General features: G+C 64.1%; 54 protein-coding genes and 1 tRNA gene (2 of these 55 only partly in view). 22 read left to right on the top strand and 33 right to left on the bottom strand.

What is annotated here, in order from left to right; all coding sequences use genetic code 11:
- Positions 1-448, bottom strand: the beginning of a protein-coding gene (locus tag AC1DXM_RS21665; protein ID WP_477235999.1) for a LysR family transcriptional regulator. Its footprint begins 458 nt before the window's first position; the window shows 448 of its 906 coding nt (coding positions 1-448); it begins with the start codon at positions 446-448; its stop codon lies beyond the left edge, outside the window.
- A 119-nt stretch (positions 449-567) separates the two neighbouring features.
- Between AC1DXM_RS21665 and AC1DXM_RS21670 the strand changes: the two genes are divergently transcribed.
- Positions 568-1,200: a pyridoxamine 5'-phosphate oxidase family protein gene (locus AC1DXM_RS21670; protein ID WP_477236001.1), complete on the top strand. Its 633-nt coding sequence runs from the start codon at positions 568-570 to the stop codon at positions 1,198-1,200.
- 5 nt (positions 1,201-1,205) lie between these two features.
- Here the strand turns inward: AC1DXM_RS21670 and AC1DXM_RS21675 are convergent, their stop codons facing one another.
- The 3 genes from AC1DXM_RS21675 to ftsE all read right to left on the bottom strand — a co-directional run bounded on the left by AC1DXM_RS21675 (position 1,206) and on the right by ftsE (position 3,707).
- A complete protein-coding gene (locus AC1DXM_RS21675; protein ID WP_477236003.1) occupies positions 1,206-1,931 on the bottom strand; it encodes a YdcF family protein in 726 nt (241 codons plus the stop codon).
- Between the two features lie 134 nt (positions 1,932-2,065).
- Positions 2,066-3,055: a cell division protein FtsX gene (locus AC1DXM_RS21680; RefSeq protein WP_477236005.1), complete on the bottom strand. Its 990-nt coding sequence runs from the start codon at positions 3,053-3,055 to the stop codon at positions 2,066-2,068.
- The gene (gene ftsE, locus AC1DXM_RS21685) at positions 3,048-3,707 is read right to left on the bottom strand and encodes a cell division ATP-binding protein FtsE (protein ID WP_023685344.1); all 660 of its coding nucleotides are present in this window, start codon (positions 3,705-3,707) and stop codon (positions 3,048-3,050) included. Before ftsE ends, AC1DXM_RS21680 begins: the two co-directional genes overlap by 8 nt.
- Before the next feature lie 180 nt (positions 3,708-3,887).
- On the opposite strand from ftsE, the gene AC1DXM_RS21690 reads away from it, so the two are divergent.
- The 3 genes from AC1DXM_RS21690 (at position 3,888) to AC1DXM_RS21700 (ending at position 5,661) form a co-directional block, all read left to right on the top strand.
- The gene (locus tag AC1DXM_RS21690; protein WP_477236007.1) at positions 3,888-4,526 is read left to right on the top strand and encodes a hypothetical protein; all 639 of its coding nucleotides are present in this window, start codon (positions 3,888-3,890) and stop codon (positions 4,524-4,526) included.
- Between the two features lie 26 nt (positions 4,527-4,552).
- Positions 4,553-5,095, top strand: coding sequence for a hypoxanthine phosphoribosyltransferase (gene hpt, locus AC1DXM_RS21695; protein WP_477236009.1), 543 nt, complete (start codon positions 4,553-4,555; stop codon positions 5,093-5,095).
- Positions 5,096-5,289: 194 nt separating this feature from the next.
- Positions 5,290-5,661 (top strand): response regulator, encoded by a 372-nt coding sequence (locus AC1DXM_RS21700; RefSeq protein WP_112562237.1) that lies wholly within the window; start codon positions 5,290-5,292, stop codon positions 5,659-5,661.
- 6 nt (positions 5,662-5,667) lie between these two features.
- Here AC1DXM_RS21700 and AC1DXM_RS21705 read toward each other — a convergent pair whose 3' ends face one another.
- Entirely contained in the window at positions 5,668-6,615 is a 948-nt protein-coding gene (locus AC1DXM_RS21705) for a DMT family transporter (RefSeq protein WP_477236011.1), read from the bottom strand.
- A gap of 281 nt (positions 6,616-6,896) precedes the next feature.
- On the opposite strand from AC1DXM_RS21705, the gene AC1DXM_RS21710 reads away from it, so the two are divergent.
- Positions 6,897-7,760 (top strand): LysR substrate-binding domain-containing protein, encoded by an 864-nt coding sequence (locus AC1DXM_RS21710; protein WP_112562313.1) that lies wholly within the window; start codon positions 6,897-6,899, stop codon positions 7,758-7,760.
- Positions 7,761-7,782: 22 nt separating this feature from the next.
- Here the strand turns inward: AC1DXM_RS21710 and AC1DXM_RS21715 are convergent, their stop codons facing one another.
- The 3 genes from AC1DXM_RS21715 to AC1DXM_RS21725 form a co-directional block, all read right to left on the bottom strand.
- Positions 7,783-8,154 (bottom strand): glyoxalase superfamily protein, encoded by a 372-nt coding sequence (locus AC1DXM_RS21715; RefSeq protein ID WP_477236014.1) that lies wholly within the window; start codon positions 8,152-8,154, stop codon positions 7,783-7,785.
- Between the two features lie 41 nt (positions 8,155-8,195).
- Positions 8,196-10,805, bottom strand: coding sequence for a TIGR02302 family protein (locus AC1DXM_RS21720; protein ID WP_477236015.1), 2,610 nt, complete (start codon positions 10,803-10,805; stop codon positions 8,196-8,198).
- A 137-nt stretch (positions 10,806-10,942) separates the two neighbouring features.
- Complete coding sequence (locus tag AC1DXM_RS21725; protein ID WP_477236017.1) at positions 10,943-11,884, bottom strand: threonine/serine dehydratase; 942 nt, start codon at positions 11,882-11,884, stop codon at positions 10,943-10,945.
- A gap of 50 nt (positions 11,885-11,934) precedes the next feature.
- On the opposite strand from AC1DXM_RS21725, the gene AC1DXM_RS21730 reads away from it, so the two are divergent.
- A complete protein-coding gene (locus AC1DXM_RS21730) occupies positions 11,935-12,237 on the top strand; it encodes an ArsR/SmtB family transcription factor (protein ID WP_112562241.1) in 303 nt (100 codons plus the stop codon).
- Between the two features lie 20 nt (positions 12,238-12,257).
- Here AC1DXM_RS21730 and lysA read toward each other — a convergent pair whose 3' ends face one another.
- The 3 genes from lysA to argH form a co-directional block, all read right to left on the bottom strand.
- Complete coding sequence (gene lysA / locus AC1DXM_RS21735; RefSeq protein ID WP_477236019.1) at positions 12,258-13,526, bottom strand: diaminopimelate decarboxylase; 1,269 nt, start codon at positions 13,524-13,526, stop codon at positions 12,258-12,260.
- Positions 13,527-13,591: 65 nt separating this feature from the next.
- Complete coding sequence (locus AC1DXM_RS21740; RefSeq protein WP_112562243.1) at positions 13,592-13,798, bottom strand: hypothetical protein; 207 nt, start codon at positions 13,796-13,798, stop codon at positions 13,592-13,594.
- 71 nt (positions 13,799-13,869) lie between these two features.
- Positions 13,870-15,270: an argininosuccinate lyase gene (gene argH / locus AC1DXM_RS21745; RefSeq protein ID WP_477236021.1), complete on the bottom strand. Its 1,401-nt coding sequence runs from the start codon at positions 15,268-15,270 to the stop codon at positions 13,870-13,872.
- 35 nt (positions 15,271-15,305) lie between these two features.
- Between argH and tlpA the strand changes: the two genes are divergently transcribed.
- Entirely contained in the window at positions 15,306-16,001 is a 696-nt protein-coding gene (gene tlpA / locus AC1DXM_RS21750; protein WP_477236023.1) for a thiol:disulfide interchange protein TlpA, read from the top strand.
- Positions 16,002-16,099: 98 nt separating this feature from the next.
- Here tlpA and AC1DXM_RS21755 read toward each other — a convergent pair whose 3' ends face one another.
- Together AC1DXM_RS21755 and AC1DXM_RS21760 are read right to left on the bottom strand one after the other, a co-directional pair.
- Positions 16,100-18,547, bottom strand: coding sequence for a bifunctional diguanylate cyclase/phosphodiesterase (locus tag AC1DXM_RS21755; protein ID WP_477236025.1), 2,448 nt, complete (start codon positions 18,545-18,547; stop codon positions 16,100-16,102).
- Between the two features lie 145 nt (positions 18,548-18,692).
- The gene (locus AC1DXM_RS21760) at positions 18,693-19,001 is read right to left on the bottom strand and encodes a hypothetical protein (protein ID WP_477236027.1); all 309 of its coding nucleotides are present in this window, start codon (positions 18,999-19,001) and stop codon (positions 18,693-18,695) included.
- Positions 19,002-19,281: 280 nt separating this feature from the next.
- Here AC1DXM_RS21760 and AC1DXM_RS21765 point away from each other — a divergent pair, with 280 nt between their 5' ends.
- The 5 genes from AC1DXM_RS21765 (at position 19,282) to AC1DXM_RS21785 (ending at position 24,597) form a co-directional block, all read left to right on the top strand.
- Entirely contained in the window at positions 19,282-20,634 is a 1,353-nt protein-coding gene (locus AC1DXM_RS21765) for an extracellular solute-binding protein (protein WP_477236029.1), read from the top strand.
- Between the two features lie 165 nt (positions 20,635-20,799).
- Positions 20,800-21,684, top strand: coding sequence for a carbohydrate ABC transporter permease (locus AC1DXM_RS21770; protein ID WP_477236031.1), 885 nt, complete (start codon positions 20,800-20,802; stop codon positions 21,682-21,684).
- 7 nt (positions 21,685-21,691) lie between these two features.
- The gene (locus tag AC1DXM_RS21775; RefSeq protein WP_477236033.1) at positions 21,692-22,606 is read left to right on the top strand and encodes an ABC transporter permease subunit; all 915 of its coding nucleotides are present in this window, start codon (positions 21,692-21,694) and stop codon (positions 22,604-22,606) included.
- Between the two features lie 10 nt (positions 22,607-22,616).
- Entirely contained in the window at positions 22,617-23,717 is a 1,101-nt protein-coding gene (gene ugpC, locus AC1DXM_RS21780; RefSeq protein WP_477236035.1) for a sn-glycerol-3-phosphate ABC transporter ATP-binding protein UgpC, read from the top strand.
- Positions 23,718-23,793: 76 nt separating this feature from the next.
- On the top strand, positions 23,794-24,597 hold the full coding sequence (locus AC1DXM_RS21785; protein WP_477236037.1) for a phosphodiesterase: 804 nt from the start codon (positions 23,794-23,796) through the stop codon (positions 24,595-24,597).
- 12 nt (positions 24,598-24,609) lie between these two features.
- On the opposite strand, the gene AC1DXM_RS21790 is transcribed toward AC1DXM_RS21785, so the two are convergent.
- The 3 genes from AC1DXM_RS21790 to AC1DXM_RS21800 all read right to left on the bottom strand — a co-directional run bounded on the left by AC1DXM_RS21790 (position 24,610) and on the right by AC1DXM_RS21800 (position 28,422).
- Entirely contained in the window at positions 24,610-25,692 is a 1,083-nt protein-coding gene (locus AC1DXM_RS21790; RefSeq protein ID WP_477236039.1) for an ABC transporter ATP-binding protein, read from the bottom strand.
- Positions 25,689-27,260: an ABC transporter permease gene (locus AC1DXM_RS21795; RefSeq protein WP_477236041.1), complete on the bottom strand. Its 1,572-nt coding sequence runs from the start codon at positions 27,258-27,260 to the stop codon at positions 25,689-25,691. The genes AC1DXM_RS21790 and AC1DXM_RS21795 overlap by 4 nt, the downstream gene beginning before the upstream one ends.
- A 154-nt stretch (positions 27,261-27,414) precedes the next feature.
- Positions 27,415-28,422 (bottom strand): iron ABC transporter substrate-binding protein, encoded by a 1,008-nt coding sequence (locus AC1DXM_RS21800; protein ID WP_477236043.1) that lies wholly within the window; start codon positions 28,420-28,422, stop codon positions 27,415-27,417.
- Between the two features lie 204 nt (positions 28,423-28,626).
- Between AC1DXM_RS21800 and AC1DXM_RS21805 the strand changes: the two genes are divergently transcribed.
- The 3 genes from AC1DXM_RS21805 to AC1DXM_RS21815 all read left to right on the top strand — a co-directional run bounded on the left by AC1DXM_RS21805 (position 28,627) and on the right by AC1DXM_RS21815 (position 31,936).
- On the top strand, positions 28,627-29,163 hold the full coding sequence (locus tag AC1DXM_RS21805) for a sigma-70 family RNA polymerase sigma factor (RefSeq protein ID WP_112562252.1): 537 nt from the start codon (positions 28,627-28,629) through the stop codon (positions 29,161-29,163).
- Position 29,164: 1 nt separating this feature from the next.
- Entirely contained in the window at positions 29,165-29,803 is a 639-nt protein-coding gene (locus AC1DXM_RS21810; RefSeq protein WP_477236045.1) for an NrsF family protein, read from the top strand.
- A gap of 204 nt (positions 29,804-30,007) precedes the next feature.
- Positions 30,008-31,936, top strand: a complete 1,929-nt coding sequence (locus AC1DXM_RS21815) for a PAS domain S-box protein (protein ID WP_477236047.1) — start codon at positions 30,008-30,010, stop codon at positions 31,934-31,936.
- Between the two features lie 85 nt (positions 31,937-32,021).
- On the opposite strand, the gene AC1DXM_RS21820 is transcribed toward AC1DXM_RS21815, so the two are convergent.
- The 7 genes from AC1DXM_RS21820 to AC1DXM_RS21850 all read right to left on the bottom strand — a co-directional run bounded on the left by AC1DXM_RS21820 (position 32,022) and on the right by AC1DXM_RS21850 (position 37,453).
- The gene (locus AC1DXM_RS21820) at positions 32,022-32,900 is read right to left on the bottom strand and encodes a 3-hydroxybutyryl-CoA dehydrogenase (RefSeq protein WP_352585434.1); all 879 of its coding nucleotides are present in this window, start codon (positions 32,898-32,900) and stop codon (positions 32,022-32,024) included.
- A 119-nt stretch (positions 32,901-33,019) separates the two neighbouring features.
- Positions 33,020-33,949 (bottom strand): electron transfer flavoprotein subunit alpha/FixB family protein, encoded by a 930-nt coding sequence (locus AC1DXM_RS21825; RefSeq protein WP_477236050.1) that lies wholly within the window; start codon positions 33,947-33,949, stop codon positions 33,020-33,022.
- Between the two features lie 23 nt (positions 33,950-33,972).
- Positions 33,973-34,722 carry an electron transfer flavoprotein subunit beta/FixA family protein gene (locus AC1DXM_RS21830; RefSeq protein ID WP_013892836.1) on the bottom strand — a complete coding sequence of 250 codons (750 nt, stop codon included), beginning with the start codon at positions 34,720-34,722 and terminating at the stop codon, positions 33,973-33,975.
- Positions 34,723-34,938: 216 nt separating this feature from the next.
- Positions 34,939-35,739, bottom strand: coding sequence for a rhomboid family intramembrane serine protease (locus AC1DXM_RS21835; RefSeq protein WP_477236052.1), 801 nt, complete (start codon positions 35,737-35,739; stop codon positions 34,939-34,941).
- A 31-nt stretch (positions 35,740-35,770) separates the two neighbouring features.
- Positions 35,771-36,352, bottom strand: coding sequence for a cob(I)yrinic acid a,c-diamide adenosyltransferase (locus tag AC1DXM_RS21840; protein WP_477236054.1), 582 nt, complete (start codon positions 36,350-36,352; stop codon positions 35,771-35,773).
- Positions 36,353-36,371: 19 nt separating this feature from the next.
- A complete protein-coding gene (locus AC1DXM_RS21845) occupies positions 36,372-36,563 on the bottom strand; it encodes a twin transmembrane helix small protein (RefSeq protein WP_477236057.1) in 192 nt (63 codons plus the stop codon).
- A 23-nt stretch (positions 36,564-36,586) separates the two neighbouring features.
- Complete coding sequence (locus AC1DXM_RS21850; protein ID WP_477236059.1) at positions 36,587-37,453, bottom strand: SDR family oxidoreductase; 867 nt, start codon at positions 37,451-37,453, stop codon at positions 36,587-36,589.
- A 60-nt stretch (positions 37,454-37,513) separates the two neighbouring features.
- Between AC1DXM_RS21850 and AC1DXM_RS21855 the strand changes: the two genes are divergently transcribed.
- On the top strand, positions 37,514-38,362 hold the full coding sequence (locus AC1DXM_RS21855) for a YihY/virulence factor BrkB family protein (RefSeq protein WP_192258267.1): 849 nt from the start codon (positions 37,514-37,516) through the stop codon (positions 38,360-38,362).
- Positions 38,363-38,477: 115 nt separating this feature from the next.
- On the opposite strand, the gene AC1DXM_RS21860 is transcribed toward AC1DXM_RS21855, so the two are convergent.
- A complete protein-coding gene (locus tag AC1DXM_RS21860) occupies positions 38,478-39,374 on the bottom strand; it encodes a DMT family transporter (RefSeq protein ID WP_477236061.1) in 897 nt (298 codons plus the stop codon).
- A 217-nt stretch (positions 39,375-39,591) separates the two neighbouring features.
- Between AC1DXM_RS21860 and AC1DXM_RS21865 the strand changes: the two genes are divergently transcribed.
- On the top strand, positions 39,592-39,879 hold the full coding sequence (locus tag AC1DXM_RS21865; RefSeq protein ID WP_112562263.1) for a hypothetical protein: 288 nt from the start codon (positions 39,592-39,594) through the stop codon (positions 39,877-39,879).
- Here the strand turns inward: AC1DXM_RS21865 and gluQRS are convergent, their stop codons facing one another.
- Positions 39,880-40,755 carry a tRNA glutamyl-Q(34) synthetase GluQRS gene (gluQRS, locus tag AC1DXM_RS21870; RefSeq protein ID WP_477236063.1) on the bottom strand — a complete coding sequence of 292 codons (876 nt, stop codon included), beginning with the start codon at positions 40,753-40,755 and terminating at the stop codon, positions 39,880-39,882.
- A 75-nt stretch (positions 40,756-40,830) separates the two neighbouring features.
- Between gluQRS and AC1DXM_RS21875 the strand changes: the two genes are divergently transcribed.
- Both AC1DXM_RS21875 and AC1DXM_RS21880 read left to right on the top strand, forming a co-directional pair.
- Positions 40,831-41,472, top strand: coding sequence for a DNA-3-methyladenine glycosylase family protein (locus AC1DXM_RS21875; RefSeq protein WP_477236065.1), 642 nt, complete (start codon positions 40,831-40,833; stop codon positions 41,470-41,472).
- Between the two features lie 128 nt (positions 41,473-41,600).
- Positions 41,601-42,158 (top strand): HNH endonuclease, encoded by a 558-nt coding sequence (locus tag AC1DXM_RS21880; protein ID WP_008874122.1) that lies wholly within the window; start codon positions 41,601-41,603, stop codon positions 42,156-42,158.
- A gap of 160 nt (positions 42,159-42,318) precedes the next feature.
- Here the strand turns inward: AC1DXM_RS21880 and AC1DXM_RS21885 are convergent, their stop codons facing one another.
- Positions 42,319-42,837 carry a disulfide bond formation protein B gene (locus AC1DXM_RS21885; RefSeq protein WP_477236068.1) on the bottom strand — a complete coding sequence of 173 codons (519 nt, stop codon included), beginning with the start codon at positions 42,835-42,837 and terminating at the stop codon, positions 42,319-42,321.
- A gap of 66 nt (positions 42,838-42,903) precedes the next feature.
- Complete coding sequence (locus AC1DXM_RS21890; protein ID WP_203279172.1) at positions 42,904-43,488, bottom strand: YqaA family protein; 585 nt, start codon at positions 43,486-43,488, stop codon at positions 42,904-42,906.
- Positions 43,489-43,764: 276 nt separating this feature from the next.
- Here AC1DXM_RS21890 and AC1DXM_RS21895 point away from each other — a divergent pair.
- Together AC1DXM_RS21895 and AC1DXM_RS21900 are read left to right on the top strand one after the other, a co-directional pair.
- Positions 43,765-43,849 (top strand) — tRNA-Leu (locus tag AC1DXM_RS21895).
- Between the two features lie 407 nt (positions 43,850-44,256).
- On the top strand, positions 44,257-46,089 hold the full coding sequence (locus AC1DXM_RS21900; RefSeq protein ID WP_477236070.1) for an adenylate/guanylate cyclase domain-containing protein: 1,833 nt from the start codon (positions 44,257-44,259) through the stop codon (positions 46,087-46,089).
- A gap of 116 nt (positions 46,090-46,205) precedes the next feature.
- On the opposite strand, the gene AC1DXM_RS21905 is transcribed toward AC1DXM_RS21900, so the two are convergent.
- The 5 genes from AC1DXM_RS21905 to AC1DXM_RS21925 form a co-directional block, all read right to left on the bottom strand.
- Positions 46,206-47,363, bottom strand: coding sequence for a YncE family protein (locus tag AC1DXM_RS21905; RefSeq protein ID WP_477236072.1), 1,158 nt, complete (start codon positions 47,361-47,363; stop codon positions 46,206-46,208).
- Between the two features lie 107 nt (positions 47,364-47,470).
- Positions 47,471-48,751: a GNAT family N-acetyltransferase gene (locus tag AC1DXM_RS21910; RefSeq protein WP_477236074.1), complete on the bottom strand. Its 1,281-nt coding sequence runs from the start codon at positions 48,749-48,751 to the stop codon at positions 47,471-47,473.
- The gene (locus tag AC1DXM_RS21915) at positions 48,751-50,154 is read right to left on the bottom strand and encodes a lipopolysaccharide biosynthesis protein (protein ID WP_477236076.1); all 1,404 of its coding nucleotides are present in this window, start codon (positions 50,152-50,154) and stop codon (positions 48,751-48,753) included. Before AC1DXM_RS21915 ends, AC1DXM_RS21910 begins: the two co-directional genes overlap by 1 nt.
- A 269-nt stretch (positions 50,155-50,423) precedes the next feature.
- Positions 50,424-50,924 carry a hypothetical protein gene (locus AC1DXM_RS21920; protein WP_477236078.1) on the bottom strand — a complete coding sequence of 167 codons (501 nt, stop codon included), beginning with the start codon at positions 50,922-50,924 and terminating at the stop codon, positions 50,424-50,426.
- A gap of 453 nt (positions 50,925-51,377) precedes the next feature.
- A complete protein-coding gene (locus tag AC1DXM_RS21925; RefSeq protein ID WP_192258254.1) occupies positions 51,378-51,650 on the bottom strand; it encodes a DUF4242 domain-containing protein in 273 nt (90 codons plus the stop codon).
- Positions 51,651-51,856: 206 nt separating this feature from the next.
- Between AC1DXM_RS21925 and AC1DXM_RS21930 the strand changes: the two genes are divergently transcribed.
- A complete protein-coding gene (locus tag AC1DXM_RS21930; RefSeq protein ID WP_477236081.1) occupies positions 51,857-54,478 on the top strand; it encodes a helix-turn-helix transcriptional regulator in 2,622 nt (873 codons plus the stop codon).
- Positions 54,479-54,541: 63 nt separating this feature from the next.
- Here the strand turns inward: AC1DXM_RS21930 and secA are convergent, their stop codons facing one another.
- A protein-coding gene (gene secA / locus AC1DXM_RS21935; protein ID WP_477236083.1) for a preprotein translocase subunit SecA crosses the window boundary here: on the bottom strand, positions 54,542-55,758 show its 3' end. Its footprint extends 1,516 nt past the window's final position; the window shows 1,217 of its 2,733 coding nt (coding positions 1,517-2,733); the start codon falls outside the window, past its right edge; it ends in the stop codon at positions 54,542-54,544.

Here is a 55,758-nt window from a genome sequence, read left to right on the forward strand (position 1 = left end):
GCGCAAGCTCGCCGATGCGGATGGCGAGATCGAGATGTTCCTCGGCCAGTTGGGTGATCCGGTCGGCCAGCGTCAGGCGGATGTTGACTTGGCTGTAGGCCGCGAGGAACTCGGTGACGATAGGCAGCACGTGCAGGCGGCCAAAGACGATCGGCGCGGTGATGAGCAGGTCGCCGGTCGGCGTGCTGTATTCGCCGGCGGCGGTGCGTTCTGCCTCGCCGACCTCACCCAGGATGCGGCGGCAGGCGGCGAGATAGGCCTGGCCGGCATCGGTCAGCGTCAACTGCCGGGTCGAACGGTTCAGCAGGCGCGTCTGCAGATGCTTTTCAAGGTCGGAGACCTTGCGGCTGACCGTCGCCAGCGGAATGCCGAAACGGCGACCGGCAGCGGACAGGCTGCCAGCCTCCACAGCAGCGACGAACAGCGACATGGCTTCGAGGCGATCCATGGCTTCTTCCGGAAATTGGAAGGAGAGGTTGCGAATATGCCATCTACATCCGGAAGATGGAAGCCTCTATATCAGGGTGCACAATGGTCAGAGGTTTGGCCTCACGGAGGCTTGCTTGCATGAACGCCCATACTTTCACCAGCGACGTCGCCTTCACACCGACGGTCAAGGCAATCCAGACCCGCAAGGGGTCGCGCAAGGGTTATGCCAGCGCCGAGGAGCGCGGCGGATGGCGCGCCCATATCACGCCGGACCTCGCCGCCTTCATCGCGGCGCAGACCAGCGTCTTCCTGTCGACGGCCAATGGCGACGGCCAGCCCTATATCCAGCATCGCGGCGGGCCTGCCGGCTTCCTCAAGGTGCTGGACGAGAAGACCATCGGCTTTGCCGATTTCTCGGGGAACAGGCAGTTCATCACCCAGGGCAATCTTGCCGACAACAACCAGGCGTTCCTGTTCCTCATCGACTATGCGCATCGGCAGCGCGTCAAGATCTGGGGCACGGCGCGCGTCGTCGAGGACGATGCCGAGCTTTTGGCAAAGCTGATGCCGCAGGACTACAAGGCGCGTCCCGAGCAGGTCATCCTGTTCACCGTCTCGGCCTGGGACGCCAATTGCCCGCAACACATTCCGCAGCGTTTTGAGGCGGCCGATGTGGCGGCGGCCCTTGCCGAGCGCGACAAGCGGATTGAGCGGCTCGAACAGGAGATTGCGCGGCTGCGCGGCGCCTCGGACGGCGCGGCCAAGGGGTAATCGACTCAGTCCTTTACGGTCGAAACCTCGGCCAGCGCGACGCTGTCGGCGGTCTGGCGGACCGGGACGATGCCGCGCGCCAGCGCCAGCAGATATTTGCTGTATTCGGTCAGAAGCACGCGCAGCGCTTCCGGCTTGGTCAGCCAGTCGCCATTGTCGAGATTGGTGTTGACCACCGGATAGGGTTCAAGCCTGGCCCCGTGCAGCAGACGGCCCATCTCCAGCAGGCTGCGCGGCATATGATAATTGTTGGTGACAAGGATGACGCTGCCATAGGCGTGGCTCTCCACCCATTTGGCGCTCTCCTGGGCATTACCGATCGTGTCGAGCGCGGCGCGGTCGATGTCGACGCAGCAGGAAAACAGCGCCTTGTCGCCGCCGGTCGCGGCTTGCAATTGGCGGCGGCTAGCGGAGGGATGTACGCCTGAGATCAGCAGCCGCTCGCCCTTGCCGGAGGCAAGCAGATCGAGTGCGGCGTCGAGGCGCGCCTGACCGCCGGTCAAGACGATGATCGCATCGGCCTTGGCCGGATCGGACGGGGTGGTCATGTGGCTGACCTTGCTGGCGAACCAGCCGAAGCCGCCGGCAAACAGCGCCACCAGCAGCAGCAGACAGAGGGAGGCGAGACGCAGCGCCGTCCGCAAACGACCCGGGCCGGTGCGCACACGTGAACGCGCACCCACCACTGGCATCTGTCCAGCCGTCCCGGTCGAGTTCCGCGCGTCCATCATCCTATGGTTAATCCTGAAATGCCGCTTTGATAAGGAAAAAAGCGCACATTGCGTTACGTCGTTTTTCGATCCGTGATCGCTCCGTTATTCCTGTCCCTGGCCCCCGAACTGTTTTTCGCTTCTGCCGTCATTGCTCAGCCCGCATCCGGCTGGCGGACGTCGATGTCGCTGAGATAGGCGACCACGGTGGCGTGCGAGGTCGCCGCCGTCAGCCCGCCGATCACCAGCACCATCAGGCCGACGCCGAGATAGCCGGCCGATCCGATGGCGAAATTGCCGAACAAAGCGGTCGCCTGGTCGGCCTGCGGCGTTGCCATGTTGCGCGACGACCACCAGGAAAAGACGATGAAAACGAGGATCGCGGCGGCCCCGCCGGCGGCAGCGCCCTTCATGCCGGTGACCAGGAAATGCCAGCGGAATTCGCGCGCGATGAAGCGCGCCTCGGCGCCGACGAAGTGCAGCACCTCGATGATATGGCCATTGCCGGCCATGGCGCCGCGGGTCGCGAACACCACCGTCAGCACCGTCGCCGACAACATCAGCACCAGCACGGCAATGCCGATGGTGACGGTGGTGCGGGCCATGGCGACCAGCCGATCGACCCAGGTGCGGTGATCGTCGAGCGAAGCACTGGGCAGCTTGGGCGCGATCGCTGCGCGGATGGCGGCAAAGTCGGGCGGGCTGGTCTCGTCGATGGTGACGATGATCAGCCGCGGCACCGGCAGTTCGTCGATATTCAGCCCCGAGCCCAGCCACGGCTCCAAAAGTCGGGCCGTCGCATCGCGGTCGATGATCCTGGTCGCTTTCACGCCGGGGAACTCACCGGCGATCTGCGAGGCTTGGGCAAGGGCCGCCTCCATGTCGAGGCCGTCGACAGGTTTGATCTGGATCGTCGCCTCGCGCGAGATCTGGTTCTCCCAGACCGAGGCGGTGTCGCGCACCAGCGTGACGGCGCCGAAGGTCAGGCAGGACAGGAAGGTCATGATGGCGATGACCAGCACCAGAGCGCGGCCGGCAATGTTCTGCGCGGGCACGATCGGTGCCATGCGACGCTGGACGCGCTGCGTCGCTGCTGCTGGCGCGGCAGCATCTTCGTGCAACTGTTCGGCGGATAGCTCAGTCATAGATATCCAGCCTTCCGCCGGCCAGGATCATGCGGCGCGCGTCGACCTGCTCCATCAGGCCGAGATCGTGGGTGGCGATCACCACCGCGGTGCCGAGACGGTTGAGCTCGATGAACAGTCGCAGCAAACGGCGTGCCAGCGGCGGGTCGACATTGCCGGTCGGCTCGTCGGCGAGCAGGATTTCGGGCTGTTCGATCAGCGCGCGGGCAATCGCGGCGCGCTGCTTTTCGCCGCCCGACAGGACCGGCGGCAGCACATGCATGCGCTCGCCGAGACCAACCCATTTCAAAAGTTCGGTGACGTCGGTGCGGTAGCTCGCTTCCTCGCGGCCGCGCACGCGTAGCGGCAGAGCGACATTCTCATAGGTGGTCATGTGGTCGAGCAGGCGGAAATCCTGGAACACCACGCCGATGCGACGCCTGAGATGCGGCAGTTCGGCGCGCGAGATGCGCGAGCGGTCCTTGCCGAAGATGGTGATCAGCCCGCGCGTCGGCTTCAGCGACATGAACAGAAGGCGCAGCAGCGTCGTCTTGCCGGCGCCGGAGGGCCCGCTCAGGAACTGGAAGGAGCTCTCCGGAATGTGCAGGGAGATGTCGCGGAGGATTTCCGGACCCATGCCATAGCGGAGGCCGACATTTTCAAAGCGGATCACGTGCGACGACCTGAAATGTGTGGCGGCGGCGTGCCAGCCCTTTCTGTCCAACGACCATCGGCCGCCATGGTTAACCGACGGTTAATTTTCGCTGTTTTTGAATGCGTCACAAGGGTTCCGGTGGGGAAGCGTTAACCATTTCCATTTACGCAAAAGAAACGAAGAGCGAACAGCGGGGCCATGATGGCTGAGCAACGAACCGCGCGCCCGGTTTCCGGCGAAATCATGACCGGGACAAGTGTCGCGCCGGAATTGCGTCCTTTGGCGACCGACATCGTCGATGCCGATTATGAGGTGCTGCCACGCGGTGTCTCGAGGGCGGATGCCATCCAGCCGCCTGCGCGCAACGTGGCCACACCGTCGATCGAAGGCATGGACATGCTGCGCAAGCCGGAAGCCGCAACCGTGCGGCCGCCGGCGTCGCGTGGCGGGCCGATCTTCTGGATCGCCGGCGTCGGTGCGGCGCTCGCCGCTTTCTGGGTCTCGGGCGGCCACGCGCTGGTGCGCCAGACGCCGTTCTGGACAGTTGAACAGCCGGCGGGCGCCGTACTCAGCATTGCCGGCGTCACCTCGCATGTCGACGCTTCCGGGTCCACCCCGGTGCTGTTCGTCGATGGCGAGGCCGTGAATGACGGTGTGAAGGCGGGACCATTGCCGCCGCTGGAAATCAGCGTTACCGGCAATGACAGCCGCATCACGCGCTATACGTTGGGGACATCCAGCCGTTCGCTGGCGCCCGGCGAAAGATTCGGCTTTTCCAGCCGTCTCGACGTGCCTAGAAACGGGGTAAAGGCCGTCTCGGTCACTTTCGCCGGCTAAGGCGATTTCTCTCGGAAAGGTTGTTGATGCCAGTTGTGCGTGGCAAGGACATCGAAGTCCTGTTTTCGGCGTCCGCGATCGCGCGGCGCAATCTTGAACTCGCCAAGGAGATCGCCGAGCACGATTATCGCGACCTCTTGGTGATTTCGGTGCTGAAAGGCTCCTTCATCTTTGCCGCGGATCTCATTCGCGCCATGCACGATGTCGGGCTGTCGCCGGAGGTCGAGTTCATCTTCATCTCCAGCTATGGCGCCGGCACCACCAGCGGCGAGGTGAGGGTGCTGCGCGACATCGACAATGAGGTCGCCGGCCGCGACGTGCTGTTGATCGACGATATTCTCGAATCAGGCAAGACGCTCTCCTTCACCCGCAATCTGATGCTGTCGCGCGGCGCCAAAAGCTGCGCCATCGCGGTGCTGCTCGACAAGCGCATGCGCCGCCAGACCGAGCTGAACGCCGACTATGTCGGCTTCGACTGTCCCGATTATTTCGTCGTCGGTTACGGCATGGATGTCGCCCACGCTTTCCGCGAATTGCCGTTTGTCGGCGTCGTGAAAGGCGACGCTTGAGACCTTTTGATAATCCTACTCCGGCGGCCATTTGGCGCGGTTTCCTGCGCTTCCGGGGCTCACGGACTTGAATGTCAGCTGCGCTCCGGTTCCTGCAAACCACACCAACTGACTCACCGGAGCGAATTCTAAAAAGGCCTCCGACGCTTCAAATTTTCAGAAAAAGTCAACTTTTGCCCGCCAAATTCCGGCCCATGGCAAAGCTTCTGATCGTCGAGGACGATGAGTCCGTCCGCACCCTAGCCGCCCGCGCGCTCGAACGCGCCGGGCATTCAATCGACATTGCCGCCGATGGCGCGCAGGGGCTGGCGATGATCAGCGCGGCGGGCGGCGGTTACGACCTCGTCGTCTCCGATATCCGCATGCCGGAGATGGACGGCATCGAGATGGCGATCGCGGCGGCCAGGCTTTTCCCGGCGATGAAGATCCTGCTGATGACCGGCTATGCCGACCAGCGCGAGCGCGCCGAGGAGTTGAACGGCATCATCATCGATGTCGTGCAGAAGCCTTTCACGCTGGCCGAAATCCGCTCCCGCGTCGAACAGGCGCTGGCCTGCTTTGCCTGACACTATTCAAGCCGCATCCTGAGTTGCGGCTAGGACCGGGGTGCTCCGGCCCCGTTCGGTGTTGAGCGCGAGCAAGCCGGCGCCGATGATCAGCGCCGCACCGATGGCGGTGGTCGAGCGCGGCACCTCATTGAAGAACAGAAAGCCCCATAGCGGCGACCAGATGATCCCCGTGTATTCGAAGGTGGCGACGCGGTTGGCCGGCGCCAGCCGGTAGGCCTGCGACAGAAGAATCATGCCGGCCGAGGCGACGAAACCGCAGGCCGCCATCTTGAGGAAATCCGGTGTCGTCGGCCAGACCCACGGCCGCACCAGGAATTCGAGGCTGGGGTGGACAGCATGGGTAATGCCGGCAAGCCAGAATGTGCCGGCAACCGCGGCAGCACCGACGAGGTAGGCGCCGTTCTGGTAGAAGGCCATGACGGTGGAGGATTCGGTGTCGCCGATCTTGCGCGCCATCAGCTGCGAAAAGCCGTAGAGCAGCGCCGAACCCAGCGACAAGAAGGCCGCCCAGTCGAACAGGCCGGCGCCCGGGCGCAACATCACGACCACGCCCAGCATGCCGATCAGCACGGTGGCCAGCGTCTGCCAGGAGACGCGTTCGCCGAGATAGGGGCCGGCCATCGCCATGATGAACAGCGGCGCCATGAAGTAGAGCGCCACCGCGTCGGCCAGCGGCAAGGCGGCGATCGCCAGATAGTAGACGGTATAGGAGCTGAACTGGATGAAGGCGCGGATCGTCAGCAGGCCAAACCGCTTCGAGGCGATGGCCCGCAGGCCGACATCGGCGCGGACGAGAACGATCAGAATCGGCAGGGCGACGATCGAGCGGATCCACATCACCTCGGTGACGGGATAGCCGCCCGATACCGCCTTGACCAGCGGGTCCTGGAGCGAGAACACCAGCACGCCAAGGCACAGGCTGATGATGCCGAGAACGATCCGGTTGCGCATGTCGTTGCTGCCGGCCCTAGAGCATGATGCCGAAAAGTGTGAAGCGGTTTTCGGACGACATCATGCTCTTTCCATTTGAACTGCCCGCAGCCGCCCGACCGCGGGGTAAAAAGAACCCGCCACCGTTTCGGGCAGCGGGTATGAGTGAGGACTCTTCGATTGGTCCGCAACCGATTTCGCGGTCGCATATCCAATGGGTAGGCTGACTATCGTCCGGCGTTTGACATGTTGCAAACGAATTGGAATGATACCAGCAATCAAATTTGCTTATGACGGATTCGATGCGACCAACCCTCGACAGCGATCTTCTGCGCACCTTCGTCGCCATTGCCGAAGCCGGCAATTTCACCCGGGCGGCGGAGCAGGCCGGCCGCACCCAGTCGGCGGTGTCGATGCAGATGAAGAAGCTCGAGGAGCTGGTCGGCGACAGCCTGTTCGAACGCGGCTCGCGCGGCGTAGCGCTGACGCGCCGTGGCGGCGAGCTGATCGTCAATGCCCGCCGTATCGTCTCGCTGCTCGACGAGACGGCGGCGTCGATGGCGGCGGCCCCTCTCGGCGGACCGGTGCGGATAGGCATTCCCGAGGAATATGGCCATGCCATCCTGTCGCGCGCGCTCGGCGCCTTCTCGAAGCGCCACACCAAGGTCGAGGTCACGGTGCGCTATGCGCATTCAGGCGCGCAGCTGGCCGCACTTGCCGCCGGCGAGCTCGACCTCGCCGTGGTCTTCGAATGGCAGGACCCCGGCGGCGGCGAGGTGCTGATGCACGATCCGACGGTGTGGGTGACATCGAGCCTGCATCACATGCATGAGGAGCGGCCGGTGCCGATCGCGCTCTACAACCGGGCCGGCTGGTGCAAGGACTTCGCTATTAAATCGCTGGAGCAGCGTGGGCTGGCCTACCGAGTCGCCTATACCAGCGACACCACCGGCGGGCTGAAGCTTGCCGTCACTTCTGGCCTTGCGATCGCGCCGATCTCGCACAGCAACATTCCGGACGGCTGTCGGGAGCTCACTGCCGCCGACGGGTTCGGCCACATCGACTCCTCGAATGTGGTGATGCATCGCAACCCCAATGCCTCAGGCGAGGCGATCGACGGCATGCAGGAAGCGATCCGCGACGCGTTCGTCAACAGGTCCGATTAGAACGGCTCTTTCCTGGAACTGCCTAGCCTGCCGCATCCTCGTAGAAATGCAGGCGATTGCCGAAGGGATCACCAACCGTCACCTCGCGGGTCTCCCACGGCGTGGTTTCGAGACCCGGCCGGGCATAGCGGTATTTCTTGCCGATCAGTTCGCGGTGCAGCGCTGCGATATCCTCGACCTTGATGCGCATGGCCACGCCCGGCGCGCCGTCGCCGTGATGTTCGCTCAGATGCAGGACGCAGCCGTCGCGGATTACACCCATGTAGAGCGGTGCATTGTCGTCGAAGCGATGCTCGAACTCGACTTCGAAGCCGAGGAAGTCGAGATAGAATTCGCGCGCCTTGGCGATGTCGAAGATGCGCAGGATGGGCGTTACGGCACCGAGTTTCGGCATGGCGCTGATACCATTCAGTTCGACGGATGTTGCCTTGGAGGCTACTTCAGCTCCAGCAGCCGCTCGAGATAGCTGCGCTCGATGTCGGGGCTGAGCGCGTTGCCGAGCCGCTTGCGGATTGCTTCGAGGATCTGGCGGGCACGCTGCACGTCGATCTCGTCGGGCACCTTCACCGAATCGCCGAAATCGGGTCCGCGGCTGGCGCGTGGCCGACCCAGCGGATCGCGGTCAGCGTCCTGCTGGCGGCCGCCTTCCTGGCTGCCGCCCTGGTCGCCCTGCATCGCCTGCAGCTGCTTCATCATCTCCTTGGCGCCCTTGCGCAGCGCTTCCAGCGCACGACCCTGATGGCCGACAGCCTGGTCGCCTTCACCTTCGCCAAGCGACTTTTCGGCATTGCCCATGGATTTGCCGGCCTCACCAAATCCTTCATTGGGCTGCATGCCCATGCCTTCCAGGCCCTTCTTCAGCTTGTCGAGTTCGCTTTGCAGCTGGCCCTGGCCTTCCTGCAGCTGCTTCATCGCATCGGCGAATTCCTGCGGCGTCATCTGCTTTTTGCGGGCAAGCGGATCGCGGTCGTCCCCGGGGCCGGGTTTGTCCTGATCCTGTCCGAGCTGCTCGTCGCCATCCTGTTGCTGGTCTTGATCCCGTTGGCCCTGGCCGCGCTGCATCTGGTCCATGCGGTAGGTGTCGTTCATCATCTCCTGCTGGCGGCGCATGATCTCGCCCAGCTTGTCCATCTGCTGGCGCATCTCGCTGTCCTGCTCGCCACCTTGCTGCTGACGGCCGGCCTGCAGGTTGTTCATCATGTTTTCCAGCTGCGACAGCAGCTCCTGCGCCTTGTCGCGGTCGCCTGATTTCGCCAGGTTCTCGATCTGGTCCATCATGCGGTCGATGTCGCTCTGGCGAAGCTCGCGGCCGTTCTGCTGCATCTGCGGCGCGTTCGGGTTCTGCTTGGCGCGCTCGGCGAATTCCTGCAGGAATTCGTTCATCGCCTCGCGCAGCTCCTTCATCGCCTTTTCGATCTCTTCATCGCTGGCGCCACGCTTGATGGCGTCCTGTAGCGCCTGCTGCGCCTGGCGCAGGCGCTTTTCGGCCGCCGACAGATTGCCTTCTTCAATGCCGAGCGCGATTTCCCAGAGATAGCTAACCTCGCTGCGCAACTGGTCGTCGCTGTCGGACATTTTCAGCCGGCTGCGGGCGCTCATGATGGCGAGGTAATGCGACATGTTGTCGAACGTGTCTTCGGGCCGAAGCGTGATCGCGTCCATCAGGTCGAGCACCCGCGGCTTGGCTTTGGCGTCGAGCGCCAGCAGGCGGCGCTGCTCGATCACCGCCCGCGCCAGCGGGTTGGCGAAGGGCCGCTCGGGCATCACAATCGTCTTGGTTTCGCTGGTCGCGGTGTGTCCGGCATCGTCGGTGGCGACAAGCGACAGCTTGACGCTAGCGCCGGCCCAGACATGTTCAGTGAGGTCCTTGGTCGTCTTGGCGGCATTCGCCTTGCCGCCGCGGCGCGGCAGCGCCAATGGCATCTCAGGCGGGCCGTAGAGCGGATGCACATCGGGCGCTGCCGGATCGGCCAGCGCGAAAACCGCCTTGGCGGTGGCCGCGCCATAGTCGTCGTCAATCTGGTAGTTGAGCTCGAAGGCGCCGTTCACGGCGCGCTTGGGCTCGCCGACGAAGCGGATCGTCGGCGGCTTGTCGGGGATCACCGCGAAAGCCCATTGGCCGAGATCGGCTTCGCCCGATTTCAGCGTCAGCGTGCCGTCGGACGTCAGCTTGCCGGTGAACTGGCGCAGCTTGGGTGTTGCCGGGTTGACCGCCGCTGCCTTGATCGCTGCTGCCTGCGGTCCCGTCGGGTCGATGGCGCGGGCATTGCCACCCTTGTCGGCGAAGCTTAGCGTTTCCTCGCCGGAGCCGCCGGTGACGCGCAGCGAGACGTCGCTGCCCTGCGGCACGGTGAAGGTGGCGGTCGCCTGCTTGGCGTTGCTATCGAGAACTGGCGTGGTCAGGAAGATGGGCGGCTTGCCGGTATAGGCCGGCGGGGTCACCCAGGCATCGATGCGCGGCGGCACGATGTCGCGCGCCGCATGGGCACGGAAACCATCGGAGAGCCTGCCGCCGGACGGTCCGAAAGAAAAGGCGAAAGCGGTGACCAACAGCAGCGCCGCCACGGCGCGCAGCCCCCACGGGTCGCGTTCCGGCACGCGGGTACGCGGCAGATCGGCGCCAAGATCGCCGAGTTTGCCGGCCATGCGCTTTTGGTGCTCGCGCCACAGCGCCTGGGAAAAGATGCTTTCCTTGCCGCTCGGACGGTCGGTCTGCACCAGCACCGGGCTGTGCTGCAACTGGTTGGCCGCCTCGATGCGACGGTCGACCTCGGCGGCGGAGGGAAGCTTGAAGAAACGCAGCGGATAGAGCGCTGCAAGCGCGGCAATGCCGAACGCCACGACCAGGACAATGCGCGCAACGTCAGGCAGGCGTGGGAAAAGGCCGAGCCAGGAGAGGCTGAGGAACAGGCTGGCGACGATGAGCAGCGGCAGAAGCAGCGGCCAGCCGCGCTCGACAGTCATCGAGACCCGTGTCGCCAGCCGGCTTAGAGCAAGCCGTCCGGCCAGGCTGCGATCGCCGCTGGAAATGGGGCTTTCCGTCATCGGCCCTTCCTGCCCGGGCGGGATAGCCCGGACTCAACTAGCAGAAGTTTACCAGCAAACACGGCAAAGGCGAGGCGGTTCCGGAAAACTTGAAGAGCTTTGGCGGGTTTCCACCCGCAATTCAGTCAAAGCAAGAATCAGAATTTCGCCGGATCGGTGTTTGAGCCGCAGACCAGGACCGCGATCCGTTCGCCCGGCGCCGGCGTGTAGCGGCCGGACAATAGCGCTGCGAAGGCTGCGGCGCCCCCCGGCTCGGCGATGATCCGCACCCGCTCCCACAGTGCCTTCTGCGCGGCGATGATGGCGTCGTCGGTGACCAGGATGGAGCGCTCGACGAAGGCTTCGGCGATCGGAAACATCATCTCGCCAACGCGCTTGGGCGCCAGCGAATCGGCGGCGACGCCTTCGGCGGGCGCATCGACCGGGTGGCCGGCCTCGAAGGCGCGATGCAGCGTCGGTGCGCCTTCGGGTTCGATGGCGACGATCCTGATGCGGCCGGCAAACCAGGCGGCGATGCCACCGATCAGGCCGCCACCGCCGACGGCGACCAGCAGCGTGTCGATTTCAGGCAAGTCTTGCTCGATTTCGAGGCCGAGCGTGCCTTGGCCGACGAGTGTTTCTTCCTGGTTGAAGGCGTGGATCTGCAAGGCGCCGGTCTTTTCGGCAAAAGCCTCGCTGGCGGCAAGCGCCTCGGCATAGCGGGCGCCGCCGACGATCAGTTCGGCGCCGTAGCCGCGGATGCGCTGAAGCTTGGCCGGCGGGCTGACTTCGGGGACGAAGATCGTCGCCTTGTGGCCGAGCCGCATGGCGGCATAGGCGACAGCGGCGCCATGATTGCCGCCCGACGCCGCGACGACGCCGGCCGCGGGCACCGGCCGTTCCAGCAGATTGGTGAAGGCGCCGCGCGCCTTGAACGAACCGGAATGCTGCAGACATTCGAGCTTGAGGTCGACCGCCAGCGGCGGCCGGTCGAAATCGGCCATGTCGACGCGCAACACCGGCGTGTGTCTGACATAGGGGCGGATGCGCGGCTCCATCGCGGCAATGCGTTCGCGCGTGATGCTGTTGCCGTTGGTCATGACCATCTCCTTGGGATTGACAGCAATTAGTAACTTGGCAAAATGGCTAAATGCAAGAGGTTGATGTCTTCAAGGCGATCGCCAACGAACGCAGGCTGCAGATCCTCGACTGGCTGAAGGATCCGCGGGCGCATTTCCCGGCCCAGGCAGACGGCGATCTGGTCGAGGACGGCGTTTGCGCGCTGCTGATCGCAGAGAAGCTCGGCATTACGCAGGCGACGCTCTCCGAGCATATGCGCGTGCTTACCCAGGCCGGCCTGCTGCGCCCCAAGCGCATCAAGCAATGGACGTTCTACCGCCGCGACGAGGACAAGATCGCCGACACAAGGATGCTCATCCAGAACCGGCTGTAGCGCAGCCGGCGCGGCGGCTTCTATGCAAGCCAGTCGGGCACCGAATCCAGGCCGATCAGCTCGTCATAGGTCTGGCGCTGGCGCACGACATGAAAGCGGTCGCCGTCGACCAGAACCTCAGGCACCAGAAGCCTTGTGTTGTAGGTGCCGGATTGCACCGCGCCATAGGCGCCGGCCGTCGAGACGGCAATGAGATCGCCAGACTTCAGCCGGGGCAGGTCACGATCGAGGCCGAGATAGTCGCCGGTCTCGCAAACCGGGCCGACGACATCGACCGCCATGCGCGGCGTGTCGGCCGGCGGCTGCACCACTGGCTTGATGTCGTGGAAGGCATCGTAGAGGGTCGGCCGGATCAGATCGTTCATGGCGGCGTCGACGACGAGGAAATTCTTGGCGTCGCCTTCCTTCACGAAGATCACTTCCGAGACCAGTATGCCGGCATTGCCGACGATCAGCCTGCCCGGCTCGAACATCACCTTCACCCCAAGCTTTGTCAGATGCTTCCTGACGATCTCGGCATAGGCATCCGGTAGAGGCGGCGGGCTGTTGTCGGTGCGGTAGGGGATGCCGAGGCCGCCGCCGACATCGACGTGCTCGACGGCGTGGCCATCGGCGCGCAGCGCGCCGACCAGTTCCGCCAGAAGCGCGAAGGCGTCGTCAAAGGGCTGCAACTCGGTGATCTGGCTGCCGATATGGGTGTCGATGCCGATGGGCTTGATGCCCGGCAAGCCGGCGGCACGGGCATAGACCTGGCGCGCTCTTTGCCACGGAATGCCGAACTTGTTCTCGGCCTTGCCGGTGGAGATCTTCCTGTGCGTCCTGGCGTCGACATCCGGGTTGATGCGCAGCGAGACCGGCGCCACCTTTCCGAGTGCCGTGGCGCGGGCCGACAGCAATTCCAGCTCCGGCTCGGATTCGACGTTGAAGCAGAGAATGCCGGCCTCGAGCGCGAAATCCATTTCGCGCGCGGTCTTGCCGACACCGGAAAACACGATCTTGTTGGCCGGGATGCCCGCGGCAAGCGCGCGGCGCATTTCGCCTTCCGAGACGGTGTCGGCGCCGGCTCCCAGCCTTGCCAGCGTGCGCAGCACCGCCTGGTTGGAATTCGCCTTCAAGGCATAGCAGACCAGCGTGTCGAGCCCGGCGAAGGCATCGGCGAAGACGCGGAAATGCCGGGTCAGCGTTGCCGTCGAATAACAATAGAACGGCGTGCCGACGCTTGCGGCGATGTCTGGTATCGCCACGTCCTCGGCATGGAGCACGCCGTCGCGGTAGTCGAAATGGTTCACGAGAGTGTTTCCGGAAGTTGGAGCAAGAGACCCGGTCCAGATAAACTAAGCCGGTCTCGTCGGCTCTAGAGCAGCGGGTCGAGGATGAACTTCTTGTCCACGACCGGTTTTTCCGGCTCCGGCGGCACCGGCTGCTTGGCGCGCTCGGCGTCCTTGCGGGCCTGGACGGCTGCTTCATAGGGCGTGTCGAGACCGGCCTTGCGGCCGCAGGCGGTTACGGCGACCATCGCCGTCAGCAGCGTCAGCGTCACCAAAATCCTGCGTGCGGTCATCGATCCATCCGTCCGAAACTTCTATGTGCTGCCGCTTTTAACCGAGTTTTCGGCGCATTGCACCCCCGGCATCATGCCTTGGCGATGCGCTTTTTCCAGGTGCGGATCTGCTTCCTGACTTCCGACGGCGCGGTGCCACCGAAGCTTGTGCGGCTCTTGACCGAATTCTGCACCGCAAGCACCGAGAAGATGTCCTCCGTGATGCCCGGGTTGATCGACTGCAGGTCCTCCAGCGAAAGCTTCTCCAGGCTGACCTTCTTCTCTTCAGCCAGCGCCACCGCGCGGCCGGTGACATGATGCGCCTCGCGGAAAGGCAGGCCGAGCGTGCGCACCAGCCAGTCGGCAAGGTCGGTCGCGGTCGCGTGGCCGGAGCCGGCGGCCTTCTTCATGGCAGCGGCGTTCACCGTCATGTCGCGCACCATGCCGGTCATCGCCGCCAGCATCAGATCGAGCGTTTCGGCGGCGTCGAAGACCGATTCCTTGTCCTCCTGCATGTCCTTGCCATAGGTCAGCGGCATGCCCTTCATCACCGTCAGCAGGCCGACCAGATGGCCGGTGACGCGGCCGGTCTTGCCGCGCACGAGTTCGGCGGCGTCCGGGTTCTTCTTCTGCGGCATGATCGAGGAGCCGGTGGAGAAGGAATCTGATAGCCTGATGAAGCCGAACTGCGGTGTCGACCAGATGATGATCTCTTCGGCGAGCCGAGACAGATGCGTAGCGCAGATCGCTGCCAGGCCCAGGAACTCCAGCGCGAAATCGCGGTCGGAAACGCTGTCCAGCGAATTGCGCATCGGTTCGCGGAAGCCGAGCGCTTTTGCGGTCTGGTGGCGGTCGATCGGGAAGCTGGTGCCGGCAAGGGCTGCCGCGCCCAAGGGGCTTTCATCCATCCGCTCGATGGCGTCGCGGACGCGCGAAAGGTCGCGCGAGAACATCTCGACATAGGCCATGCAGTGGTGGCCGAAGGTCACCGGCTGCGCTGCCTGCATGTGGGTGAAGCCCGGCATGACGGTTGCCGCATGCTCCTCGGCCCGCTCGAGGAAGGCTGATATCAGACCCTTCAGCGCCTCGGCGACACGGAAACACTCGTCCTTGACCCAAAGCCGGAGATCGACCGCGACCTGGTCGTTGCGCGAGCGGGCGGTGTGCAGGCGGCCGGCGGCCGAGCCGATCAGATCGGCGAGGCGGGCCTCGACATTCATGTGGATGTCTTCCAGCCGGGTCGAGAATTCGAACGTGCCGGCCTCGATCTCTTTCAGGATCGTGTTCAGGCCGTGAGCGATTTTTTCTTGATCGGCCGCCGAAATAATGCCCGTTTGCGCCAACATCTCGCTATGGGCGATCGAACCTCTTATGTCCTGCGCATAGAGTTTGCGGTCGAACGAGATCGACGCGTTGATCGCTTCCATGATGGCGGCCGGACCCGAGGCAAAACGTCCGCCCCACATCTGGTTGCTGGCCTTCTTGTCGCTCATCGCTATAACCCGTGCTCCGGAGCAGTTTTAGAATAATGGCAGACGGCAATAGATACTTCCCGGCCCCGCGCCTGATCCTTGCCGCTTTGGTGGCAGGCGTGCTGGCTGGCGCGGTCGCGGTATATGTCAGCGAGAGCGGTTCTGGCAACAACGCAGCCTCCGGCAGCGCGCCAGCGCAAGCTGCCGCCGGCGGCGGCAAGGACGACGTCGCCTGTGCCGCCAAGAGCGACCGCGCCAAGAAGGTTGCATCTGCGGCCACGGGCCAGGTTGCCGCATTGTTGCCCGCCGATCCGCCGCAATCGCTGAAAAGCCTGGCCTTCAACGGTCCCGACGGCAAGCCGATGACGATCGCCGACCATGCCGGCAAGACGGTGCTGCTCAATCTGTGGGCGACATGGTGCGCGCCCTGCCGCGCCGAAATGCCGGCGCTCGATGCGCTGCAGAAGGAAAAGGGCAGCGACGCCTTCGAGGTGATCGCGGTCAATGTCGATGCCGGCGACGATGTGAAGCCGAAGAAATTCCTCAGCGACATCGGCATCGAGAAGCTCGGTTACTACCGCGATTCGACGCTGGCGCTGTTCAACGACGTCAAGACACGCGGCCTGGCGCTCGGCCTTCCCGTCACCATGCTGATCGACGGCGAAGGCTGCCTGGTCGCCCATATGAATGGCCCGGCCGAATGGTCGGGACCGGATGCCAAGCGGCTCGTCGAGGCCGCGCTCGCGCGTTAGAACGGGTTACCGTTTCACGGAAACGGCCACCCACTCTAACTCTTTTTTTGACGCAATTTCGGACGGAAAAACCGTTTCACACTTTTCCTGAAATTGCTCTAGGCTGAGCGAAGCGCCGCCGCCGGTTCGAGCATCAGGATGCTGCCGCCACGCGGTTTGATCGTGGCGTCGTCCTCAGCTGGCGGTGCAGTGACGCCGGTCAGTTCGCTGAACGCCTCGATCGGGCTCGGCCGGCCAAGATAATAGCCCTGGCCAATCTCGCAGGCCTCGGCGTCGAGGAATTTCAGTTCGTCCAGCGTCTCGACGCCCTCGGCCAGAACCGGCAGGCCGAGACCGCGGCCAAGCCCCAGCACGGCGCGCACGATGGCCGCCACCTGGCCGTTGCTGTCGACCGATTTGATGAACGAGCCGTCGATCTTGATCTTGTCGAAGGGGAAAGCGCGAAGGTTGGACAGCGAGGAGTAGCCGGTGCCGAAATCGTCCATCGCCACACGCACGCCCAGCGCCTTGACCTGCCGCAAGGTGGCGAGCGCGCGCGGCATATCCTTGACCAGCGCCGTTTCGGTGATCTCGAGTTCGAGCCTGCCGGGGCCTAGCCCGGAGGCAAGGAGGACCTCGTGGACCTTGCGGCTGAAATTCGGGTTGTGGAGTTGCACCGCCGAAACATTGACCGCGACTGTGAGAGGGCTCTTCCAGCGGGCAGCCTCGGCGCAGGCTGTCGCCAGCACCCATTCGCCGATCTGAATGATGACGCCGCTGTCTTCGGCCACCGGGATGAAGGTCGCCGGCGGCACGTCACCGCGCTGCGGATGGCGCCAGCGGATCAGCGCCTCGAACCCGACCATCCGCCCGCTGCTGATCTCCTTTTGCGGCTGGTAGACGAGGCGAAACTCATTGCGCGCTATGGCCTGGCGCAGCTCGTGCTCCATCACGCGCCGGTCGCGCGCCTCGGCGCCCATCGAGGCCTCGAAGTAACGGTAGGTGTCCTTGCCTTCGGCCTTGGCGCGATAGAGCGCGGTGTCGGCGTGGCTGACCAGGGCTGCCGGCTCGTCGGCGTCGAGCGGATAAAGTGCAATGCCGATGCTGGCCGACACCAGGCCGCCGCCGACCGACTGCCGGTTTTCCTCGCGCATCGACGCCAGCACCGCCTCGGCAATGCGGCCGGCTGCCTGCGGATCAGAAAGGTTCGGGGCGATGATGGCGAACTCGTCGCCGCCGAGACGCGCCAGCATCTGCCCCTGGCGGAGCACGCCGGAGGCGCATAGCGCCACCTTCTGCAGCATGGCATCGCCGGCGCCGTGCCCGAACAGGTCGTTCACTTCCTTGAAGCGGTCGAGGTCGAGCAGCAGCAGCGCAAGATGCCCGCCCTTGCCGCCGCGGTCCATTGCGGCAATTTCGGCCTCGAGCCGGCCGGAGAAACTGCGGCGGTTGGGGAGCCCGGTCAGCGGGTCGAAGTGGGCGAGGCGCAGGATCTCCTGCTCGGCCTTCTTGCGTTCGCGGATGTCGCGTACTGCAACGACGCTGTGCCGCTTGCCGCAATAGTCGATGCTCCTGGCGATCAGTTCGACGGGGATGGCGATGCCGTCATGGCTTCTCAACTCGGCTTCCAGTGCCCGTCCGCTGCAGTCGGACATGCTGGCCGCCGTGCGTTCGCCGAAAAGGTCGCCGAGCAGCATCGCGTTCAGCGCTTCCGGCGCCATGCCGGTGAGAGCGGCGATGCTGTCATTGGCGCTGACGATGCGGGTGCCGTCGCAGACGATCAGGCCTTCGACGGCGGCGTTGGCGAGGCCGTGCATACGCTCGGCCTCGAGCTTGTGACGGCGGAAGCGCAGGTCGATCCACAGTGCCGCGGCTGAAAGTACCAGGATCACCAGGCTGACTGCAGCGGCGGCGAAGGCCTGCGACACCGGCGCGACCGTGAACCGCGATATCTCGATGGAGGAGTCCGGGAAGATCGACACCGCGCCCATGGCGATGAAATGCAGGGTGCAGATCGCCAGCGTCAACAGGACGGCGGCGCCGATGGTCGCCTGCATGGACGGGCGCCGCAGCACGACCAGCAGCGCCAGCGCGGCGAGGGTGACGCCTGCCAGCAGCGAGACTGCGACCAGAAGCGTGTTCCAGACGATGCGTCCTTCGACCTCGAAAGCGGCCATACCGATATAGTGCATGGCGGCGATGCCGGCACCGAGGATCGCGCCGCCGACCAAGGCGTAGTCGATGCCCCGGCGCAAGGTCGCGATCCACATGCCGGCGGCTGTCAGGGCGACGGAAGCGGCGAGCGAAAGCGCCGACAGTTCCGCATTGTACGCGTTGGGTATTCCCGGAGAAAAGGCAAGCATGGCGATGAAGTGCGTCGCCCAGATACCGAAGCCGGTGGAAGTGGCTGATATCATCAGCCAGGTATAGCGGTTGCGCTCGCTTGAGCGGTCGACATGGCGAAGCAGATTGACCGCCGAGAAGGAAGAAATACCGCAAATGAGGGCTGCCAGTGCGACCAGTCTCAGATCGTGCTCGTGCACGATGCAATTATAGACCGTCAGCATCTCGCCCCACCTGCTCTCCCGCAGCAATCAAGCCATCGACTTGATTAGTGCCGGACGCTTGAAGAATCGGTTATGCGCGTCACAACTACAGCGGGTTTTTCGGGTTGTACCTTGCGGCGATCTTTTCTCATTCCAGGCGCACGGGTCACGAGCAGCGCGTCCGCAATGGATGGCCATTGCTAGAGCGCGCCATGCCGTTGTCGACCTCGGACATAAGCACCACGTCGGGAGACTGGGCGGCAAGCGTTGTCGCTATGGCATCACCATGGCGAAGCCGCTCAACGTTCCAGGCCACCACTTTCAGGGTGTCGCCGGCTTTTTCGCGCGACGCCGTGCCGCCGCCGAGCGCGGGAATGGCGGCTGCATGACGCAGGTGGGTGGCGCTGTCGCGCGGGCCTTCGCACATCGCCTGGTGGTCGGCGACGGGCACATGCGTCAATTGCTGGACCAGCATTCGTCTCTCCACTCAAGCCCTTCATCTGGCCCCGTCATCTGGCAGGATACATTAGCCGGATAATCATTCTTTCGGCCGGGGCTTTTCGCCGTTCCGAGGCGCCCTAGCTACCTAGAGCGCCGATGTGACGGTTTCATGCCGCGTGGCCGTCGAGGAGGAGAGACTGGCTGTCCACAGGCCTGAAAGGGCACAACAGAACTGTCACATACCTTCTCTATGAGAGCGGCAAGGGACTTGCGCAAAGCCTGATGTCATCAGCCACTCAAGAGGGATAAAATCCATGTCGATCTTCAAGCAGGGCCTTGCCGCCCTTGCCGCCGGCGCCTTCAGCATCGCGCTGGCGCAGCCGGCTGCCGCGGAGCCGGTCAAATTTGATTTCTGGTTCGGCCTGTCGGGCGACCTCGCCCGCGTCGTCGATACGCTGTGCAAGAACTTCAACGCTTCGCAAGCCGACTATGAAGTCGTCTGCACCAGCCAGGGCAATTACGACGCGACGCTGCAGAACACCATCGCCGCCTTCCGCGCCGGCAAGCAGCCCGCCATCGTCCAGGTCTATGATGTCGGCACCGCTACCATGATGCTGTCGGGCGCCTACAAGCCAGCCGACAAGCTGATGGAAGAAAACGGCTACAAGATCGACTACGCCGACTATTTCCCCGGCATCGCCCGCTACTACGCGACGTCGAAGGGCGAGATGCTCTCGTTCCCGTTCAATTCCTCGACCCCGCTGATGTACTGGAACAAGGATGCCTTCGCCAAGATCGGCAAGACCGAAGCGCCCAAGACCTGGGAAGATGTCGGCGCCGACCTCAAGGCCCTGAAGGACGCCGGCTATGAATGCCCGATGGCGATCAACATCTCGGCCAATGAAAGCTGGCAGCTGATGGAGCAGTTCTCGGCGCTGCACAACCAGCCAATCGCGACCAAGAACAACGGCTATGACGGCCTCGACGCCCGTCTGGAAGTCAACAAGACCAAGTTCGTCCAGTACGTCACCGATCTGAAGAAGTGGTATGACGCCGGCCTGATCAAGATCAAGTCCAAGGACCTCGGCCAGGATATGGTCCAGTCCTTCGCCACCGGCACCTGCCAGGTCATCATGACCTCGGTCGGCGACCACGGCACCGTTGGCAAGACGCAGAAAGAAGGCATGAACTGGGATGTCGCCGAACTGCCGGTCTATGCCGGCACCGAGCGCAAGAATTCGCTCGTCGGCGGCGCTTCGCTGTGGGTGCTGTCGGGCAAGTCGGATGCGGAATACAAGGGCGCTGCCGCGTTCCTGAACTTCATCCACGACCCCAAGACGGCTTTGTTCTGGTCGACCAACACCGGCTACATCCCGGTGACCAAGTCGGGCTTCGAGTACATGAAGTCCACCGGCTTCTACGACAAGGCGCCTTACAAGGGCCGTGAAACCGCAATCGCCAGCCTGACGGCGTCCGAGCCGACCGAAGTCACCCGCGGCATCCGTCTGGGCAACTTCACCCAGATCCGCGCCGAGTTCGGCACCCAGATGCAGGCGATCTTCGCCAACAAGGTCAGCGTCCAGGAAGGTATCGACACGCTGGTCAAGAACGGCGACGCCATCCTTGAGCGCTTCCAGCAGACCTATCCGGGCAAGACTCTGCCCTGACCCCGGATACCGGTATGGCCGCCCGCCAAGAATCGACGGGCGGCCATTTCGTATCTAGCCCTCTTTGGAGCATGATCTTTTCCAAAAACCGGTACCCACTTTTTGGGACCATGCTCTAGTTCATGCAGGAAAACGGGCCGGCGGTTCAACGGCCTGGGCGGATCAATGGAAAAACGCGTTACCTTCAGCAGGTGGACTATCGGCATCCTCTTCGCGGTGCCGCAGCTGCTTTTGATCTTCACCTTCTTCTACTGGCCTGCCGGCCAGGCGGTATACTGGTCGCTGACGCTGCAGCAGCCCTGGGGAGGCGGCAACATCTGGGTCGGGCTCGACAATTTCCGCTCGATCCTGTCCAACGCCGACTACTGGAACTCGATCAGCGCCAGCCTCATCTTCGCCGGCATCAGCACCGGCCTGGCGATGTTCATCGCGCTCGTTCTTGCCGCGCTCACCGATCGCCAGCTTGCCGGCTCGCGCTTTTACCGCGTGGTGCTGATATGGCCCTACGGCATCGCCGCGCCCGCGCTGGCGCTGGCGTTCCGCTTCATTCTGGCGCCGGAAGCCGGCTTCATGGCCGTCGTCAACCAGGTCTGGCCCGGCTTCTGGGATCCCGGCCTTGACGGCGCTGATGCCATGGCTTCGATCATCGTTGCCTTTTCGTGGAAATATGTCGGCTATAACTTCATCTTCTTCCTCGCCGCGTTCCAGGCCATACCGCGCTCGCTGATCGAGGCGGCGGCTATGGACGGGTCCGGCGTCATCAGGCGCTTCTTGGACATTCAGTTCCCGTTGATCACGCCGACCATCTTCTTCCTGCTCGTCATCAACATCACCGAGAGCTTCCAGGATTCCTTCGGCATCGTCGACATCATGACCTCGGGCGGCCCTGCCAACGCCACCAATCTGATGGTCTACAAGATCTATTCGGACGGCTTCAAAGGGCTCGATTATTCCGGCGCCGCCGCGCAGAGCATCATCCTGATGCTGCTCATCATCGTGCTCACCATCTTCCAGTTCCGCTTCATCGAGCGGCGCGTGCACTACAGGTGAGATGACCATGGTAGAGCGCACTCCGTTGCTGAATTTCTTCACCCATGTGATCCTGTTCGTCGGCTTCGTATTTTGCATCGCGCCGTTCGTCATCGTGGCCATCGCCGCATCGCACAACCTCAAGGACGTCAACGACGTGCCGATGTCGCTGCTGCCGGGCAGCGACTTCTGGGTCAACATCAAGACGGCGTGGGTGACGGCCGACCTCGGGCCGAAGCTGCTCAACAGCTTCATCATGGCGACCGGTGTCGCCGCCGGCAAAGTGATCATCTCGGCGCTCACCGCCTTCTCGATCGTCTATTTCCGCTATCCCGGCCGCACCTTCATCTTCTGGCTGATCTTCGTGACGCTGATGCTGCCGCTGGAGGTGCGCATCGTGCCGACCTATGCGGTCGTCGCCAATGTGCTCGAACCCTATCAGACGATCATGGATCTTACCGGTCTATCCTGGCTGATCGAGAAGGTTTCGGGCGTGCATGTCGCGCTCAACCTGGGAATGCTCAATTCCTTTCCCGGTCTGATCTTGCCGCTGATCGCCACCGCCACCGGCACCTTCCTCTACCGGCAGTTCTTCCTGACCGTTCCCGACGAGTTGACCGAGGCAGCGCGCATGGACGGCGCCGGACCGCTGCGCTTCTTCATCGATATCCTGTTGCCGTTGTCGCGCAACAACATGGCCGCACTCGGCACCATCATGTTCCTGTGGGCGTGGAACCAGTATCTGTGGCCGCTGCTCATCACCACCGACCAGTCGCACGCGACCGCGGTGACCGAACTCAAGCAGCTCATCCCCAATGTCGGCGGCGCGCCCGAATGGCACATTGCCATGGCCGGCACGCTTATCATCATGCTGCCGCCGCTGGTCGTCGTGGTGCTCATGCAACGCTGGTTCGTGCGCGGCCTGATCGCCACCGAAAAATAAGGAGCAAACAATGGCCTCCATCACCATCCGCGACGTCACCAAGAGCTACGCCAAGATGCAGGTCGTGCACGGCGTTAGCCTCGACTTCGCGTCCGGCGAGTTCGTCGTCATTCTCGGCCCATCCGGCTGCGGCAAGTCCACGCTGCTGCGCATGATCGCCGGGCTGGAGGATATTTCCGGCGGCACGATCGCCATCGACGGCACGGTGGTCAACAAGCTCGAACCGCGCGAGCGCGGCTGCGCCATGGTGTTCCAGAACTACGCGCTCTATCCGCATATGAGTGTTTCGCAGAACATCGGCTATTCGCTGAAAGTATCGGGTGTTCCCGCCGACGAGCGTACCCAGCGCATCCAGGCGGTTGCCCGCACGCTGGAGCTCGAGCATCTGCTCGACCGCAAGCCGATGGCGCTGTCCGGCGGCCAACGCCAGCGCGTCGCCATGGGTCGCGCCATGATCCGCGAACCGAAGGTGTTCCTGTTCGACGAGCCGCTGTCCAACCTCGACGCCAAGCTGCGCGTGCAGATGCGCTCCGAAATCCGCAAACTGCACCGCCGGCTCGCCGCTACCTCGGTGTTCGTCACCCACGACCAGGTCGAGGCGATGACGCTGGCCGACCGGCTGGTGGTGATGAATGGCGGCCGCGTCGAACAGGTCGGAACGCCGGCCGAAGTCTATAGCCGCCCGGCGAGCCGTTTCGTCGCCACCTTCGTCGGCGCGCCGGCAATGAACATGCTCGAAGGCACGGTGACGCTCGACGGCCTGTCGCTGCTTGGCGACGGCCGCAAGCTCAACGTTTCGCGCACCGGCCTGCCGGTCGGCAGCAAGGTCGCGGTCGGTATCCGGCCGGAGTCCGTACGTCTGGTTGCGGCGGGCACGCCGGGCGCTCTCGAAGCGACCGTCGACCTGGTCGAAGAACTCGGCGCCGGACGCGTCGTCTATGTCGATCTCGACGGTGCACCATTCTCGGTGGTGACGTCGGAGACCGTGCATCCGGTGCCGGGCAGCACGGTCGGCCTGCAGTTCTCTGAAGCCGACCTGCACTTCTTCTCGTCGGAGACCGGCAGCCGCCTCGACGTGTTCAAGGCTTCGGTGCCGGAACCGGCACTCTGATTTTTGCAGCCATCGGCAAGCGCATTTCCGTCCGCTTCGGACGGACGGCAAAGCAATCTCCCAGGGAAAAGTTCGCATGAAAATCATCCAGGTCACCGATGTCCATCTGGGACGGCGCGGCGAGATCCGCTATGGCGCGAACCTGCATGAGCGGCTCGACCGCTGCATCGACCACATCAATGCCCGCCATGGTGATGCCGCCCTTTGTGTCTTCAGCGGCGACCTGACCGAGACCGGGGCGCCTGAAAGCTACGCCGATCTCAAATCGGCCTTGAGCCGGCTTTCGCTGCCATACCGGCTGCTGCCGGGAAATCACGACCGGCGGGCCAATCTGGTGGCGGCATTTCCCGAAAACCCGACCGACGACAATGGCTTCGTGCAGTCGGTCGTCGATACGCCGGAAGCATCGTTGCTGTTCCTCGACAGCCTGGCCGAAGGCCGCGTCACTGGCGAACTCTGTGACGAACGGCTTGCCTGGCTCGACACGCGGCTCACTGAGGCGGCGGGACGGCAGGCCTACATCTTCCTGCATCATCCGCCGGTCGAGCTCGGTCTGCCGCTGCTCGATCCGCTCGGGCTGGAACGGCCGCAGCGCTTCCTCGACCTTTTGACGCGCCATGGCAATGTCGGCCATATCTTCTTCGGCCACGTCCACCGCGACATTGCCGGCACGGTCGTCGGCATTCCGTTCACGGCGCAGCGTGGCCTGCATGCCCGCTTCATGCTCGACCTCGTCGGTGAGGAGGTTGTCGAGCAGGCGCCACCGACCTACGGCATCGTGCTCATCGACGCCGCCGCGCGACGCGTGGTCGTGCACAACAACGACTTCCTCGAGACTTGGCCGCTTTGGTCACCGGCGACGGGCCAGAGGGTTGACTAGGAGCTGATCTCGCTAGGCGAAGACGTGCGCCTTGCCGGAGACGGTCAGGCGCACGATCTCGCCGACGGCGGGCGCGTCCATGCCCGGCTTGCGCAGGATCAGCGGCGTGTTGCCGATCGCGGCTGCGTCAGGCGGATCGGGGTTGTTCAACAGCCGCACCGCAATGGTGCACATCGAGCCGGCGAACTCCGAGTCCGTCACCTCCGCGAAGATCGTGCCCGGCGGGCCCGACATGCCTTCGCGCGACGTGCGGTTCACCTGCACCTGCTCCGGCCGCAGCATGATGCGGGCGATGTCGCGGCGCTCCTTGCTATCGACGGCGATGCGGCCGAGCGAGGAGGTGGCGAAGCCGCCTGAAACCTTTGCCGGCAGGATGATGGCGTCGCCAAGGAACTCGGCGACCATCCGGTCCTTCGGCTGCAGATAGAGTTCACGCGGCGTGCCGACCTGCGAGAACTTCCCGTCACGCATGACCGCGACCTGGCTGGCGAACGACAGCGCCTCGGCCTGGTCGTGGGTGACCAGGATGGTGGTGATCCCGGCAGCTTCGAGCAATTCGGCAACCGCCTTGCGCATCGAGGCGCGCAGGCCGGTGTCGAGCGCCGAGAACGGCTCGTCGAGCAGCATCAGCCTGGGTTTCATCGCCATGGCGCGGGCGAGTGCCACGCGCTGCTGCTGGCCGCCCGAGAGCTGGTGCGGGCGGCGTTTGAGGATCGCCTTGTCGAGCCCGACCGTATAGGCAAGCTCGGCGATGCGCTCGGTGCGCTGGTCCTCGCCGCGGGCCATGCCGAAGCCGATATTGTCGGCGATGCTGAGATGCGGAAACAGGGCGCCGTCCTGCGCCACCAAGCCGATGCCGCGGCGATGCGCCGGAACCGCATGGCCGCCATTGGCCAGCACTTCGCCGTCGAGCACGACGCGGCCCTGGTCGGGCGCCTCGAAGCCGGCGATGAGCCGCAGCAACGTCGTCTTGCCGCAGCCGGACGGGCCGACAATCGCGGTGCGGCTGCCGCTGGCGACGCTGAGGTCGACGCCGGCAAGCGCGGCGACCGGGCCGTAATGCTTGGTGAGGCCGCTGATTTCGAGAAAGCTCATCGTCCGGCCATCCGTTTCGACTGGACATAGAGCAGCCAGGTCAGCGGCAGCGACATCGCCACCATGATGAAGGCGTAAGGCGCGGCGGACGCATAGTCGATCTCGCCGCTGTAGGACCAGAACGCCATGGCCAGCGTGCGCGTGCCGTTGGGCGCCAGCATCTGGGTGGCGGTCAGTTCGTTCATGATGCCGAGCGCCACCAGGGCCATGCCGGCCGCGGCCCCAGGCGCCGAAAGGCGGATCGTCGTCGACCACAGCGCTTTCAGCGGCGGCCGGCCGAGGCTGGCGGCGGCGCGTTCAAGCTCGATCGGCGCCTGCGCGATCGACGCGCGGAGGCTGATCAGAGCGCGCGGCAGGAACATCAGGGCATAGGCGACCAGGATGGTGAACAGCGTCTGGTAGAGCGGCATGGCAATGCGCACGGTGATGGTGACCAGCGCCAGCGCAATGACGACGCCGGGCAGCGAGCCGACGATGTAGTTGCAGCCCTCGAGCAGCCGCTGCAGCGGCCCCGGCGCCCGGATCGAGATCCATGCCATCGGCATGGCGGCGATGGTCGCAAGCAGGGCGCCGGCGAGCGCCAGGAACAGCGTCTGGCCAAGCGCCAGGCCGATCTCGTCGAAACGCCAGACATCGGCGCCGCCGGCGACCAGCCAGCGGCCGATGGTGACGAAGGGCACGCCGATGGCGAGCAGCGTGGTGATGGCAGGCAGAGCCAGGCAAGGCAGCGTGGCGCGTCCGAGCCTGCTGCGCTGCCGGTGGCGCGCCGCACCTGAGCCGACGCGGGCATAGCGCTCTTCGCCGCGCACCAGCACCTCGAGAGCGAGCAGCACGAAGCAGCAGGTCACCAGAACGCCGGCCAGCATGTTGGCGGCGGGGCCGTTGAAGGTCGACTGGAATTGGTCGACGATCGCTGTGGTGAACGTGTCGAAGCGGATGAAGACATAGAGGCCGTATTCGGCCAGCAGATGCAGGCCGACCAGCAGCGCGCCGCCGCAAATGGCGAGTCTCAGCTGCGGCAGCACGACGCGTGCGAACACCCGCGACGGTCCGAGGCCGAGCGCTGCGGCGGCGTCTTCCAAGGCAGGATCGAGCCGGCGCAGCGACGCCGCGATCGGCAGATAGAGGAACGGGAAATAAGCGAGGACCGACACCAGCACGCCGGCCCAAAGGCCGTGCAGTCCCGGCACCAGGGTAATCCAGGCATAGGAGTGCACGAAGGCGGGAATGGCCAGCGGCGCCACCGACAGCCAGGCCCACAGCCGGGCGCCGGGCAGGTCGCTGCGCTCGGTCAGCCAGGCCAGCGCCATCGACAGGACGATGGCGATGGGCACAACGAGCGCCACCAGAAGCACGGTGTTGATCAGAAGTTCGCCGACGCGAGGCCGGAAGACCAGGTCCGAGACAGTGTCCCAGCCCGTCTGCACCGCGATCCAGATGATGAAGGCAAGCGGCAGCAGCGACAGCAGCGAGACGATGATGGCGGCAAGAGCGATCCAGGACATGGGCTGCCGGCGGGAGCGCCCGGCTGCCTGGCCTGAACGTGCGAGATCGACCGCAGATTGCATCAGCTCGGCCGCGCCACTGCCGCCGGAGCGGGGGCGCCGCAGGCGCGGCCGGAAACGCAATGTGTCGTCATGGACAATGCCATCCCGAAAACAGAGCGCTCCTGCGGAAAGCCTCGCAGGAGCGCAAACGTTGCCCTTTTAGGACGAACGCGGACTAAAGCAAGCCGGCTGCCGTCATCAGATCGGTCACCTTCTTGGAGTTCAGCTTTGCCGGGTCGACCTTCGGCGCCTGCAGATCGGCCAGCGGCACCAGCTTGGGATTAGAGTCGGCGCCCTTGCCGACCGCGTACTCGAAGGACGTGCCGCTCTTCAGCACGTCCTGACCGCCCTTGCCGGTCACCCATTTCAGGAACGCCTGGGCTTCCTTCGGATGCTTGCTCGAGGCCAGCACGCCGCCGCCGGAAATCGAGACGAAAGCGCCGGGGTCCTGGTTCTTGAAATAGTGCAGCTCGACGTTCTTGCTGTTCTCGCCGGTCTTGGCCTGATCGCCGAAATAGTAATAGTGGTAGATGATGCCGCCTTCGATCTCGCCGGCATTGACCGCCTTCATCACCGTGCCGTTGCCCTTGTAGGCGGTGAAATTCTCCTTCATCGCCTTCAGCCAGTCGGCGGTTGCAGCTTCGCCCTTGAGCTCAAGCAGCGCGCTGACGATGGCCTGGAAATCGGCGCCCGACGGCGAGGCGGCCCAGCGGCCTTTCCAGCTCGGATCGGCGAGATCGAGCATCGATTTGGGCAGCTGGTCGGCGGTGAGCTTGGTCTTGTTGTAGGCAAAGACGGTGCTGCGCGCCGCGACACCCACCCATTTGCCGCTGCTCGGCTGGAATTCAGCCGGAACCTGGGCCAGCGTATCGGCGTCGACCGGCGCGAAAAGGCCCGCCGCTTCGACCAGGGTCATGGCCGGGGAGTTCTCGGTCAGGAACACGTCGGCTGGCGAAGAAGCGCCCTCGGCGACGATCTGGTTGGAGAAATCGCTGTCGCCGCCATTGCGCAGCGTGACCTTGATGCCGGTTTCCTTGGTAAAACCATTGACCCATTCCTTGGCCAGGCTCTCGTGCTGGGCGTTGTAGACGATGATGCCGGCATCTTCCGCCATCGCCGGACCGGCGATCATGCCGATTGCCAGCGCGGTGGCGCCGACCAGGGTGGAAAGAGCATATTTCATGGCGTCATCCTCGATCGCAGCGGTTCTGGTTTTGCACGGCTGCACCTACCGATACCTGAATACCATAGTCAACATTGGTGGGCTGCTTCAATCCGTCGCTCGCCCGCAAACTTTCGTGATTTTGCGGCACTTTGGCTTGGACATTATTTCGTTGGCCACGTAACAAATCAGCGCCGAAGCGCGAAGATCGGGGAGTGAACTCTTGTGAGCGGCAAGGATGAGGCCGAGCTTTCCCGGCTGATGCGGGCCGCAATCGCGGGAGACGAAAGGGCCTACGCCGACTTTCTGCACCGGATTGCCGCACTGGTTCGCGGCTTTGTCAGGCGCAAGATCGTACAGGGCGGGGTCGATCCCGAGGATGTCGTGCAGGAAACCTTGCTGGCCATTCATGTGAAACGGCATACCTGGCGCCAGGACGCGCCGGTGTTGCCGTGGATCTATGCGATTGCCCGCTTCAAGCTGATCGATGCCTTCCGGCGGCGCGGCCGGCGCATCGAGATCGAGATCGACGAGATCGCCGAGACCTTTGCCGAGCCGGAAACCGAGACCGTCAGCGAACGCGACATCAATCGGGCGCTGGACGGCCTGCCGCCGGCGCAGCGTTCCGTGGTCTCGGCCATCTCTGTCGATGGCCGCTCCATCGGCGAGACGGCAGCCAAGCTCGGTGTCAGCGAGACGGCGGTCAGGGTGTCGCTGCATCGCGGGCTTGCCGCGATCGCCAAACGCTTCGGGCGGCAGTGACATGAGAACCGAAGATCTCATCAAGGCACTCGACGCTGATATCAGCAGCAAGGCGATGCCGCTGCGCTCGGCCTGGTGGATGGCTGCGGCTGCGGCGGTGGTGATCGCGGCGGTGGTCTTCTTTCTCACCATCGGGCCACGTCCCGACATCATGATCGCCATGCACACGATGCGGTTCCTGGCGAAATTCGTCTTCACCATCGTGCTTGCCATCACCGCGTTTGGCCTGATCCGGGCACTGTCGACACCGGGCGCTTCGACGGCGAGAGCCGCAGCCTGGATGGCGGCTGCGCCGCTGCTTGTGGCTGTGGCCGTAGCTCTCGAACTGTTCATGGTGCCGGAGCCGATGTGGAGCACGCGCATGGTCGGCTCCAACATGATGATCTGCATGGGCTTCATCCCGCTGATCGGCATCGGGCCGCTTGCTGTGTTCCTGTGGATGCTGCGCTATGGCGCGCCGACGCGGCCGGTGCTTGCCGGTGCGGTCGCAGGCCTGCTCGCCGGCGGCCTGGCGGCGACCTTCTATGCCGCGCACTGCTTCGACGATTCGCCGCTTTTCGTCGCCACCTGGTATACGCTCGCCATCGCCGTCCTTGCCGGGCTCGGCGCGCTCGGGGGACGGTTCTTCGTGCGCTGGTAACCGGCCCGCCTGAGATAGCCCGCAATAATCACCGATCCTTAATCATGCCGGCAATTGTTTGCGGGTTAACCGTGTTGCCGGTGGCTCAGGCGCAACCTTTCCTTAAAATCGATCATCCAAGGTTTCCCGCAGAAATGTGTTGCGCACGGGGTGGCATGCACGGTGACGCGATGGAAACGAAAAAGCCTGCGGGCTGACGGTCACGTGGCTTTGGTGCTCGCGGCCGGAGGATTTTGCGCCGCCGTCGTGGCGATGCTGCTGTCGCGGCTCGACGTCAGCGCCGAAGTGCTGAAGCTCTGTCTGCTGATATCGGTGCCGGTCGCCGCCGTTGCGCTGATGCTCGCCGCGCTGTTCATTTACCGGATACTCGACGACCGCCGGCAGATCGCCGAGAGCGAGCAGCGTTTTCGGCGCGCCATGGAGGATTCGGCGATCGGCATCGCCATTGTCGGCCTCGATGGCCGTATCCACGAAACCAATCCGGCCTTCGCCGCCATGCTCGACTACAGCAAGGAAGAGATCGAGGCGCTGACTTTCTTCCAGATCACGCATCCCGACGACCTACAGATCGGCCGTGAGACCATGGACGGCATCCGGGCGGGCACCGTCAACGCCTTCCAGTTCGAAAAGCGTTACCTCAAGAAGGACGGCACGCCGGTGTGGGCCCATCTTGCCGGTTCCATCATTCGCGACGAGAAGAGCGGCCGTCCCCTCTACCTCGTCTCGCAGATCGAGGATATCGACGCGCGCAAGCAATCCGAGGCACGCATAGCCGAGGCTGAAACGCGCTGGAACTTTGCCCTGGCCAGCGCCGGACAAGGCGTCTGGGACCTCGATATGCGCAAGGGCGGCACCACCTATTCCGCCGCCTGGGTGAAGATGCTGGGCTATGCCGAGGGCGAGCTGGACGGCGACCCCGACCGCTGGCTGACGATGATCCATCCCGACGACCGCGAGAATGTGGCCGAGGCCGATCGCGCGCATCTTGAGGGCAAGACACCGTTCTTCGAAGCCGAGTTCAGGATGCGCCATAAGGACGGCCACTGGGTCTGGATCCTCGATCGCGGCAAGACGCTCGAGCGCGACAGCGAAGGCCGGCTGATCCGGGCCATAGGCAGCCTGACCGACATCACCCAGCGCAAGCAGACCGAGGAAAGCCTGATCGTGTCGGCGGCGATGCTGGCAGACGAGAAGGAACGGCTGAGGGTAACGCTGCAGTCGATCGGCGACGCTGTCATCTGCACCGATGCCGCCAACCGCATCACCTTCATGAACCCGGTCGCCGAAAAGCTGACCGGTGTTGCCGGCGCCGAGGCGCTCGGCAAGACGCTTGGCCATGTCTACTGGGCGGTGGATGAGGAGACCGGGCAAAGGATCGGCATGACGCGGCCGGCGCTCGGCGGCTCCACCCCCGCCGACCAGAACAGCCGCGCGGTGCTGATCCGCCGTGACGACACGCGCTGCAGCATTCGCCATGTGGTGTCGCCGATAATGAACGAGCGCCAGGAATTCTGCGGCCTGGTCATCGTCTTCCAGGATTTCACCGATGCGCGCGCCTTGCAGCGCCAGCTCGCCTACGCCGCCGCGCATGACGCGCTGACCGGCCTTGCCAATCGCTCAAGCTTCATCCGCACCATGGAAGAGCTGATCGACCGGAGCCGCAAGGCCGGCTCGGCACCACCGGTGGGCGAGCATCATTTCATGTTCATCGACCTCGACCATTTCAAGCTGGTCAACGACACTGGTGGTCACGCCGCCGGCGACGCCCTGCTGAGGCGGGTTGCCGAGGCTATTCGCGGCGCGCTTGGGCCGGAGGATATCGTCGCCCGGCTCGGCGGCGACGAATTCGCGGTCATCCTGAAATCGGGGTCGAGCGCCGGCGCCAAGATTGCCGCCCGCTCGATCATCGACGCCATCCGCGGCCTGCAGTTCACCTGGGACGGCCGGCCGCATGCGATCGATGCCAGCATCGGTGTGGCGCCGATCCGCGCCGGCGAAGTCGACGAGATCATCGCCCGCGCCGATGCCGCCTGCTATGCGGCCAAGGCCGCCGGTCGCGGCTGTGTTTCCGTGGCGCCTGACGATAACGGGTCAAAGGGCCAAGCCGAGCCGCCGCTCGCGGCAGCGTCCTGACGGCGCTCTAAGCATTTGTTTTTACGCAATTCCAGACGGAAAACCGTTACACACTTTTCCTGGAATTGCTCTAGCGTTCTGATGGTTAGCGCGTCGGAACCGGGTGTTCGCCGCGATAGTCGTAGAAGCCGCGTCCGGTCTTGCGGCCAAGCCAGCCGGCCTCGACATATTTCACCAGCAGCGGGCAGGGGCGATATTTCGAATCCGACAGGCCGTCATGCAGCACCTGCATGATCGACAGGCAGGTGTCGAGGCCGATGAAGTCGGCGAGCTGCAACGGTCCCATCGGATGGTTGGCGCCAAGCTTCATAGCGGTGTCGATGGCGTCGACCGAGCCGACGCCCTCGTAGAGCGTGTAGATCGCCTCGTTGATCATCGGCAGCAGGATGCGGTTGACGATGAAAGCCGGGAAATCCTCGGAGACGGTGATCGTCTTGTCGAGCTGCTTCACATAGTTCTTGGCTGCCTCGAAGGTCTGGTCCTCGGTGGCGATGCCGCGCACCAGTTCGACCAGCTTCATCAACGGCACCGGGTTCATGAAATGTATGCCTATGAACCGCTCGGGACGGTCGGTCTGCGCGGCCAGGCGGGTGATCGAGATGGACGAGGTGTTGGTCGCCAGGATAGCTTCCGGGTTGAGCTGCGGACAGAGCTGGGCATAGATCTTGCGCTTGACCGTCTCGTCCTCGGTCGCCGCTTCGATCACCAGATCGGCACCGGCTAGATCGGCCATGGCGGGAGCCGCCGAAATGCGCGCCATCGCTTCGTTGCGCAGCTTTTCGTCAAGCTTTCCGGAGCCAACCTGACGGGCCATGTTGCCGCTGACGGTGGCAATGCCCTTCTCGATACGGTCGGGCGAGATATCGTAGATCAGCACCTTGAAGCCTGAAAGCGCGGACACATGCGCGATGCCGCCGCCCATCTGGCCGGCGCCAATAATGCCGATCGTCTCGATCTTGGCCATTTGCAGCGATCCCATCGAAAAGGCCTTGGCGGCCTGCTTTTTGTGCAGTGCAAACTAAAAGGGTGGGGCAGCTTCGTCTACCCCACCCTTCACAATTTAATACGCTTTGGCAGAGAGCGTCAAAGCGCCTTTTGCAGCTCCGGGAGGATGACGAACAGGTCGCCGACCAGGCCGTAGTCGGCAACCTGGAAGATCGGCGCCTCTTCGTCCTTGTTGATGGCGACGATGACTTTCGAATCCTTCATGCCGGCAAGGTGCTGGATGGCGCCGGAAATGCCGACGGCAATGTAGAGGTCGGGAGCCACGACCTTGCCGGTCTGGCCGACCTGCCAGTCGTTCGGGGCATAGCCGGCATCGACCGCAGCGCGTGAGGCGCCGACGGCGGCACCGAGCTTGTCGGCGACCGGCAGGATGACTTCCTGGAACTTCTCCGCCGAGCCGAGCGCGCGGCCGCCCGAGATGATGATCTTGGCCGAGGTGAGCTCCGGACGATCGGTCTCCGACAGCTTGTTCTCGACGAAGGTGGACAGGCCTGGATTGGCCGCTGCCTTGACGGTCTCGACCGCGGCCGAACCGCCTTCGGGCGCCGCCTGGAAGGAAGCCGTGCGCACGGTGATCACCTTCTTGGCGTCGCTCGACTGCACCGTCTGGATGGCGTTGCCGGCATAGATCGGACGCTTGAAGGTATCAGGCGAAACCACCTCGATGATTTCCGACACCTGCGCGACATCGAGCAGGGCCGCCACGCGCGGCGCGATGTTCTTGCCCGACGAGGTCGCCGGGGCAATGATGGTGTCGTAGGCGCCGGCCAGCGAGACGACGAGTGCCGCCGTCGGTTCGGCGAGGCGCTCGGCCAGTTCGTCTGCCTCGGCCAGCAGCACCTTGCTGACGCCCTTCAGCTTGGCGGCGGCATCGGCAGCACCCTTGGCGCCCTTGCCGGCAACCAGCACATGCACGTCCGAACCGATCTGCAGGGCAGCCGACAGCGCCTTGGCGGTCTGGTCGGAAAGGCTTGCGTTGTCGTGTTCTGCGATGAGGAGAATGGTCATTTATCTGTTCCTTTCCCGATCGCTTACAAAACGCCGGCTTCGTTCTTGAGCTTGTCGACCAGCTCGGCGACGCTCTTGACCTTGACGCCCGCCTTGCGGCCGCTCGGCTCCTCGGTCTTGATCACCTTGAGGCGCGGCTTGACGTCGGCGCCGTAATCGGCCGGGCTCTTTTCGTCGAGCGGCTTCTTCTTGGCCTTCATGATGTTGGGCAGCGAGGCATAGCGCGGCTGGTTGAGGCGAAGGTCGGCGGTGACGATCGCCGGCATCTTCAGCTCGACCGTCTGCAGGCCGCCATCGACTTCGCGCGTCACCTTGGCCTTGTCGCCGTCGAGCACCACCTTGGAGGCGAAGGTACCCTGTGCCCAGCCGAGCAGGGCGGCCAGCATCTGGCCGGTCTGGTTGGAATCGTCGTCGATCGCCTGCTTGCCGAGGATGACGAGGCCGGGCTGTTCTGCCTCGACAACGCCCTTCAGCACCTTGGCGACGCCCAGCGGCTCGGTCTGTTCGTCGGTCTTGACCAGGATGGCGCGGTCGGCGCCCATGGCGAGCGCGGTGCGCAGGGTTTCCTGCGCCTGCTGCGGGCCGATCGAAACGACGATGATCTCTTCGGCCTTGCCAGCTTCCTTCAGCCGGATCGCCTCTTCCACCGCGATCTCGTCGAACGGGTTCATCGCCATCTTGACGTTGGCGAGTTCCACCGCCGAACCATCAGCCTTCACGCGAACCTTGACGTTCGCATCCACAACCCGCTTCACGGGCACAAGGATCTTCATTTGCCTGTCACCTCTCCTGAGATATTCGGGCGCGCTATAGCAGCGTGCGCCACTGCAGAGTTGTCGAAAGCCGACATTCCTGACTGAATTCCGGCATCACGGAATTCTGGCCGGACGTAATTCTTGTCTTCTGCCGCCTAACGGTGGCGTCCTCCGTAGTTGTGGCAGCGCAACACGTCAATATGCCACGGCAGCGGCCAAACCACTCAAATCGGTTCAGTCCTGACCGGAAGCGCCGCCGCGGCCCCAGCGCGTCGCCGGTTGCGTGGACGCGGGATCGGCTGGCGCCGGCGCGGTGGAAACGGCCGGCTGATCGGCGGGTTGCGGCTCGCCGTCGTCACCGGCAAGCAGCGGCACGCCTCGGCTGCGCATAATCAGCACCAGCACGCCGCCGGCAATGATGCCGCCAATATGGCAGGCCCAGGATATCTGGTTTTCGCCGCCGGCGGCAAACATCACCACCTGGAAGCCGATCCACAGGATCAGCGGGATGAAGGCCGGGATGCGCAGCGGAATGCGGGCGAAGACCAGCACCCACACTTTCACCCGGGGATAGAGGACCAGATAGGCGGCGACGACGCCGGCGATGGCGCCGGAGGCGCCGATCAGCGGCACTTGCGAATCCCAGGCGACGAGCCCCTGGAAAGCGGCTCCGGCGATGGCGCACAGCAAGTAGAAGATGAGGTAGCGGATGTGGCCCAGCGCGTCCTCGACATTGTCGCCGAATACCCACAGGAACAGCATGTTGCCGCCGAGGTGGAAGATATCGGCGTGCAGGAAGGCGTAGGTCAGGTAGCTCAGGCTCTCCGGAATGACGACGAATTCAGGCGAGAGCTCAGCCGTGTTGTGGACCACCGAAGGAATGAAGCCGAGGCCGAGCACGGCTGCGTTGTTGAAATTTTCGCCGCCGATCGTGGTGATAAGAAAGACCAGCGCGTTGGCCGCGATCAGGCCGATCGTCACATATTGCAGACGGATGTGGCGCAGCCTGTTGGTGTCGTAAAGCGGGATGAACATGCCCCAGGCCCTCTCCCGCCTTCGAGAAAATTCAGCGGTTCTTGCCGGGCACCCATAACACGTCGGCATTTCCGTTGTCATTGACCGCACGGGCGGCGACGAACAGAAAGTCGGAGACGCGGTTGATGTATTTCAGCCCCTCGCGGTTGACGTGCTCGGCCGGGTCCTGCGCCAGCGCCACCATGATGCGCTCTGCCCGCCGCGCCACCGTGCGGGCAAGATGAAGGGCCGCGGCCGCCGGCGTGCCCCCGTTGAGCACGAAGGATTTCAGCGGCTTAAGCTCTTTGTTGAGGAGGTCGATGTCTTTTTCGACGCGGTCGGTCTGCGAGGCGATGATGCGCAGCGGCTCGTAGTCGAGCGGCTTGCCGTCGTCGGGCACGGCGAGATCGGCGCCGAGGTCGAACAGGTCGTTCTGGATGCGGTTGAGCATCGCATCGATCGCGGGATGGCTTGCCGCAGTGTGCAGGCGGGCGATGCCGATGCAGGCATTGGCTTCATCGACGGTTCCATAAGCATCGACGCGCAGGTCGGATTTCAGCCTGCGTTCACCGGTGCCGAGGCCGGTGGTGCCGTCATCGCCGGTGCGGGTGTAGATTTTGTTGAGCTTGACCACGTCGCCTCCCGAACGGCCGTCACTTGCGGGTGAAATACACCACCAGCAGGATCAGCGCCAAGGCCACGGCCTGCAATAGCACACGGGCCTGCATCAGCTTGTTGGAGGTGACGCCGTCGCCGCCGCGCATCATGTTGATGAGGCCGCGGACCAGCACGATCAAGACCGCGGCCATGGCCACAAGGGCGAGGATTTTGAAGACGGTGACCATCTAGCGGCTCCAGTTCGTTTCGCTCAGGCGCGCCTGGCAAGCACGCGGTAGAGCATCGATGCCGGCAGGATGCGCTTGAGCATGACGCCGATTCTGGCCGGCACTGTTACCACATAGTGTGGGCGCGGGCGCCGCGACAGAAGCGCATGGCGCAAGGCCGCATAGACCACCTCCGGCCCCGGTTTCAGCCGCGATGAGCTGCCTCCGGCCCGAAGCCGCGCCAGTTGCGCCGCATAGGCGACGTGGTGGACGGAATTCTCGTGGTCGATGTTTTTCAAAAACCAGAACAGCCCGTTGCTGGCGATCTTCGACGTCACCGGTCCCGGTTCGATCAGTGAGACATGGACGCCGCTGCCGCTGAGTTCCTGCTGCATGCACAGCATCAGGCCTTCGAGCGCGTGCTTGGAGGCCGCATAGGCGCCTCGAAAGGGCACCGGCGCCAGGCCGAGGATCGAGGAGCAATGGACCAGGCGACCATGGCCCTGGCGGCGCATCACCGGCACGATGCGTTGGGTCAGGTCATGCCAGCCGAAGAAATTGGCCTCGAACTGCTCGCGCAATGCCGAAACCGGCAGGTCTTCTACGGCGCCGGGCTGTGCATGGGCGCCGTTGTTGAACAGGGCGTCGAGGCGTCCGCCTGTCCGCTCCAGCACCGATGCCGCAAGGGCGGCGATGGAGTCAGGCTCACGGTAGTCGAGATAAAAGGCCTCGATGCCCTCGGCCTCGAGCGCGGCGATGTCTTCAGGCTTCCGCGCCGTTGCAAACACGCGCCAGCCATCCGCCTTCAGCGCCCGCGCGCAATAGGCGCCTATTCCGGAAGAGGCACCGGTGACAATGATGGTGCGCAATTCTTTCGCCGGCGGGATCGTGGTTTGAGCAAGGGTTGCCATTTGCCACAATCCCTTCCCATATTCGCGGCGTCGAGACAATCGAAGGGAACGCGGCTCTTGATGCGGAATATCGTCGTGCTGCGCCGCGTGCTCTATGACGCGCTTGGCCATTTCAACACCGACGACGGCTGGGCGATGGCCAGCCATTTGGCGATCACCTCGCTGATGGCGCTGTTTCCGTTCCTGATCTTTGCCACAACGCTGGCGAGCTTCCTCGGCGCGCAGGCCTTCGCCGATACGGCCGTGCACCTGGTCTTCGACACCTGGCCCGAGCAGATTGCCAAGCCGATCGCGCGCGAGGTGCTCAACGTGCTGACCGTGCGGCGCACCGATCTTTTGACCTATGGCGTGCTCCTTGCCGCCTATTTCGCCTCCAACGGCATCGAGGCACTGCGCACCTCGCTCAACCGCGCCTACCGCGTCGCCGAAACACGGGGCATCATCTACCGCCGGGTGCAGAGCATCATCTTCGTGCTGATCGCCACGGCCGGCTTCCTCGCGATCAGCGTGCTTCTAGTGTTCGCGCCGCTGCTCGCGCGGCTCGCCGAAGCCCATATCGAATGGATCAAGCCCTATATGGGCACGATCACGCTGTGGCGGTTCATCATCGCCTCGACCGTCATTGTCGGCGGGCTGTTTGCCGTTCATTTCTGGCTGCCGGCGGGCAAGCGCCGCCTCGTCTCGATCGTACCGGGCATCCTGTTCACGCTTGCCGCATGGCTTGTCGGCTCAACCGTCTTTGCCACCTATCTCGATCACTTCTCGTCCTATGTCACGACCTATGCCGGGCTGGCGTCGATCATGATCGCGGTGGTTTTCCTGTACATGTTATCGGCGATCTTCATCCTCGGCGGCGAACTCAACGCCGCGATCAGCCGCTATCTTGAAGCGAGGGCGCGGGTCGGATGAGAGAGGAATTGGAGAATTGAGGAATTGAAGAACTGACGAACTGAGGAAAAAAGGGCCATATCTGGCCCTGCGTGTTTTTTTCTCCAATTCTCCAATTCTCCAATTCTCCAATTCTTCAGTTCCTCAATTCCCCAGTTTTTCCGTTGGCCGGCCGGGCCGTGGCCAGCCCGACGCCTAATGTCGCGATGGCCATGCCGACTATCTGCACGAGGCTGAGCTGTTCGCCGAACAGCGCCCAGGCGATCACAGCCGTGACGGCCGGAACCAGGTAGAACAGCGACGCGACCTTGGACATCTCGCCGTCGCGGATCATCACCATCAACAGGAAGATGGCACCGATCGACAGCACCAGCACCAGCCAGGCCATGGCAAAGATCAGCTCGCCATTGATGACGACCGTATGCGTCTCGAAGGCAAGCGAGGCCAGAATCATCAGCGCGCCGCCGCCGACATATTGCCACATCGTCGCCGCTACCAAGTCGCCGCCCGACGCATAGCGCTTCTGCCAGATGGTGCCGGCGCTCATGCCCAGCACAGAGACGAGCGAAGCGACCAGCGTTTCCGGCGTGACGCCGCCACCGAGCGCGCCGAGCTTCGGCCACAGCACGATGACGACACCTATGAGGCCAACCGCGAGGCCGGCCCAGTGGCGTGGCAGGATGGCCTCGCCGAGGAACTTGCCGGCAAGCACCGCCGTGATCAGCGGCTGCAGGCCGACGATCAGCGCCGAAAGCCCGGCCGGCATACCTCGGTGGATCGCCCAGAACACCGCGCCGAGATAGACGCCATGCATGAGGATGCCGGCGACGGTGGCGTGAAGCGCTTCGGCCCTTGTGGCTCGCTTCGAGCCAAGCACGAGCATCAGGCCGGCGAGCAGCAAGGCTGCAATGACAAAGCGGGCCGCCAGGAAAGTGAAGGGTTCCGCCCATGGCATGGCATAACGCGCACCGATGAAGCCGGTCGCCCACAGGACGACGAAGGAGGCGGGGATGAACCGCTTGAGACTGTGCATTTTGGGGGAAGCCGTTTCCGGGGGGAGGCCGATTGAGTGAAGAGACAAATACGGCAATTGCTCTAATGCGGTTCAATCCGGCAAGCAAAGCGAAACAATTGATACATAAGCTCATGAGAATGTAAGGGGTGGCCGAATTCAAAGGGCGGCGTCAGGGCAATCGGCTTCTGTCGACCGATCCGGCGACACGGCGTTTCGGCTTCGACAGGGAGCGCGCATGCTGTTGCATCTCGACACAAGCTGGCTGCTGATGACGGTTGCCAGCGTGGCCGTGTTCGGCTTCTTCTTCGGCTCAGCGCTCGATGCCATCATGCAGGAGGACGGTTTTGGGTCGACCGGCAACACGTTGCTGTTCACGCTTGGCTTTTTCGTCGCGATCATGGTCGCGAACGAGCATGGCATCGTCCTTAGAGATCTGAAGCTCGCGGTTGCCTGGGGACTGGGCGGCGCCTTCGCGTTTATCGCCGCGTTGGCGCTGCTAAAGGCGGGGCTGGCCCGCCTTTAGCTAGAGTCCGACCAGCCGACGGACATCGTCCGGTGAAGCGCCTGCCTGCCTGAGTGCGGCAAGCCCGGTATCGCCAAGGCTCTTCGACAATTTGCGCCCATCCGGTCCAAGCACGAGACGGTGGTGGAAATAGTCCGGCTGGGCCAGCCCGAGCAGTTCCTGCAGCAGACGCTGGATGCCGGTCGCGGCATAGAGGTCGCGGCCGCGCACGACATGGCTGATGCCTTGCAGCGCGTCGTCGACGACGACGGCCAAGTGATAACTGGTTGGGGTGTCGCGGCGCGCCAGGATGACGTCGCCCCAGTCCTGCGGACGCGCCTCGACTGCACGCGTCGCCGACAGCGTCTCGTCGGTGAGCTCGCGCCAGGACAAATTCGTGCCGACCCGTGCCTGTGCCGCTTCGACGTCGAGGCGCCAGGCGAAGGGCGCATTGTCGGCGATCCGCTGGTTGCGTTCGCTGATCGGCAGCGCCTTGTCGGCGGCGGGATAGAGCGGCACGCCGTCCGGGTCGCGCGGCCAGTCGCGGCCGCGCCTTTCGCTGTCGGCGATAAAAGCCCTGATCTCGCCACGGCTCATGAAGGCGGGGTAGACGAGCTCTTCGCGGATCAACCGGTCGAGCACGGCCTGATAGTCGGCGAAATGCTCGGCCTGGCGGCGCACCGGTCGTTCCCATTCGAGGCCGAGCCATGCGAGGTCGCGAAAAATGCCGGCCTCGAATTCCGGCGTGCAGCGCGTCGTGTCGATGTCCTCGATGCGCAGCAGCAGGCGGCCGCCGGCAGCGCGCGCCAGTTGCTGGTTGAGCAGCGCTGAATAGGCATGGCCGAGATGCAGTTCGCCATTCGGGCTCGGCGCGAAGCGAAATGTCAGGAGCGTCATGTCTCAGGCGGCTTGTCGGTTGTGCAGCGGTTTTGCCAATTGCTACTTTGCTGCTCATCGGCGGACAAGGATACCATGCAACGCATCGCGACACTGGACGACATAGCGCGGGGGCTGGATGCGCTTTGCACAATCGATCCGCGGCTGGAAAAGGTGCGCGGCATGGCCGGCGACGTGCCGTTGCGGCTGTCCGAACCCGGCTTCCGGAGCCTCGCCTCGATCATCGTCTCACAGCAGGTCTCTCGCGCGAGCGCCGATGCCATTTTCGGCCGACTGGTCAAACTGGTCGATCCGCTGACGCCGCAGGCGATCCTTGCTTCCGGCGAGGACATGTTTCGCGAGGCCGGGCTGTCGCGGCCGAAGCAGCGCGGCCTGATCGCGGTGGCCCAGGCCGTGGCCGACGGGCTCGACCTGCGCCACCTCTGTTCGCTCGATGCCGAGGAGGCGATCGCGGCGATGACAGCGGTGCCGGGCATCGGCCCGTGGACGGCGGAAGTCTATCTTCTGTTCGCCGCCGGCCACCCCGATATTTTCCCCGCGCGCGATGTTGCGCTGCAGAGCGCGGTCGGCCATGCGCTGGGCATCGAGCCGCGTCCGCCGGAGAAAACACTGATCGCGCTGGCCGAATCATGGAGCCCGTGGCGAGGTGTCGCATCGCGGCTTTTCTGGTCCTATTATCGCGAAACCAGGGGCAGGGACGCCGCGCCACCGGCCTGAAACCGCAAAAAAGCATGAAAATCATGCATTTTTGCCGCTTTTGGCGAGCGACAATCCGCTTCACATCCCTGTCATGTCGGGCTTACAGTATCCGCGCCGATCGGTTCTAGAACGAGGAGGTCAACAAGGTGACGGTTGCCGTATCTCCGGATGGGCTTCCCGCGCTGGTGCTGAATGCGGATTACCGTCCGCTCAGCTATTACCCCTTGTCACTCTGGTCCTGGCAGGACGCCATCAAGGCGGTGTTCCTCGACCGGGTCAACATCGTCGCCGAATACGAGCATGCGGTGTCTTCGCCGACCTTCTCGATGAAGCTGCCCAGCGTCGTCAGCCTGAAGGCCTATGTGAAGCCGTCGCGGCACCCGGCGTTCACCCGCTTCAACGTCTTCCTGCGCGACCGCTTCCAGTGCCAGTATTGCGGCACGCCCGAGGATCTGACCTTCGATCACGTCATCCCGCGCCATCGGGGCGGGGCGACGACATGGGAGAATGTCGTTGCCGCCTGCTCGCCCTGCAATCTCAGGAAGGGCGGCATGATGCCGGCGCACGCCAAGATGTGGCCGCTGCAGAAGCCCTACCAGCCGACCGTGCACGATCTGCACAACAATGGCCGGCTGTTCCCGCCCAACCATCTGCATGAAAGCTGGATGGATTATCTCTACTGGGATGTCGAACTGGAGCCCTGAGATCGTTCGAGAATTCGGGAGGCTGGCCGCCTGAAGCGATCGTCTGCGCTTCCGATGTTCGCGTACTTGAGTACGCTCCGCTTCGGTTCTCGACAATCATTCCATACGACTCAGCCTGCCGAATTCTGTGAACGATCTCGCGTGGGCGTCTGGCGCTTGACTAATCGCGAACCATTGCGCCGCGGAAGGCGACGGCGGCGAGGATGAAGCTGGCGATGGCGTTCCAGCCGGCCAGCGACAGGCCGAGGATACGAAGTGCTGCCTTGTCGCAGGACGGCGGCACGAATTTGTCGAGCGCGTCGAGCACGCCCTTGCCGCCGGTGTCGACCGGCCCTGCGCCCGCGGTGCAATCGGTCGGGCCTGCCCACCACGCCCATTCGACGCCGGAATGGTAGACGCCGAGATAGAGGCCGTAGAGCATCAGCAGGCCACCGATGGCCAGCAGGCCGCGCGTCAGCCAGGCCGGCGCGCTGAGCATCGAGGCGATCACCGCCAGAAGCATCAGCGGCGCGCCGATGTAATAGGGCGTGCGCTGCTCCAGGCAGAGATGGCAGGGGATGTAGCCGCCTAGGTGCTGGAAGGCGAGCGCGGAGCCGACCGTGGCGGCCATGGCGACGGCGAGAAACAAAGCCGTGCGCGTCCGCTGGCGTCCGGTATCGGCATTCATGGTCGCTGTCATGGGTCTTCGTCCGTTGAATTCGCCGTCGGCCGGCATAGTCCTGAAAACACCGCCCGCCGTGGGTGGTTAGAATGCGTATTTGACCACGATATAGAGCGAAATCAGGGCGGCGGCGCCGGCGCCGACGATCAATCCCAAACGCTTCTCGATGAATTCCTTGATCTCCTCGCCATAGCGGCGCAGCAGCCAGGCGAGAAGCAGGAAGCGAGCGCCGCGCGCCAGGATGGCCGAGACGATGAAGACAACAAGATTGACGTGAAGCGCCCCGGCCAGAATGGTGACCACCTTCATCGGCGGCAGGTGGGCGGCACCGGATGTGACGAGCAGCACCAGCATCAGCCCGGTGCCGGACGACTGCCACCTCTCAAACGTGTCGAGGCCGCCGAAGTGCTCCAGCATCGGCCGTGCTATCGTGTCGTAGGCATAGTAACCGATCAGCCAGCCGGCAATGCCGCCCAGCACGGACGCAACAGTGGCGGTCAGCGCGTAGCGATAGGCGCGTTCGGGCCGCGCCAATGCCATGGGCAGGTACAAGACGTCGGCAGGTATGAAAAACACCGAGCTTTCGACGAAGGCGATGAAGGCCAGCCACCATTCGGCGGATTTGCGGGCCGCCAGCGACAAGGTCCAGTCGTAAAGTCCGCGAAGCATCGGCTCTCCTGATGCAGGTCGCCCAAACTGCGCAGCGGCTTCGGGACAACGGCATGCACAAACAATGATCGAAGCGCGCCACGTCGATCTCTCAGGCCGGGGCGCGCTTTCACTCGCGGCCTGTCTAGAAAGATTTTCTGCGCCGCACAATGGCAGGAGCTACACGAAACCGAAAGGCGGGCTTTTGCCGCAAGCAGGGCAGGGCGACGCATTTGGCCAGTTGACGAACAGGCCTCCAGCCGTATAGTCCGCGCCCATCCAGGCCCTCAGGCCTGAGCCCCTATGGCGGAATTGGTAGACGCGCTCGACTCAAAATCGAGTTCCGCAAGGAGTGCTGGTTCGATTCCGGCTAGGGGCACCAATTCTCTCCTGGAAATGCTTTATTTCCAGTGTTGGCACCCACTGTAAGGGGTCGCGTCTAGCCTGTGCCTTGGCCGACAGGGCGAAGGCATCAGTCATCGGATTGACCAGTCCCGCTTAGCCAACTCGCCGACCTCACCACCCTCTAAGCACAAGCGTCTGGGGTGATGCCTGATACAAAAGCACCGCCACGGTGACGTCAGCCGGTTACACAGGGCGGGAAATATCTCCAGCCTTCTGGGAGTGGCGTATCTGCGTCCCCAGAGACTGCGTGAGCGTGTCGTCGGTTGGCTGTTAGCGCCTCGACTGGAACGCTCCACGCCTGGCAAGCGCATAGCGAAATCTCGTGAAGGCAACGTCAAGCTGCGTTCTCCGTTCTGTATCGGCGACCGGCGGAGACTGGGAGAGATGGATACGATGCAGGTGAGGCGTCAGGAAGTTGGCCGGACATGGACGCGGGGCGGCCCGGGTGCAGGCGCTTTGCCGAGCGGCGCGATGACCACGCAGCGCCACCTCGCAGCGATCATGGCTTGCGACGTGGTCGGCTATTCGCGCCTGACGGAGCGCGACGAGCGCGGCACGCTCGAGCGGCTGAAGATCTACCGCAAGGACCTCCTCGAGCCGCTGGTCTCCGAGCACCAGGGTCGGATCGTCAAGCTCACCGGCGATGGCATGCTGTGCGAGTTCGCGAGCGTCGTTAACGCGGTGACCTCGGCGATGGCGATCCAGCAGGCCCTGGCAGAGCACGAGGCGGAGACGCCCGAGGAAGAACGGATTCGCTTCCGCATCGGCGTCAATCTCGGCGACGTGGTCTGCGAGGAGGACGGCGACCTTTACGGCGACGGGGTCAACATCGCCGCCCGCCTCGAAAGCATCGCCGATCCCGGCACCGTGATCGTCTCGGGCACGGCCTACGACCACCTTCAGGGCAAGCTCGACTTCGGCTTCACACCGCTCGGCGAATTGCGCCTCAAGAACATCGAGCGGCCTGTGCGCGCCTATCGTGTCGAGACCGACGCCAGCGCTTCGGTGGCTGCGCCGCCTCCCCTGCCCGAGAAACCCTCGATCGCGGTTCTGCCATTCACCAACATGAGCGGAGACCCCGACCAGGAATACTTTGCCGATGGGCTGGTAGAGGACATCATCACGGGATTGAGCCGTGTGAACTCCTTCTTCGTGATCGCCCGAAACTCGTCCTTCACCTACAAGGGCCGGGCGGTGGACCTGCGCCAGGTTGGGCGCGAGCTGGGCGTCCGCTACGTGCTCGAAGGCAGCATCCGCAGAGCAGGATCGCGGGTGCGCATCAGTGGGCAGCTGGTGGATGCGATCAGCGGACACCATGTCTGGGCCGACCGCTTCGAGGGCGACGTGAGGGACATCTTCGACCTGCAGGACAAGGTGACCGAGAGCGTCGTCGGCGCTGTTGAGCCGAGCATCCGGCTGGAGCAGATCAAGCAGGCGCGCATGAAGCCGACGGACTACATCAGCGCCTACGACCTCTATCTTCGCGCGCTGCCGCGTTTCTACAGCATGACGCGCGAAGGCTTTGCCGACGTGCGCCGGCTCACCAACGAGGCGCTTAGCATCGACCCTGGCTTCAACCTGGCAAAGGGGCTCGGCGCCTATATCCGCAGCGTATCCGTGAGCCAGTGCTGGCATGAGCCCGACGATGGCCGGGTCGCCGTGCGCATGGCGCGCGAGGTACTGGCGGAAGCGCGCGACGACCCCACCAGCCTACGCTTCGCCGCGCAGGTGCTCGCCTACAGCGCGAAGGACTACGAGATGGCGTTGGGCACGATCGAACGATCCCTGTTGCTCAACCCCAATTCGGCGCAGGGCCATACGAGCAGCGGCTGGGTGAACGCACATTCCAGCCGCCCGCTCGTTGCGATCGAGCACTTTCACAAGGCAATGCGGCTGAGCCCGGTCGACCCAGAGAAGGGCATCGCGCTCTCCGGCATCGGGATGAGCTACCTGATGCTCGAGCGCTATGAGGAAGCGCTGGCATGGGGAGCACGCGCACTGCAAGAGATGCCGAACTACGGCACCTCGCACCGGGTGGTGATTATGGCGCTGGTCAAACTCAACCGGCTGGACGAGGCGCAGGCGGCGGCGCGGCTTCTGATGGAGGCGTTCCCGACCTACACGCTCGCCCTGCAGAGACAGATCAACCCGTGGCGGGACAAGGTGTTCGCCGAGCGTTACGTCGAGGCGCTGGGCATCGCCGGCGTGCCGGAGTGATCGTCGCGGTTGCAATGATGCCCTGTCCTGCGCGTCACTTGTTCCGCTTTTTGTAGGTGCTCGATTTCATGTGTTTCTGGTCCGGCTAAGAGCACTATTTTTCCCGTAGACGCACCCTACCGCATATTCCCGGTATGACCCTGCGAATACCGTCCCGGCTGCGGCCAGACTGTCAGGCCGTGCGGCTCGGCGCCGACGCGGAATTTGGTGACCGCGCCGGATGTCGTGTCGATCATGTAGGCGGCACTGTCGAAGCGGCCGGACAGCCATAATTGTTTGCCGTCGGCGCTGACATTGCCCATGTCGGGGCTGCCGCCGCCGGGGATCGGCCATTGCGCGACGACCGCGCGGGTGGCGAAGTCGATCACGGTCACGCTGCCCGGTCCCTTTGCCTTGCCCTGCTCCATTTTGTGTGAGCCGCGATTCGAGACATAGAGCCGCTTGCCGTCGCGGCTGACGACGAAGCCATGGGCGCCGATGCCGGTCGGGATAAAGCCGATCTCCTTGAAACTGTCGCCGTCGACCAGGAACACACCGTCATTCATCATGTCGGCGACGTAGAACACCTTGCCGTCGGGCGAGAGCCTGATGTCTTGCGGCATGCCCATTTTCGAGAAGTCGAGATGGCCGAGCACCTTCTGGTTCTTCAGGTCGATCTTGGTCAGCCCGCCATTGCCGTATTCGCAGGTGAAGATCGCATAGGAGCCATCGACCGAGAAATCGGCGTGGTTGATGCCGGGGCAGTTGGGCGTGGGCAGGCTCGACTTCAGCGCCATGGTGTGGGGGTCGCGGAAATCGAGTTGCTCCAGGGCTTCGTCGACGACGATGGCAGCACTACCGTCCGGCATGAAATACAAATTGTAGGGATCGTCCACGGCGATCTGCGGGCCGGGCTTGCCGGCCATCGGGTCGATCGGCGTCAGGCTGCCATTCTTGCCGGTGCCATTGTTGGCGACCCAGAGCGTCTTCAGGTCCCACGAGGGCACGACGTGCTGCGGTTTGCTGCCGACGGAGAACCTGTCGATTTCCTTCAGGGTCATGGTGTCGATCACCGTGACGCTGTTGGAGGAGCGGTTCGGCACATAGACGCGCGGCAGCGCGCCCAGCGTGGCCGGGCCGAGATGGCCGGCGCCGGTATGGCTGTAGATGTTGATGGGCGGCGCGGGCTCGCTGCAATCCTCGGGACAGCTATCGGCCCAGGCCCGGACAGGCAGCAGCGCAAGCAGCAGCAAGGCCGCACGGGTACTGGCGTGACGCAAAAAGGTTCTGATCATTAGGATGGCTTGTCGTGAAGGCCGGCCGAAATTGCCGGCGCGACCCATAGCTTGGGTTTTGCCGTTGATCCAGTGGCTTTTCTCAAGGCTCCCGCGGGGTACACGGCTCAGCGCCGACCCAACAAACTCTTCATACGGTTGCGCAGCAGGCGGGCCATGTTGCGGGTCTCGCGGTAGAGGTGCAGCTGCGAGGCGGCCTGGCGGGCGAGGCGGTCGGCATCCGGCGTTAGCCCGATCACCAGCGAGCCCATCGGCTTGCGCTCGCTCCACAGCCGGCTCATCACCGGATGATCGGGCACGGCGCAGGAATCAGTCATCATGACGTTGGGATCGTCGAGATGCTGCTTGGTCACCTCGATCATCAGCAGCGTGCCCGGCGAATAGGTCGCCAGCGTCTCGTCATAGGCGGTCTTCCAGGTATAGGCGACGCCGGCCTCGACGAAGACGACCAGGCAGGCGATGGTGCGGCCGTCCAGCGTCAGCGAATGGATGCGGCACATATCGTGTTCGGCCAGCCGGTGCACGGCCTCGCGGGCGAAGGCGGCGCGGTAACGGTCGATGGCCATGGCGGTGCGCTCGCGGCCCTTCCAGCCGGCGGCTTCCAGCGTCAGAAAACTTTCGATGGCATGGCGGATTTCGTCCGGGCCGCGCGCCACGATGTGTTCCAGTTTGCCGAGATCGCCCAGGCGCCGCTTCAGCCGGCGGAATTCGCGATGGTGATGCGCGCGCAGCGATGTCTTCAGATAGGCCTCGCCGTCGAGCGTACTTTCGAGCACCGGCCGGTCCGCCTTGCCGGTGGTGACCATTGTCAGGCCGCGCGTCTCGGCAACGGCGGCAAGCACGCTGGCCAACGGGCCGTCGAGCCGCATGTCGGGCAGCACGAAGACCTTCGGCAGCTTAAGGTGCGGCCGCGACAGCATGCCGAAGAAATCCTCGACGACGCCAATGGGGTCGTCGTGGTCGACCAGCGGCGTGCCGATCGGGCCGAACGGGCTTGACCAGGTGCGCATCACCGGAACGCCGAGAGGCACAGCCGGCCGCTCGACCGAGAACGGCACCAGCAGGCGCAGGCGGTTGCGATATTCGTCACCGTCGCGGATCACCGCCAGCTTGACCTCGCGATCCTCCAGCCGGGGCATGGCCGGCGCCAGGAAGCGTGGGTTGAAGAAGACGTTCGGTTCGATCGTGCGAGTGCAAAGAAAGTCGAGTTCTTCGACCAGCTCGAAGCCGGCCGAGGCCGGATAGATCGCCAGCTTGCGCTGCGGCCGGTTGTTGGCGAGGATCTCGAGATGCGCCGGGTCGGCGTCGCGCGCCAGGCCGGCAAGGCCCGACACCATGGCGCCGGCCGGACCGCCACTGGTTTCCTCGATCAACGGGGTGGCGGCCATCAGGCGGCTCCCCTGGCTGCGGGCATGAAGATCAGCATGACGATACCAAGCTTGCGCCAGACGGTGAAGGACAGCGCGCTCGCCTCGAAGACCATGGCAAGGCTGGTGGCGATCGCGGCCCCCCACAGGCCGAAGAGCGGGATCAGCACTATGTTGAGGCCGATGTTGAAGGCCAGCGTCATGGCGTAGACGGCGGCGCAGATGTTCTGGTTGCCGCTCATCGTCAAAAGGCTTTCGCAAGGGCCGACAGCGGCGCGCGCCACGACGCCGAACACCAGCAGGAACAGCAGCGGATAGCCGGCGGTGAATTCAGGACCGAACAGCACCAGCATGGGCTCGCCGAGCAGCAGCACCAGCAGCGCCATCAACAGCGACGGCCAGAACGTCCACGACACCGTCTCGCGGGCAAAGGCGGCGAGCTTTTCCGGCTCGCCGTGGGTGAACTGCGCATAGCGCTGGGCGACGCCGGCCTTGACGGAGAAATAGACGAAATGCACCAGCGCCAGCGTCTTGACGGTGGCGAAATAGACGGCGACGTCGTTGGGTTGCAGATAGGCGCCGACCATGAGCACATCGGCGTTGGTGAGCAGGAAGAAGAAGCTTTCGACCAGGAAGATCGGCAGCGAGACGATGAACCACTCGGAAAAGTGCACCTTCATCGGCCCGGCCGGGATATTCTTGCCCATGCGCGAGGTGACGCCGATGAGCTGACCGAGCGTGGTGGCGTAGGTGGCGGCGATCGAGGCGAAGATCGCGGTCCTGGCATCGGGCGCATAGCCCAGCGCCAGCATCAGCGCCATCAGCGCCAGGATCAGCACCGGCCGCACCAGATAGGTCGGCGACAGCGCAAACAGCGCCCAGGAATTGGCGCGCGACTGGCCTTGCAGCAGGTCGCCCATGGCAATCATCGGCAGGCAGAACAGGCCGAGGATGAAGGGGATGACATAGTAGCTCTCGATCCAGTCCGCGCACAGCCAGACGCCCAGTGCGCCAAGCCCGGCGATTGCGGTTGAGGCAATCAGCACGAACAGGCGGCTGGCGACCACGATGCCGCGCAGTTCGGCCAGCATGTTGCGTTCGCGGTATTCGGGGATGAAGCGGATGACCGAGGTGTGGAAGCCGAGGCAGGCGAGGTTGCCGACGATGACCATCGTCACCCAGACGAGGACGAAGATGCCGTATTCGAACGAGCCCATCCAGCGCGCCATCAGCACCTGGCTGATGAACGCGATGACGGCGCTGACGATGCGGATGGCAAAGGCGATGAGCGACATGCGCCCGGCTTCGCCGCGCTCGTCGGCCGTGAACAGCACCGCATCGATGCGGCCAAGCAGCGGCCCCATGCGCAGCGCCAAGCGCTGCGGCAAGAACCGCCCGGCCGTCGTCGCCGCGGAAAAGCGCACCCCGATGTCTCTCCGTTTTCCGCCTCTTTCCAAGGTTTTCGGTGTATCCGAAACACCTTAAGAAAGGGTGGGCAGGTGCGGGTGCGCCGAGCGGCCAAGGACAGCCGCGTGTGCAAGGTGCGTCAATCGTATATCGGTGGCAAACGAAAGGCGAGCGAACGCCGGGGAAGCTTGGGGAGCCGGGTCGGCGTTGCGCTCGCCCCCCCCCCCGCCAAGGGGGAAGGCCGGGCACCGGATGCGTCCGGCGCCCGAGGTGTCACACGGGGAGGTTACATCCCCTTCATTGCGTCGCACGACACGTTCGGGTTCATGTCGGCGAAGGCGCCGGTCGGATTCTGCTTCCAGGCCCAGACATGCAGTTCGTAGAATGGGCCGAGGCCGTAGCGGTTGGGGGCGCTGTTGAAGTTGAACAGCTGGCCTTCGAGCGAGGCCGGACCCTTCGAGGTGATGTATTCGACCGCTATCAGCTTCAGGTTGCCGTCGGCCATCGGCTCGTACATTACCGCCTCGGGCTTGGCGAGATCGACGGCATCGTCCTTGAGATAGGCGCCATTGACGTAGTGGATGCCCATGGCGCCGCCGGTGATGCCGCTGGCGCAAGGGATCGGCGCGTAGCCTTCGGCTGTGGCGGCTGCCACATTCTCGAAGCGGCTGTTGGCGGCGCGCACCTTTTCGGCCAGCGGATTGGCGTCATGTGCCTGGGCGGCGCCGGCCGCGATCGAGATGGCGGCCAGGGCCGCAAAGCGTGTCGTCCAAAGAGTTGTGGTCATGGTCTTTCCGTCCGTTTGTTGACGCTCGAGGCGATGGCGGCCGATCGGGGCCTGCCGAAACGCCAGGGGCGTAGGATTGGTGGGACGTGCTTGTCCGTCCCGGTTCATGTGGTGGTCATGCAGCTCCGGTAGCCGAGCTTCTGGCTGTCGCCGCTAAAACCTGAGCAAAATCAACGATCCCAAAAGTAGTATTGCCAATACTCCTGCGGAACTTCCCGTTCTAAGAGCCCGATGTCGCGCCTCAGATAGTCGCCCTCCGGGGGCAGGCGCCGCCTTTCAGACAGATGCGCAGGCAGCTTCGTCGCGAGCCGCCATAGACGGCCGAGCAGGGAGGTTGGCCGGCCTGTCTTTCCCAGGACAGGCTCGGTTGCACCGACCGGCAGGCCATCAGGCAGTTCGCCATGGCCGCGAAGGGCAGTTTGATGCTCATCATTGTGGCGACCGAACGCAGGGTCAGAGGTAAAAGTAAGGGTCAAGAACCCGCACCTCCGTAATCTTGTCGACCGGCAGCGAATTTTTCTGGGCGGTGCTGCGGATCGCTTCGGGCGAGGGCGCGTCGTAGATGCAGAAGCTGCGCTTCTTGTCGGGTGTGACGAAGGACTGGATCCAGGTGACGCCCTTTTCGGCATTGCGCATGACGACGCCGCCCACCGCGGTGGCGCCGATGTCGGTCATCGGTATGTTGAGGCCGTCCGGAAATGTGCGTTCAATCAGATAGCGAGGCATGGAAGGCTTCCTTTTCCATTGATTCACGCTCGATCGAGCGCGGCTGGACGTTGACCACGCCGTGCCGGCCCGCGCATCGGAACGATTCCCCATATTTGGCGGGACGATTCCCTATGTTGGCGTCGTTCTTTGTGGAAAGATGCACGGAAATGTGTGCAAAGTCACATTGCGGCGCTCTCTTCACGGGCTATCGTGAGCGGCCCGCCATGGTGGGAAAACTCCGATCATACGAGACGATGATGATGCTTCTGGAACGGCAGACGCAGCTGCAGCAACTAGAGACCTTGCTTAGCGATGCGATAGGTGGCCATGGCCGCGTCGCGGTATTGGCGGGGGAGGCAGGCGCCGGCAAGACGGCGCTTGTCGAGGCGTTCGCAGCCCGTGTCGGGCAGAGCGCGGCGACGTTGCGCAGCGCTTGCGAGGACCTGTCGATTCCCGATCCGCTCGGGCCGCTCTACGATCTGGCCCGTGAGGCGCAATGGGCGCTGCCGCGCGCGATCGACGCCCGGCATGGACAGAGATTGCCGTTGTTTTCTGATGCGCTCGACGCCTTCGCAGCGAAAGGGCCGAGCCTGCTTGTGATCGAAGACCTGCACTGGGCGGACGATGCGACGCTCGATTTCGTGCGCTTCCTCGGCCGGCGTATCGCCAACACCCAGATCCTGCTCCTGGTGACCGCGCGCAACGACCGCAGCGAAGCACAGGTCAGGGTCCGCCGCGCGCTGGGCGAAATTCCGCCAGGCAGCGTGGCGCGCATCGACGTGCCGCTGCTCAGCGAGGCAGCCGTGCTGTCGCTTGCCGATGCGGCCGGCCGCGACGGCGATGCCATCTACCGGGCAACCGCGGGCAATGCCTTCTTCGTCACCGAATTGCTGTCGGCCGAAAATGAAACGGCGTTGCCGGCAAGCGTGCGCGACGCGGTGCTGGCGCGGGCCGAGCGATTGTCGCCCGGAGCCCGCGCAATGCTCGACGCGGTGTCGGTGTTTCCGCGGCGGGCCGACGCCTGGGCCCTGCAGGGCCTGTGCGGCGTCGCCAGCGCCGGCCAACTTGCCGAGTGCGTCGCCAATGGCCTGCTCGACGATCTGGGCGACGGCTATGCCTTTCGCCACGACATTGCGCGGCGGGCCATCGAAATGATGCTGACGACATCACACAGGCGGCAATTCAACCAGCGTGCCCTGGCTGCGCTGCTCGAAAATGGCGACGTCTCCACCGGCCGCCTGGTGCATCATGCGGTCGAGGCGCACAATCTGGCGGCGGTGCGCGAACTTGCGCCGATCGCCGCGCGCGAGGCGTCGCGCGTCGGCGCCCATCGCGACGCCGCCGGCTACTACGAGATCGCCTTGCAGCAGGCCGACAGCCTGCCTGCCACGGAACGTGCGGAACTCTACGAAAGACATGCCTTCGAATGCCACCTCATCGGCAAGATCGCCGACGCGCTCGCGTCGCAGGGGCAGGCACGCCGGTTGCATCAGGCCAACGGCAACAGGCTGAAGGAAGGCGACAGCCTGAGATGGCTTTCCAGGCTGAGCGAAATGGGCGATGACCGTGAGGCCGCCGCCGCTTTCGGCGCCGAAGCGGTGGCGATGCTGGAAGCGGCCCCCGCCGGTCCGGAACTGGCCATGGCCTATTCGAACCTTTCACACCTGGCGATGCTGTCGGAGAGGGTGGAGGACACGCTGTTCTATGGCGAGAAGGCGGCGGCGCTGGCCGAGCGCATGAACCGTCCCGACATCGCCTCGCATGCCCTCAACAATGTCGGCTGCGTCGAGCAGTGGCTGGATCCGGCCGCCGGCCGCCTGCGCCTCGACCAAAGCCTTGAAATTGCACTGCAGGGCAATTTCCAGGAGCACGCCGCGCGCGCCTTCACCAACCGCGCCTGCTTCGAGATCACCCAGATGAGCTACGACGCGGCACGACCGGTGCTTGAGAGCGGCATCCACTATTGCACCGAAAACGACCTCGGCACCTGGCGCGATTATCTCAGGGGCATGCTGGCCGATGTACAGCTGCGCCAGGGCCAATGGGACGAGGCCGCCGCGACAGCAACCGACGTCATCGACAATGAGCGGACAACGACGGTGGGCCGGTTTCCGGCGCTGCTGGCCCTGGCGAAACTGCGCCTGAGGCGCGGCGATCCGTCGGCCGAGCCGCTGTTTGGCGAAATGGCGCGGTTGGTCGGAAGTGGTGCAGACCTGCAGATGCTGAGTTCATACGCAGCGCTGATGGCGGAGCAGGCATGGCTGGGGCTGGCCGACAGGCAAGAGGCGCTGGCGCTGATCGTGCGCGCCGAAACGCCGGTGCGCTCGCGCGCCCATGTCGGTGAACTGGCGCTGTGGCGAACATTGCTCGCTCCCGACATGCCGGCCGGCGATACTGCCGATATGGCCAAGCCATACCGACTGCTTTTGACCGGCGACTGGCGTTCAGCTTCGGCACTGTGGGCCGAAATGAATGCGCCATACGAACGCGCTCTGGCGCTCACCCTTGGCGACGAAGAGGGGCAGCGGCTGGCGCTCGACATTTTCGATGGCCTGGGGGCACGGCCGGCTGCTCAGCGCCTGCGCGATATCATGCGCAAGAACGGCATTGGCGGCATCGCCCGCGGCCCGCGCCGCTCGACGCGCGCCAATCTTGCCGGCCTCACCTTGCGCCAGATGCAGGTGCTGCAGCTGATCGAACGCGGCTTGTCCAACAAGCGGATCGCCGAGCAGTTGACGATTTCGCCGAAGACGGTCGATCACCACGTCTCGGCGGTGCTGGGCAAGCTGGATGCGGTGTCGCGCGGCGAAGCCACCGCCGCGGCGCGCGATTCCGGGTTGTTGTAAGGATTTGACGAACGCGAAGGTTGGCGATCCGTCACACCCCCCTCTGTCCCGCCGACCTAATGGTCAAGCAAACGCGCCGTGGCAGTGCTTGTACTTCTTGCCGGAGCCGCAGGGGCAGGCTTCGTTGCGGCCGACCTTGCCCCAGGTTGCCTGGTTGTTCGGATCGCGGTCTTCGGGAGCGACGATGGCGTTGCTCTCCTGGCGGACCAGAAGTGCGGTCTCGCCGCCTTGGAAGTCGTCCTCGCCAGTGGTGCCGTCAATGTGGCTGCCGAACATGTCGGGCGCTTCGGGCGGCGGCGCTTCGGCGGCCTGGCGGACCAGTTCGACGCGCATCAATTGCGCGGTGACGGCCTGGCGCAGATTGCCGAGCAGTGCCTGGAACAGCTCGAACGCCTCGCTCTTGTATTCCTGCAGCGGATCGCGCTGGGCGTAGCCGCGGAACCCGACGACCGAACGCAGATGGTCGAGGTTGACGATGTGCTCGCGCCACAGATGGTCGAGCGTCTGCAGCACCACCGAACGTTCGACATAGCTCATCACGTCGGGGCCGAAACGCTCGGCGCGCTCCTTGGCGGCGGCGTCGGCGGCCTCGGTCAGGCGCTCGCGGATGTCATCCTCGGCAATGCCTTCTTCCTTGACCCAGTCCTCGACCGGCAGATCGAGATTGAGGAATTCGGCGACTTCGGCCTTGAGGCCGGCGACGTTCCACTGCTCGGCATAGGCATTTTCGGGGATGTTCTTGGTGACGATCTCCTCGATGACGCCTTCGCGCATCTCGGCGATCGTCTCCGACAGGCCTTCGCCGTCCATCAATTCGATGCGCTGCTCGAACACCACCTTGCGCTGGTCGTTCGAGACGTCGTCATATTTCAACAGGTTCTTGCGGATGTCGAAGTTACGCGCCTCGACTTTCTTCTGCGCCTTTTCCAGCGCCTTGTTGATCCACGGATGGATGATCGCCTCGTCTTCCTTGAGGCCGAGCTTCTGCAGCATGCCGTCCATGCGCTCGGAACCGAAGATGCGCATCAGGTCGTCCTGCAGCGACAGGAAGAATTTCGAACGGCCGGGGTCGCCCTGGCGGCCGGAACGGCCGCGGAGCTGGTTGTCGATGCGGCGCGATTCATGGCGCTCGGTGGCGAGCACGTAGAGGCCGCCGGCGGCCAGCGCCTTGTCCTTCAGGCGCTCGACATCGGCAATGATTTCCTTTTCGCGCGCCTCGCGCTCGGGGCCCGCAGGCATGTCGCCCAATTCGTCCTCGATGCGCATCTCGGCGTTGCCGC

It is taken from the genome of Mesorhizobium sp. P3_A2, from assembly GCF_056403115.1.

Bases quoted from the DNA above. Each gene is read 5' to 3' on its own strand.
- AC1DXM_RS21670 (WP_477236001.1), top strand. From the start codon at position 568: ATGAACGCCCATACTTTCACCAGCGACGTCGCCTTCACACCGACGGTC.
- AC1DXM_RS21675 (WP_477236003.1), bottom strand. From the start codon at position 1,931: ATGATGGACGCGCGGAACTCGACCGGGACGGCTGGACAGATGCCAGTG.
- AC1DXM_RS21680 (WP_477236005.1), bottom strand. From the start codon at position 3,055: ATGACTGAGCTATCCGCCGAACAGTTGCACGAAGATGCTGCCGCGCCA.
- AC1DXM_RS21690 (WP_477236007.1), top strand. From the start codon at position 3,888: ATGATGGCTGAGCAACGAACCGCGCGCCCGGTTTCCGGCGAAATCATG.
- hpt (WP_477236009.1), top strand. From the start codon at position 4,553: ATGCCAGTTGTGCGTGGCAAGGACATCGAAGTCCTGTTTTCGGCGTCC.
- AC1DXM_RS21700 (WP_112562237.1), top strand. From the start codon at position 5,290: ATGGCAAAGCTTCTGATCGTCGAGGACGATGAGTCCGTCCGCACCCTA.
- AC1DXM_RS21705 (WP_477236011.1), bottom strand. From the start codon at position 6,615: ATGCGCAACCGGATCGTTCTCGGCATCATCAGCCTGTGCCTTGGCGTG.
- AC1DXM_RS21710 (WP_112562313.1), top strand. From the start codon at position 6,897: ATGCGACCAACCCTCGACAGCGATCTTCTGCGCACCTTCGTCGCCATT.
- AC1DXM_RS21715 (WP_477236014.1), bottom strand. From the start codon at position 8,154: ATGCCGAAACTCGGTGCCGTAACGCCCATCCTGCGCATCTTCGACATC.
- AC1DXM_RS21720 (WP_477236015.1), bottom strand. From the start codon at position 10,805: ATGACGGAAAGCCCCATTTCCAGCGGCGATCGCAGCCTGGCCGGACGG.
- AC1DXM_RS21725 (WP_477236017.1), bottom strand. From the start codon at position 11,884: ATGACCAACGGCAACAGCATCACGCGCGAACGCATTGCCGCGATGGAG.
- AC1DXM_RS21730 (WP_112562241.1), top strand. From the start codon at position 11,935: ATGCAAGAGGTTGATGTCTTCAAGGCGATCGCCAACGAACGCAGGCTG.
- AC1DXM_RS21740 (WP_112562243.1), bottom strand. From the start codon at position 13,798: ATGACCGCACGCAGGATTTTGGTGACGCTGACGCTGCTGACGGCGATG.
- argH (WP_477236021.1), bottom strand. From the start codon at position 15,270: ATGAGCGACAAGAAGGCCAGCAACCAGATGTGGGGCGGACGTTTTGCC.
- tlpA (WP_477236023.1), top strand. From the start codon at position 15,306: ATGGCAGACGGCAATAGATACTTCCCGGCCCCGCGCCTGATCCTTGCC.
- AC1DXM_RS21755 (WP_477236025.1), bottom strand. From the start codon at position 18,547: ATGCTGACGGTCTATAATTGCATCGTGCACGAGCACGATCTGAGACTG.
- AC1DXM_RS21760 (WP_477236027.1), bottom strand. From the start codon at position 19,001: ATGCTGGTCCAGCAATTGACGCATGTGCCCGTCGCCGACCACCAGGCG.
- AC1DXM_RS21765 (WP_477236029.1), top strand. From the start codon at position 19,282: ATGTCGATCTTCAAGCAGGGCCTTGCCGCCCTTGCCGCCGGCGCCTTC.
- AC1DXM_RS21770 (WP_477236031.1), top strand. From the start codon at position 20,800: ATGGAAAAACGCGTTACCTTCAGCAGGTGGACTATCGGCATCCTCTTC.
- AC1DXM_RS21775 (WP_477236033.1), top strand. From the start codon at position 21,692: ATGGTAGAGCGCACTCCGTTGCTGAATTTCTTCACCCATGTGATCCTG.
- ugpC (WP_477236035.1), top strand. From the start codon at position 22,617: ATGGCCTCCATCACCATCCGCGACGTCACCAAGAGCTACGCCAAGATG.
- AC1DXM_RS21785 (WP_477236037.1), top strand. From the start codon at position 23,794: ATGAAAATCATCCAGGTCACCGATGTCCATCTGGGACGGCGCGGCGAG.
- AC1DXM_RS21790 (WP_477236039.1), bottom strand. From the start codon at position 25,692: ATGAGCTTTCTCGAAATCAGCGGCCTCACCAAGCATTACGGCCCGGTC.
- AC1DXM_RS21795 (WP_477236041.1), bottom strand. From the start codon at position 27,260: ATGCAATCTGCGGTCGATCTCGCACGTTCAGGCCAGGCAGCCGGGCGC.
- AC1DXM_RS21800 (WP_477236043.1), bottom strand. From the start codon at position 28,422: ATGAAATATGCTCTTTCCACCCTGGTCGGCGCCACCGCGCTGGCAATC.
- AC1DXM_RS21810 (WP_477236045.1), top strand. From the start codon at position 29,165: ATGAGAACCGAAGATCTCATCAAGGCACTCGACGCTGATATCAGCAGC.
- AC1DXM_RS21820 (WP_352585434.1), bottom strand. From the start codon at position 32,900: ATGGCCAAGATCGAGACGATCGGCATTATTGGCGCCGGCCAGATGGGC.
- AC1DXM_RS21825 (WP_477236050.1), bottom strand. From the start codon at position 33,949: ATGACCATTCTCCTCATCGCAGAACACGACAACGCAAGCCTTTCCGAC.
- AC1DXM_RS21830 (WP_013892836.1), bottom strand. From the start codon at position 34,722: ATGAAGATCCTTGTGCCCGTGAAGCGGGTTGTGGATGCGAACGTCAAG.
- AC1DXM_RS21835 (WP_477236052.1), bottom strand. From the start codon at position 35,739: ATGTTCATCCCGCTTTACGACACCAACAGGCTGCGCCACATCCGTCTG.
- AC1DXM_RS21845 (WP_477236057.1), bottom strand. From the start codon at position 36,563: ATGGTCACCGTCTTCAAAATCCTCGCCCTTGTGGCCATGGCCGCGGTC.
- AC1DXM_RS21850 (WP_477236059.1), bottom strand. From the start codon at position 37,453: ATGGCAACCCTTGCTCAAACCACGATCCCGCCGGCGAAAGAATTGCGC.
- AC1DXM_RS21855 (WP_192258267.1), top strand. From the start codon at position 37,514: ATGCGGAATATCGTCGTGCTGCGCCGCGTGCTCTATGACGCGCTTGGC.
- AC1DXM_RS21860 (WP_477236061.1), bottom strand. From the start codon at position 39,374: ATGCACAGTCTCAAGCGGTTCATCCCCGCCTCCTTCGTCGTCCTGTGG.
- AC1DXM_RS21865 (WP_112562263.1), top strand. From the start codon at position 39,592: ATGCTGTTGCATCTCGACACAAGCTGGCTGCTGATGACGGTTGCCAGC.
- gluQRS (WP_477236063.1), bottom strand. From the start codon at position 40,755: ATGACGCTCCTGACATTTCGCTTCGCGCCGAGCCCGAATGGCGAACTG.
- AC1DXM_RS21875 (WP_477236065.1), top strand. From the start codon at position 40,831: ATGCAACGCATCGCGACACTGGACGACATAGCGCGGGGGCTGGATGCG.
- AC1DXM_RS21885 (WP_477236068.1), bottom strand. From the start codon at position 42,837: ATGACAGCGACCATGAATGCCGATACCGGACGCCAGCGGACGCGCACG.
- AC1DXM_RS21890 (WP_203279172.1), bottom strand. From the start codon at position 43,488: ATGCTTCGCGGACTTTACGACTGGACCTTGTCGCTGGCGGCCCGCAAA.
- AC1DXM_RS21900 (WP_477236070.1), top strand. From the start codon at position 44,257: ATGGATACGATGCAGGTGAGGCGTCAGGAAGTTGGCCGGACATGGACG.
- AC1DXM_RS21905 (WP_477236072.1), bottom strand. From the start codon at position 47,363: ATGATCAGAACCTTTTTGCGTCACGCCAGTACCCGTGCGGCCTTGCTG.
- AC1DXM_RS21910 (WP_477236074.1), bottom strand. From the start codon at position 48,751: ATGGCCGCCACCCCGTTGATCGAGGAAACCAGTGGCGGTCCGGCCGGC.
- AC1DXM_RS21920 (WP_477236078.1), bottom strand. From the start codon at position 50,924: ATGACCACAACTCTTTGGACGACACGCTTTGCGGCCCTGGCCGCCATC.
- AC1DXM_RS21925 (WP_192258254.1), bottom strand. From the start codon at position 51,650: ATGCCTCGCTATCTGATTGAACGCACATTTCCGGACGGCCTCAACATA.
- AC1DXM_RS21930 (WP_477236081.1), top strand. From the start codon at position 51,857: ATGGTGGGAAAACTCCGATCATACGAGACGATGATGATGCTTCTGGAA.